This window comes from Burkholderia sp. AU44665 (assembly GCF_030504405.1).
Taxonomy (GTDB): domain Bacteria; phylum Pseudomonadota; class Gammaproteobacteria; order Burkholderiales; family Burkholderiaceae; genus Burkholderia; species Burkholderia semiarida.
The window spans coordinates 1-57,671 of sequence record NZ_JAUJRI010000008.1 but is presented as its reverse complement, the minus strand read 5'-3'; the positions used below and the strand labels follow the sequence as shown (position 1 = coordinate 57,671).

Here is a 57,671-nt window from a genome sequence, read left to right as displayed (position 1 = left end):
CCGGCGAGCGCCTGCGCCCGCTCGGCACCAACGACGGGCCGCGCCTCGCCGCGCTCGCGTCGCGCGCCGCCGGCTACGAACGCGGCGCGGTGATCGATGCGCTGCTCGACGTCGCGAACGGGATCGCGCTCGACCGCGACGGCGAGTTGCTCGGCTTCGCGCTGTTCCGCCGGTTCGGCCGCGGCCACGTGATCGGCCCGGTGGTCGCACCCGATGCACTGCGCGCGCAAGCGCTGATCAGCCACTGGCTCGCGCTGAACGAGGGCATGTTCGTGCGGCTCGACGTGCCGGGCGACAGCGGGCTGTCCGACTGGCTGCAGGGGCTCGGGCTGCCGCGCGTCGACACCGTCGTCGCGATGGCGCGCGGCGCAACGCCCGCGCGTGACCCGGCGCTGCGCACGTACGCGATCGTGAACCAGGCGCTCGGTTGACAGGACGCACGATGAGCTTTCTCTACAAGGCCGACCCGGTGCGCGGCGCGCAGTGGGCGGCGCGCTTCGCGCAACAGGCGCCCGATCTGCCGTTCCGGATCTGGCCGGACCTCGGCGACGCCGAAGCCGTCCGCTATCTCGCCGCATGGCAGCCGCCGGACGATCCCGTCGCGTTGCTGCCGAACCTCGAAGTCGTGTTCTCGGTCGGCGCCGGCATCGACCAGTTCGACCTGTCGCGCGTGCCTTCGCACATCCCCGTCGTGCGGATGATCGAGCCGGGCATCGTCGAAGGGATGGTCGAATACGTGACGCAGGCCGTGCTGACGATCCATCGCGACCTGTTCGACTATGCGGCCCAGCAGCGCGACCAGGTGTGGCGCGAGCATCCCGTGCGCGCGGCCGCGTCGCGGCGCGTCGGCGTGCTCGGGCTCGGCACGCTCGGCCAGGCCGTGCTCGACACGCTGCGGCGCTTCGGTTTCCCGTGCGCCGGCTGGAGCCGCACCCCGCGCACGCTCGACGGCGTCGACTGCTACGCGGGCGACGCGGCGCTCGACGCGTTCCTCGCCCGCACCGACATCCTGATCTGCCTGCTGCCGCTGACCGACAGCACGCGCGGCCTGCTCGGCGCGCGCGTGTTCGATGCGTTGCCGGCCGGCGCGTCGCTCGTGCAGGTCGGGCGCGGCCCGCAACTGGATTCGGCGGCGCTGCTCGCGGCGCTCGCGAGCGGCCGCCTCGATAGCGCGATCCTCGACGTGACGGATCCCGAACCGCTGCCGGCCGGCCATCCGTTCTGGACGCACCCGCGCATTCGCATCACGCCGCACATCGCCAGCGCGACGCGGCCCGACACCGCGGTCGACGCGGTGCTCGCGAACCTCGCCCGCCATCGCGCGGGCCAGCCGATGATCGGCGTCGTCGATCGCGCGCGCGGCTATTGACCCGACGCGCGCCCGGCCCGCCGGGCGCGCAGCAGAAAATGCCGAAGCGCCCCGTGCAAACGCCGCGTGCGTACGTTTCGGGCCGCAAATTGAAGACGCATGCGGATTTCTCGCCCGTTAGCATGAACTCACCGCTGACACCCGACGAGAGTCCTGCCCTCCATGAACCAAGCCGCGCTGATCGAAGCCGATCGTCAACACCTGATCCACCCCGTCGTCAATTACCGTGCGCACGAGGCGCGCGGCGTCACCGTGCTGGAATCCGCGGACGGCGTGTTCCTGCGCGACGCCGCGGGTCACACGCTGCTCGACGCGTTCTCGGGCCTGTGGTGCGTGAACGTCGGCTACGGCCGCGACAGCATCGTGAAAGCCGCCGCCGACCAACTGGCGAAGCTGCCCTACGCGACCGGTTATTTCCATTTCGGCTCGCAGCCGGCGATCGAGCTCGCCGAGCGGCTCGCCGCGCTGGCGCCGCCGTCGCTGAACCGCGTGTACTTCACGCTCGGCGGCTCGGACGCGGTCGATTCCGCGATCCGTTTCATCACGCACTATTTCAACGCGACCGGCCGCCCGTCGAAGAAGCAGATGATCGCGCTGGAACGCGGCTATCACGGCTCGTCGTCGATCGGCGCCGGGCTCACCGCGCTGCCCGCGTTCCACCGTCATTTCGACCTGCCGCGCGCGGACCAGCACCATATTCAGTCGCCCTACCCGTACCGCCATCCGCTCGGCGACGATCCGCAGGCGCTGATCGCCGCGTCGGTCGCCGCGCTCGAGGCGAAGGTCGCCGAACTCGGCGCGGACAACGTCGCCGCGTTCTTCTGCGAGCCGGTGCAAGGCTCGGGCGGCGTGATCGTGCCGCCGGCCGGCTGGCTGAAGGCGATGCGCGACGCGTGCCGGCGCCTCGGCATCCTGTTCGTCGCCGACGAGGTGATCACCGGCTTCGGCCGCACGGGCCCGCTGTTCGCATGCGAGGCCGAACAGGTCGATCCGGACCTGATGACCGTCGCGAAGGGACTGACCGCCGGCTATGCGCCGATGGGCGCGGTGCTGATGTCCGACGAAATCTACGAAGGGATCGCGGGCGATCGCGCCGATTCGCCGGTGGTCGGGCACGGCCACACGTATTCCGCGCATCCGGTGAGCGCGGCCATCGGCCTCGAGGTGCTGAAGCTCTATCACGAAGGCGGGCTGCTCGCGAACGGCCAGGCGATGGCGCCGCGCTTCGCGGCCGGGCTCGATGCGCTGCGCGCGCATCCGCTCGTCGGCGACGCACGCTCGATCGGCCTGCTCGGCGCGCTCGAACTGGTGACCGACAAGGCGCGCAAGACGCGCTTCGACCCGGCGCTGAACGTGCCGGACAAGATCGCGGCCGCCGCGTACGCGAACGGCGTGGTGTTCCGCGCGTTCGGCGACGGCGTGCTCGGCTTCGCGCCGGCGCTGAGCTTCACCGCGGGCGAATTCGACCTGCTGTTCGAACGCTTGCGCAAGACGCTCGACGACGTGCTGGCCGACGCCGGCGTGCAGCGCGCGCTCGACGCCGCGCATGCGCAGCCGGCCTGACGGGCCAAGGGAAAGCCGGGCTTGTGGTGGCCATCGTTCGACTCTAAAGTAACCGGACATTCCATTTTTCCGACTCACGTGAACATGACGGACAGCAAGCTGGATCGCATCGACCTGCGCATCCTCTCCCAGTTGCAGAAGCGCGGCCGCATGACCAACGTCGAACTGGCCGATGCGGTCGGGCTGTCGCCCAGTCCATGCCTGATCCGCGTGAAGCGGCTCGAGAAGGCCGGCTACATCGGCGGCTACGGCGCGCACATCCAGCTCGAGAAACTCGGTGACGTGCAGGTCGTGTTTACCGAAGTCACGCTGGCCGACCACCGGCGCGAGGATTTCGACCGGTTCGTCGCGGCGATCCGCAACGTCGACGAGATCGTCGAATGCCACCTCGCGAGCGGCGGCTACGACTATCTGCTGAAGTTCATCACGCGCAGCGTGAGCCATTACCAGACGATCGTCGAAGGCCTGCTCGAGCAGAACATCGGCATCGAGAAGTATTTCAGTTACGTGATCATCAAATCGCCGTTCGTCAAACGGCACTATCCGCTCGAATCGCTGTTCGGCGAACGTCACTGACGCACGGCCGCGTCACCCCGGAACGCGACAGCCCGCTGTTCGCGCAGGGGGCGTCGCGCCCCGCCGTGCCGCCTTCGTCACCGAACCGCCTCATCCAAGGACCTGCCATGCCGCTTACGCTGACCCGTACCGAACTCCTGCGCTCCGCCAACCTGATCGACGGCACGTGGCGCGACGCGCACGACGGCCGCCGCTTCGACGTCACCGATCCGGCGACGCTCGAGACCGTTGCCCACGCACCCGACAGCGGCGCCGCCGACGCACGCGCGGCGACCGATGCAGCGGCACGCGCGCTGCCCGCATGGCGCGCGACGCCCGCGCGCGAACGCGCCGCGATCCTGCGCGCCTGGCATGCGGCGATCGTCGCGCACACCGACGATCTCGCGAAGCTGATGTCGCGCGAACAAGGCAAGCCGCTTGCCGAAGCGCGCGGCGAAGTCGCGTACGGCGCGTCGTACGTGCTGTGGTTCGCCGAGGAAGCGACCCGCACGTATGGCGACCTGATCCCGCAGCAGCAGCGCGGCAAGCGGTTGAGCGCGGTGAAGGAGCCGATCGGCATCGTCGCCGCGATCACGCCGTGGAATTTCCCGCTCGCGATGATCGCGCGCAAGATCGCACCCGCGCTCGCGGCCGGCTGCACGGTGGTCGCGAAGCCGGCGGAGGACACGCCGCTGACCGCGCTCGCGCTCGCGTTTCTCGCGCAGGAAGCCGGCGTGCCGGCCGGCGTGCTGAACCTGATCACCGCGTCGCGCGAACGCGGCATCGAAGCGGCGGCGGACTGGCTCGCCGACGGCCGCGTGCGCAAGATCACGTTCACCGGCTCGACGCCCGTCGGCAAGCTGCTCGCGCGCGAATCGGCGGCGACGTTGAAGAAGCTGTCGCTGGAGCTGGGCGGCAATGCGCCGTTCATCGTGTTCGACGACGCCGAGCTCGATGCCGCGGTGGACGGGCTGATGGCCGCCAAGTTCCGCAACGGCGGGCAGACCTGCGTGTCGCCGAACCGCGTGTACGTGCAGGCCGGCGTCTACGATGCGTTCGCGCAGAAGCTCGCCGCGCGCGTGGCCGCGCTGAAGGTCGCGCCGGCGACCGATCCGGCCGCGCAGATCGGCCCGATGATCAACGCGCGTGCGGTCGACAAGATCGCGCGCCACGTCGGCGATGCCGTCGAACGCGGCGCGCGCGTGCTGACGGGCGGCAAGCGCCTGACCGAGCTCGGCGCGAACTTCTACGCGCCGACGGTGCTCGCCGACGCCACCGCCGACATGCAGCTCACCTGCGAGGAAACCTTCGGCCCGATCGCGGCACTGTTCCGCTTCGATACCGAGGACGAAGCGGTCGACGCTGCGAACGACACGCCGTTCGGGCTCGCCGCGTATTTCTACACGCAGGACGTGCGGCGCATCGCGCGCGTGTCGGCACGGCTCGAAACGGGCATCGTCGGTATCAACGAAGGCGCGCTCGCGAGCGAGGCCGCGCCGTTCGGCGGCGTGAAGGAATCGGGCTATGGCCGCGAAGGCTCGCGCTATGGCCTCGACGATTACCTGTCGATCAAGTACCTGTGCCAGGGCGGGCTCGACTGAACCGGGGTCGCCGCGCGTTCCGCTCCCGTTGGCGTGTCCTTGCGGGTGTGGGTGCAACGAGGCGGCCGGTGCGAGCGCCATGCCGAATCATGCGTGCGCGACGCGTCACCCCGTCGTCCCCGGCGGAGTCGTACCCGCCGCCCCGGGTAAAAACGCATTGCCAACCGGAATTTGTGTGCGCATTGTCGGCGGACGCCTCGTCCACCGCCGCACTCGCCATGCATTCCGCTCCGCTGTCGTCCGCCGCAAGCCTTGCCGACACCGCGCCTGACGCGCTGCCGTTGATCCGGCGCTTCGCCAGCGAGGATGTCGATACCCACGCGGAATGCACGCACGGCTGGTCGATCCGGCTCGATCAGTTGTCGCCCGGGCCGTTCCGCGGCACGCTGCACGAAATCCGCTTCGACGGCATGCAATTGCTGCGCGAACGCTTGAACCGCGCGCTGCTCAAGCGCGGCAACCAATGCGCCGGCAGGACGTCGTTCAGCATCCCGCTGGAAACCGCTGGCGCCGGCTTCTGCGGCGGCGCGCCGCTGCGCGACAAGGCCCTGCTCGTCTCCGGCGGCACCGCGCTGCCGGAACTGCGCACGCCCGACCATCAGGACGTCGTGCTGTTGACGGTGCCCAACGACACGCTGCACCGACTGGCGTGGCTCGGCGATCGGGACGAAGACGGCGACCGCGTATCGTCGGGCGACACCCGCATCCTGCGGGTGCCCGCCGCGCGCCATCACGTGTTGACCTCGTTGCTGATGGCCGGCTTCGACGCGGCCGATACGCCGGAGCGCCCGCTCACGCGGCCGCACACAGGCAAGTCGCTGCGCGACGCCATTCTGGTCGAACTCGTGCACGCGATGGAGGCGGCCGGTCGCCCCGTCCGGCTCGAGCCGTCCGCGCGGCACCGCGTCGTCGATCGCGTACGCGAGCTCGTCGCGGCGCGGCCCGATGTTCCGTTGACCGTGCTGGACGTATGCCGCGAAGTCGGCGCGAGCCGGCGCAAATTGCAGTATTGCTTCGAGGAAATCCTCGGCACGCACCCCGCGTGGTACCTGCGCGTGCTGCGGCTGAACGCGGTGCGCCGCGAACTGCGCGAACATTCCCCGGCGAGCGCGTCGGTCAGCGATGTCGCGTGCCGCTGGGGCTTCTGGCACCTGAGCCGGTTCGCGTCGCACTACCGGGAACTGTTCGGCGAACTGCCGTCCGACACGCTCAAACGCCCACCGCGATAATTACCAAAAGCGGATAACGCCCCGGATTTTGACGTTCCTAGACTCCGTACACATTTCAACTGTACGGGGAACGGCACGATGGAAATCCTCAGACGTCCGCACGGCGTGCGGCGCTGCCGCACACGCACCACCGCCGTCGCGATCGGCACGTTGGCGGCCACGCTCGCCTGCCAGCACGCCCACGCGCTCGAAAACGACGGCCCGATCACGCCGTTCGGCGTATTCGATTTCGGCGCGGGCATCACGCCGCCGCCCACGCCGAACGGCACGCTCGCCACCCGCTTCGCGTACTACTCGACCCGCACGATCCGCAACGGCGGCAACGCCGACTTCTCGCTGACGGTCGCGTCCTGGAGCCTCGCGTACATCCGGATGACGAACGCGAAACTGTTCGGCGCGAACGTCGGCTTCGGTGCGGTCGTGCCGTTCCTGAACCTGAACGGGCACGTGAACGTACCGACGCCGGCCGGCACGCTCGCGATGTCGGCCGATCCGACCAACATCGGCGACGCGGACTTCCAGCCGCTGATCCTCGCATGGACCTCGCCGAACCTGTTCGTCAACGTCGCCCTGCAAGTGCAGGCGCCGACGGGCGCGTATCGCGCCACCCGCCTCTTCAATCCCGGCGTCAACCACTGGACCTTCTCGCCCATCATCGGCGCGACGTACATCACCGATAGCGGATTCGAAATCTCGACCAGCATCGAGATCGATCAGAACACGACGAACCGCGCAACCAACTATCGCAGCGGCACCGGGTTCCGCCAGGAATTCGCGCTCGGCCAGCACATCGGCCCGTTCACGGCGGGGTTGGGCGGCTACATCGAGCGGCAGTTGAGCAACGACCACGGCCCGAACGTCGACGGCAACCGTGCGCGCGTGAATGCGCTGGGCCCGGCGATCAGCTACGTCGAGCCGGGCAAGCCCGCGGTCTGGCTGCATGCGTACAAGGAATTCGGCGCGCAGAACCGCGCGCAGGGTTACCAGGTCGCGCTGCGTGCCGCGCTGTCGTTCTGATGTTCCGATTCGGGAGCCGTCGATGAATCCGCTTTCCTCAACGCAATCCGCGCCCGCCTATACGCATACCGCCCGACAGGCCGGTACCCGCCAGGGCGCCGTACTGCTGCTCGGCAGCAGTCTCACCGTGATGGGCGCGGTCATGATCGCACCGATCCTGCCGAAACTCGCGGCGGAATTCGTGCCGGCCGACCCGCGGCTGGCCGCGCTCGTCCCGCTCGTCGCGACCGGCCCCGCGCTCGCGATCGCGCTGTGCGCGCCGCTCGCCGGCTGGCTGGCCGATCGCGTCGGACGCAAGACGTTGCTGTTGCTCGCGACGCTCGTGTATGGGCTCGTCGGCGCGGCGCCGGCATGGCTCGACAGCCTCGCCGCGATCCTTGTGTGCCGGCTCGCGCTCGGCGCGGCGGAAGCGTGCGTGATGACCTGCTGCACGACGCTGATCGGCGATTACTGGCATGGCGAACAACGGGTGCGCTACGTGAACCGGCAGGTCGTCACGATCGGGATCGTGGGAACGGTGTTCTTCGTGCTCGGCGGCGCGGCCGGCGAGCACGCATGGCGCTATCCGTTCTATCTGTACCTGTTGCCGATCCTGCTCGTGCCGGCGATTGCGACCGTGCTGTGGGAACCGCTGCGCGACGGCCTGCCCGCCGAACCGGCCGACAGCGACACGCCGCCGGCCGGCAACCGGCTCGCGCCGACGCTCGCGGTCGGCTACGGACTGATCTGCATCGGCATGGTCAGTTCGTTCGTGGTGCCGGTGCAGATGCCGCAGTTGATGGTCGACATCGGTCAGCGCTCGTCGACGATGATCGGTGCGGTCGCGGGCGTCGGCCTGCTGTCGACGCTGGCCGGTTCGATCGCGTGGCCCTGGTTGCGCGATGCGCTCGGCCGCCGCTTCGTCAACGTCGTGCTGCTGGCGCTGCTCGCGGCGGGCCTGTTCTTGCTGGCCCGCGCGCATACGGTGCCGGCCATCGTCGTGGCGGTCGTGATTCACGGCTTCGGCGGCGGCATGCTGGTGCCCAATGCGATTCTGCCGCTGATGCGCACGCTGTCGCTCGCGATGCGCGGCCGCGGCCTCGGCGGTTTCACGGCCGCGCTCTATCTGGGCCAGTTCGTCAGCCCGCTCGTCGTGCTGGGCTGTGCGCAGGCATTCGGCGGGTTGCGCGCGGCGGTGTGCGCGATTGCGTCGGGCACGGCCGTCGCCGCATTGTCGTGGTTGTTGCCGGCGCTTCGCCGTCGCGACGACGCATGACCCATTCACGTTTTCCCGTTCCCGAACCCTAGACCCATGAAAGATTTTCAGACGCTCATCGCCACGCACGACGGCATCGCCCTCGCGGCGCTCGTCCGTGCAAAAGAAGTACGGCCGACCGAATTGCTGGACGCCGTGCTTGCCAGTCTCGATACGCTCGACCCCGCGCTGAATGCCGTGGCGGAACGACTCGACGACCCGGCGAGACAGGCCGCGTCGTCCGTCACCGGGCACGAAAGCGTGCTCGCCGGCGTCCCGACGCTGATCAAGGACCTGTTCATGCCCGTGCGCGGCGCGCGGATGTCGAACGGATCGTTTTTGTTCGGCGACTACCGGCCGGACTTCGACGGCGAACTCGTGGCCCGTCTGCGGCGGGCCGGCATACCGATCGCGGGAACCTCGTTGTCGCCGGAACTGGGCACGTCGTATTGCACGTCGTCGGCGCGTTTCGGCGTCACGCGCAATCCGTGGCATCCGCACGTGAGCGCCGGCGGTTCGAGCGGCGCCGCGGCGGCGCTCGTCGCCGCCCGCGTGCTGCCGTTCGCGCACGGCAACGACGGCGGCGGCTCGCTGCGGGTGCCCGCGTCCTGCTGCGGCGTATTCGGGCTGAAGCCGACGCGCGGCCGAACGCCGAATGGCCCGATGATCGGCGAGGGATGGGCCGGCATGGGCATCAATCACGCGATCACGCGCTCGGTCCGCGACAGCGCCGCGCTACTGGACCTGACCGCCGGCGCCGATATCGGCGCGCCCTATGCGTCGCCGCACCAGGCCGACACGTTTCTCGCGGCCACGCAGCGCGATCCGCGGCCGCTGAGAATCGCCGTGATCGAGCAGGCGCCGCCGTGGCCGCTTCATCCGGCATGCCGGGCCGCACTGGACCATACCGTCGCGTTGCTGCGCTCGCTCGGACATGACGTCGAACCGCTCGACAGTCCCGTCGAGTCGGCCGCATTCTATGGCCACGTGTTCACGATCATCGGCGCGCAAACGCGCGCGCTGCTCGACACGATCGGCGCTCAGCGAAACGCGCCGGTACGCGGCGACGAAATCGAGGCGCGCACCCGCATCATCCTGCGCGAAAAGGGCAACGTGAGCGGCGCCGAATACGCAAGCGCGGTCGACTGGATCCATGCGTTGGGCAGGACGTTCGGCCGGTTGATGGAACGCTACGACGTGTTGCTGACGCCGACGCTCGCGATGCCGCCGCTCGCGCCAGCCGCCCTCGCGACGGTGGACGACGCGCAATCGCTGAGCGACGTCATCGATCGGTCGCATCGGTTTTCGCCGTTCACCGCGTGGTTCAACGCGACCGGCCAGCCCGCGATGTCGGTGCCGCTTTATTGGGACGAACAAGGTTTGCCGATCGGCAGCCAGTTCGCGGGGGCATTCGGCGCGGAGTCGCTGCTGTTCTCGCTCGCCGCTCAGCTCGAACGCGCCGCGCCGTGGGCCGATCGAGCCCCGCCGGTGTGCGTCGGGCTGTCGGGCGCGTGACCGGCTCGGTGGCGAGCGACAGGTGCGCGGCAGCCGGGTTTGAGCCTCGCGTGCGACGATCATCGGTGGTCGAAGCAGCCGGTGTGCCAGCCGCGGCCGAGCGTAGCGTCGCGCGAACGCGCTACCGCCCCACCGGCGGCGGCGGCCGTGCCGGAATCCGTGCCAGGGCGGGCTCGACTGATCCGGATGAATCCGGGCCGCCCGCGAGGGCGGCCATCGCCGTGCCCGGCGACATACACACGTTGACATCGGAATCGATCGGTCCATATAATGAATCAAACTTCAGACACCGCATCGTTTGCGAAACCGATCAATGGCAAATCCCGCTGGCGTGGGCCGTCCCCGCGAATTCGAACTTGGCGATGCCGCGCGCGACGCGATGGACGTTTTCTGGGATCGCGGCTATGAAGGCGCGTCCCTGCCCGACCTGATCGCCGGCACCGGCCTGTCGCGCGGCAGCCTGTACAAGGCGTTCGGCGACAAGAAGGCGCTGCTGCTGGCGGCGCTCGATCTGTATATGGCCGACGGGCTCAAGGCGACCGCGGACATCCTGTCGCAACCGGGCCCCGTGAAGAATGCGATTCGCGACTCGCTGCTGCGCTATGCGCGGCTCTCCGTCGGCGAGGCAGGCCGGCGGGGATGTCTCGCCGTCGCGATGACCACCGAACTGGCCGCGCGCGACGCCGATGTCGCGGAACGCACGGGGCGCCTGTTCCGGCGCCTGCAGCAACTCTATGCGGGCGCGATCGTCCGTGGCCAGGCGAGCGGCGAGATCCCCGAGCAGGACGAACAGGTGCTGGCACGTTTGCTCGTCTGCCAGATCGAGGGCATGCGCGTGCTGGGGAAAACCGGCGTGGCCGAAAGCGACATGCTCGCGCTGGTCGACCGCACGATGCGCATCCTCGACTGATATTTTTTTACCCAATTTGGAATCGATTGGTTCCGTATGGAGAGCCGCCCATGTCACGGAATGACCCCGTATCACCCGACCCGCGTCGCTGGGCCATGTTTTCGGTTCTGCTCGTCGGCGCGTTCCTGCCGCCGCTGGATTTCTTCATCGTCAACGTCGCGCTGCCGTCGATTCGCGCGGAACTGGGCGCCTCGTCGTCGGCCGAGCAACTCGTCATTTCGTCGTATGCGGGCCTGTACGCGGTGACGCTGATCACCGGCGGGCGATTGGGCGACCTGTTCGGCCGCGGCCGCGTGTTTTTTCTCGGGTTGATCGGCTTTGCGATCGCCTCGACGCTGTGCGGTCTCGCGAATTCGCCGTGGACGCTCATCGTCGGTCGCGCGTTGCAGGGCGTGACGGCCGCGATCATGGCGCCGCAAGCGCTCGCCTCGATCCAGGCGATCTTCCCCGAATCGGAAAAGCCGCTCGCGCTCAGCTTGTACGGCGCGGTGTTCGGCCTCGCCGCCGTGGTCGGGCAGGCGCTCGGCGGGATTCTGATCTCGCTGAATCTGTTGAATCTGGGTTGGCGCACGATCTTCCTCGTCAACCTGCCGCTGGCGATTCTGGTCGTCCTGTTCGGGATTCCGCTGTTGAAGGAAACGCGTGCGCAGCATGCGCGCAAGCTCGACCTCGGCGGCACCGCGCTGTCGATGCTGACGCTGGGCGCGCTGATCGTGCCGCTGATCGAGGGGCGCGAAGCAGGCTGGCCCGTATGGGCATGGGCGTCGCTGCTCGCGGTGCCGGCCCTCGCGTGGTGCTTCTGGCGCTACGAGCGCCGGCTGGGCAGCCGCGGCGGCGCACCGCTGCTCGACCCGGCCGCGCTGCGCGCACCGGGGTTGGGCCGCGCGTTGCTGATCGCGCTGGTGCTGTATTCGATCGGCGCGTTCTTCCTGCTGTTCTCGGTGTACCTGCAGAATGCGTTGCACGTCGACGCGCTGAGCGCGGGCCTCGTGTTCTTGCCGTTCGGCGTGGGGTTCCTGCTCGGCCCGTTGTCGACGCCTTTCTGTGCACGTGTCATCGGCGCTTACGTCAATCCGTTCGGCATCAGCCTGGAGATCGTCGGGCTCGTCGGCCTCGCAGGGTTGATCGATGCCACGCCGGTCGGGATGCCGCTCGCTGCCGCGCCGCTCGCCGCCGCTCTCTTCGTCATCGGTTTCGGACAGGGCCTCGCGCTTCCGACGCTGATGCGCATGGTAACCGGGCGCGTTGCACCGGCGCTGTCCGGCATGATCGCCGGCATCGCCAGTTCGACGCTGCAGGTCAGCACGTCGCTCAGCGTGGCGATCATCGGCGGCATTTTTTATGCGACGCTCGGCACGCACCAGGATCCGGCGTCCATCGCGCACGCGTTCATCGTCGCACTCCTGTCGATCTCGTTTTTCCTCGCTGTCGGCGCCGCGCTGGGCATCTCGCTCGCACGCGCGCCCGCCGCGCACACGTCGATGCGGGCTGCTCCCCGGCCGGCATTCAGCGCCGAACGCGAACGGCCGTAGTCGCCCGTCGTCGCACGTATCGGCACTCATCGCTGTGGCAGTCCGACCTGGAGGTTCCGCATGTATTTCGTCGTTTCCTATCGCCGAGCCGCGGGCACGCGGTTCGATTCACGTTACTACGTCGAGCAACACATTCCACTCGTGGAAAAATCCTGGAAACCGTACGGGCTCGAATACGTCGACGCTTTCTTTCCGGCACGTGAGGATAGCGAACTGATCGTCGTGGCGATCTGCCGCTTCACGGATCGAGCCGCGCTGGACGCCGCGTTCGCATCCGCGCGGACGGCAGACGTCATGGCCGACATCGATGCGTTCACCGACATCGAACCCGATCGGCACATCGCGGACGTGTTCTCGCCGGTGCCGTAACGGCGATCGCGCGCTTCCGTGCATCGGTTCTGCCGGCACCATCGGTCACTTGTCCGATAGCGCCGCGAACGACCGGGTGTCAGGATAGGCAACCGTCACGCGAATACACTGACCGGGAGGATGACTGCAATGTCGGTACGTCAGATCTTCATCGTCGAATTGGCGAGCGGCCTGCCCCGTGCATTCGGCGTGCTCGCCGTCGTGACTGGCCTGTTTCGGATCGGCATCGCGGTGCGTCGCGGAAAGCACGCGGGAGCGCCGTCGCGAACGATCTCATGCGGGGCGCGGACCGCGCTGGCCGGCGCGCTGCTTTCGTGCGAAGCCGTCGGTGCCGTCTACTTCGCGATCGCGGCGTTGGGGTACGGTTGGGCCGACACCGACGCAACGGCCACGACTCGGCGGAAACGGGTGAACGACTGGCCGACTTGAACAGCGCAACCGCCATTTTCGACACGCGGGATAAACCATCGGACGAGCGGGCTTCAAAGGCCGCACCGGCCGGGCCGTCTGTCCGCGCAAACACACGCAAGCGTCCGCATCGCGGATCGCGTCAGAGCAGCCCCAGCGTCGATGCCTTGAGGGTCGCCGCGGCGCGTGTCGAACATTCGAGCTTGCGAAACGCCTTCTCGACATGGGTGCGCACCGTGCTCGGACTCATCGCGAGCGCCTGCGCGACCTGCTTGTTGCTCGCGCCGCGGGAGATCGCCCGCAGGACGTCGATTTCCCGCGCGGACAGGCGCGGGCCGGCGGACGACGGGCGCGTGGTGGTACGCCGGAGCGCGGGCGCGCCGCCCGTCACGAGCGCGGCCACCACTTCGCCGCATAGCCGGCCGCACGCTGCGTCTTCCTGCAACTGGCCGGCGGCGGCCGCGTCGCTCAGCGCCGCGCGCCACGGACGCGCCGAGCGCAACGCGACCCACGCGAGCGACGCCGCCAGCACACGCGCTTCCAGCGTCAGCGTCGCATCGCGCGCGCCGCGAAAATAGCCCGAACCGTCCCGCCGCTCGTAGGCATAGGACGCAAGCACCGCGGCTTCGCCGAGCGCGCCGGTCTGCCTGCCGGCGCGCTCGGTCCAGTACGGCACGAGTCGCACCTTTTCCCAGGCGCTCGCGGGCAGCCGCGCCGGCAGATTCCACACGTCGTTCGGCACCGCGGCCCTGCCGATGCCATGAATCAGCCCGGCGCGGTACACGCGTTCGCGCGCGGCCTCGTCCGGCGAGAGACGGCCGTAACACGCGGCCGCCGTCGCGGCGACCGAACGCGAAAAACCCGTCATCCACGGCAGTTTCAGATCGATGACGTCTGCAATCAATTCGGCGGACGTCGCGCCCTGCATGTCCGGCGTGGCCAATGCGGCGTCCAGGTCGGCAGGCGCCATGTGCTCGAGCGCCGCCAGCCAGCGCGGTGCGTCGCGCGCAGCCGTCTCGACGAGCACGGCCGGATAGCGTGACCCCGCGCGTTGGCCGATCAATTCGAGGGCCCGTTCGATGCCGTACGTGCGGCTGAACACGTCGAGGTCGCCCGCCAGTGCGACGATCGACACGGCGGGCGGCACCTGTTCGCGCGCGAGCCGCGCAGGCAGCCCGTTGCCGTCCCAGGTTTCGAAAATGTGGCGCAGCGCGGTTTCCGTCGCGCTGGACAGACCGAGTATTCGCGCGACCTCGCCCGAGACTTCGCAATGAATCTGCGCGAGCGGGATCAGCGCGACACCCGCGCCGCCGATCGCTTCGGCCATGCCGGGCCGGCTTTCGAGCATTGCGGCGCGGATCGCGACGTCGTCGCCGAATACCTGCGCGAAGCCCGCCGCGTTCGCCGTGCAGCCCGACCAGCGCAACAGCGCCACCTCGCGAGCCGTGTCGCACACCGATGCGTCGAATCGCGCCGCGTGCGCGAGCTGTGCCGCCAGCCAACTGGTGCGCGGCGAATGGTCGGTCGGTTGGCCCATGCTGAGATCGCCGATGAAGGCCAGCGCGCGTACGGCGTCGACTATGCGCAGCGGGGCGTGATGGGCTTCGGCGTCGGGCATCGGGTGGGCGGAGACATTCGCGAGGGCGGGAAAACGATCATACGCGACGGTGCGGCGGCGTGCATGCGCTTGCGCCTCGGCGGCTCGCCGCAGCCAGCCCGGCGCGAGGTTCGCCCGTATCGGTGCAAACAACCGGCAGTGGACTTCACTATCGGACATCTGACCGATGGCGGCAGGCGCGGACGATTGCGATACTCGGCGCACTGGAGATCCGGTCGGCGCCGCATCTGCGTGGTGGAAACCCTGCATGCCGGCCGGAACGACGATTCAATGTACGAAGGAGTGCAAATGGCTGACCGCTACCCCGAATTTCATCCCCCTGCCGACGAACAATGGCTGAAACGGTACTACTTTTCCCGGGCGGTGTTCTCGCTGATCTGGGTCGCGCTGGCGTTTTCCGTCGGCCGGCAGAGCGCGGCCGGCGCGGCGGTCCTGCTGGTCGTTTATCCGGCCTGGGATGCGCTCGCCAATTTCGTCGACCTTTCGCGCAGCGGCGGGATGGCGGCAAACCGCACGCAGGCGGTCAACGTCGCGATCAGCGCTGTCACGACACTGGCGGTGTTTCCCGCGTTGAATGCGGGCATGCCCGCGGTACTCGCGGTGTTCGGCGTCTGGGCGATTCTCTCCGGCGTGCTGCAACTCGGCACCGGCGTGCGGCGCTGGAAGCTTGCCGGCGCACAGTGGGTGATGATCCTGAGCGGCGCACAATCGGCGCTGGCCGGGTTGTTCTTCATTGTCCAAAGCCATGCGGCGATGCCGCCCGCGATCGTGAAGATCGCGGGATACGCGGGAGTCGGTGCGCTTTATTTTCTGATATCCGCGATTTGGTTACAGGTGCGGGGGATGCGGCGCAGTGTGTCGTGAGCCGGCGGTCGGAAGGAAGATGTCGTTCCACAGGTCGGCATCGCTGTGCCTGCGGTCAAGGCCACGCGTTGTGGAAAGCATGAGGTCGGGCAGATGGCCGCAGTGGTGAAAACAAGCGGCAGAGAACGGCAGTTGTGGCGCGACGCGAGCGGGTCTGAACGACGTGACCCGCTGCTGGCGTCCATTCGGCAACGCCTGGCAGCTATTCGCTAAGTGCCAGAAACCCCGGACATTCAGCCATGCTCTGCACACTACGCCTAAGAAGGCGCACCGTATCTTCAGCGCTAAAGGCGGCAACCTCGCCGACCCTTTCCCCTTCGGGGGCAAACAATACGGCCCAAACACGGAGTTGACGTAGCAACGTGATCAAGCCGAGTTCGAGCGGGACAAATGCCGCGTCGTCGTGGTGTGCTTTGCTCCAAAATGCGTAACTGCTCAAGGCCGCACCGGTCATCCACGCGTACTCCAGCCTTGCAGACCTTTCATTTGCAGGCAACTGGCTCCGAATAAAGTCGGTGACCGGATAAATCTGGAATTCGACACCGTCGAGGCCAGGAAACGCATAGCGATCAGGCGCGTCAACCTCCACGACCTCATCGCCCCAGGTTCTTGTCTCAGGAGGCAACCGTCGCAGCGTCGATTCCCGCTCGCTTTTATGAAGAACAATACCTAGATTTGCATTCATGACGTAAGGCTTGACCGACGGGGTCGGCTGTAGCCACCCCACAAGGGACGCTCGACTTTACCGGAGCGGCCATATAACTACGAGCAACATGGCCCATGTTGATAGCCACTCTGCCAATCGTACTTTACGACGAAGGGCGAATTCGAAGACCGGCCCAATCAAGCCGAAGGAAGCCCATCGAGATCGCGGGACCGTCTATTGGGAGAATGCAATATTCCGTACCACCCGGTGCGTAACCCAACTTACTCCAGTTTAGCGAGACCAGTTTTCCCCATGAGAAGCATGTAGTGCGCACAGCTTCTCGTAGTTTTGTCTTGCCAAGACCGGAAGAGTCGGCTTTGGCTAGAAGGTGTTCAACGACTTCGTTTTCGACGAAGATATGCGGCAAGAGGATCTCTACTACGTGAGGGCCTTTCTCGGCAAACCGCCCCGTCACCCCAATGACTTTGGCCGAAGTCTCACCTTGGATGACTGCAATTTCCTGCCGTATATGGCTCCAATCCTCGTTCATCCAATCGTAGTCGCCGTTACTCGGTGCGCTGATCAGCGCAGCACCGAAATCTAGCGTGAGTAGTCCGAGCGCGATGGAATACATGGAGGCGTGGAATTTGCACCATACGAGGTTGCTAGGCAACAATTGTCGGCGATTTCGGCTACGAAGTCGAACGGTCCGTAATGGCCGAACAGCGCCCCGAGCCGCCAGTGCATCGTCATCGCGACCACAGCTGTCGGGCAAAACCCACGCTGAATTCCGCTCTATATCGCTGTTCGCTGATTGTCGTGAGCGAGTCGCGCGGAGAATTCTGGCGTCTTGCCAAAGAAATATCGCACGATAAAGTCAATTGCGGCATCTTCGTCTGCGAACTGCCTGACGAAGTCGCCTGGTCCTGGGCCAGGCGTCCAATCCCAAACTGATACGTGCCAACGATCAGACGCATACCAGACCGTTGGAACGGGAGCGTCGGTATCATTGAGCATATGTCCATTTTTATAAGCGTTACTAAGACTGGCAAGCGAGTTCCCCTGGACACTAGTGGGTTTCATAATGAGATAACCCGAAGGATACGCACGATGATCCGGCGCGAAGAACGGTTCGCCGGGCAATTGCAGCCCCAGATCACGCAGCCTGTTGATGGAATCGCTTGAAAGTAGCATTGAAGTAGTCAATAAGAAACGTGGTGCCGATCGAAGCAGACTTCATTGTCAACGATTGGGGCGACTACGTCGACTGACCGCTCATGACTGCGGATTCAACCCGTCGGCGCTACGCACTTGGCATCAGCGCACGTGCGTTGACCATAGGGCTTCAAACTCGTCTGCGGAAATCATGGTGCCAGCGAATTCGGGATCCGCATTGATCTCTGAGAGCAACGGAACGGGAACCAAGCCGAGCGCAGTCCCACACGTCGCATGGCCGGCGCACGCATAGCCGACCTGCCCATCCCTAAAAAACTCGAGCTTTCGGGTTTCCATGCGATGTTCGTCCAGCTCCGAGACGAGACGCGTGGGTTCCGCTTCAAAATGATGGCGCCATCGAACATCAACGAATTCGAATTGCATGAGTTCACAGCCCTTTCGTTCGCGCGTGGTGGACGTCAAATTATTAACGAAGTGCATCGCACATGTCGACCGACCGTTCGTGGTCGATTGCCGACCGATGTAGCGAGTTGTTGCGGCCTCCGTCGGTTCTCCACGAAACCTCATCGAACACGCTCGGGACCTGCCGGGAAATTTTTCGGCCACTGGTCGCTCGGCATGGCCCAAATCAATCTGAGCTAGCTCCGATGAAGATGGTGGCTTCGGAAGCAGCCCGGAACAAGAATGCAAAGTCCCAGAAAACCGGATAGAAGGGGTGCCCCTCTTTTAGCGTGAACGCCTCAACCTTTATCGCGTGCGATATTGTGAGCCGTAAGTCGGATACAAGCTTCTCGAGCATCCCCATCAAAACATCCGATTCGAGCGTTTCTTTCGACGGTCCAGCAGCATCGTCCCCGGCGTAAAGGAGACAGCATTTCACCATCTCAATAACTGAGTCAGAACTTACCTCCGCAAAATCGATCGCAATCGCTCCGCCTCCAAGAGCCGTTGAGACTATCTCCGTAGATTGAAGCGGTTCAGCAAGCACAACGGCGTAGGCCTTGAGGAACACGCCGTAATTCAAGCTACCACCGCCCAACTCATCGGAAATATCATCGAGCAGTAACTGATCAATAGTCATTCTGTAGTATCTCGGCCGGATTCATGAAGAGGCAGTAGGTCACCGGAATAGTCCCGGACCCGATTGTCGACGATCCAGTCTGCAATGTCGAATGTCCGAAAATGCCGAATTCGGCCGACCACGGCGCAGCGACGCGCAGTCCTTGCAGGACGAGCGTAATCGATCATCAGTCGACCGATTACTATCGGCGGGTACTACGAAACATGACAACCCCATGGAGACCGACCTCGGCAAGGTCGATCTCCAGTTGCTTGGCCGATGCGACGTCCCTCACTGCGACCACTACCTCATGCCCGGCGAGACATTGATCGACCGCATGCTTTGCCTCCGCAAGACTTACGGGCGAATGTTGACGAATCAACCGTATCGCTTGAACCTTGTTCCCCCCGGCAGACCATCGCATGAGTCGAATCTGCGACTCTTCATAACCATTAGTGTCCCCGCATGCCCGGTAGGCGTGGATCGACTCGGCAATTGGCCTGTGATAGCTGATGGAGGTGGCTTGGCCATCAGCTCGACTGACAAATAATGGCGCATTCCCCGCCAGGCGATCTCTCATGTCGCCTGACTCAAGGAAGCGCGATGATTGATAGTAGAAGACCCAGCCAACATCGAACTCTTGAGTGTATTCGTCGATAACAACCGCGTCGCAGCCTTCCCCAACTGTCTTGGTGATGGCACGTTGGGCGACTTCCTTTGCTTGCTCGGCTGTGAGTTCCATCAGTCGTTAGTGTGGTGGAGTGTACGATCCGTCAGAGTTCGGCAGCGGGAAGCAGCCGCTCGGCGTTGGAGAGCACAAAGCGTGTAGACCTTTCGCGCTAGTGTGAACCAAATCACCGCGAGAAAAACCATGGACCGGTCGACGCCCCCCCCGGCTCGACCCACATCCCTACCGGCTCCGCAACGCCTGAGCCAGCGCATCCCCCGCAGCCAGAATATGCGCGGACAAAACCGCACACGCTGCGTCCACATCCCCCTCGCGTATCGCCCGAACGATGTCCCGATGCTCGTCGTTCGAGCGATCCTGCCACTCAAGTCGCTGCCACGTCGCATACAGATGCCGGGAGCTTGCCCGATGCATGTCGCCAATCGCGGCGATGAGCCGCGGCATCCCGCACCGCGCGGTCAATGCGCGATGAAACCTCAGATTCAGCGTGCCGAGCACGGCGATGCCATGCGCCGCCGACTCCTGATCGAGGATCGCATCGAGTTCCTCCAGCGCCCCTGCGTCGAGCGCGGGAATCGCCTCACGCAGCGCCAGCGCCTCGAAAGCAGCGCGCATCTTTGCCATTTCGATTACATCCGCCGGCTCGAGCGGCGCCGCCCGCACGCCTCGTCGCGGTTCCACCACGGCCAACCCCTGCGCTTCCAGCCGTCTGAACGCCTCGCGTACCGGCACATGGCTCGCGCCGAACTCTGCCGCGATGTGGTCCTGACGCAGCCACTCTCCCGGCGCGATGGCACCCGAAATGATGCGGTCCGCCAATGCGGCAGCGATCCGGTCGGCCAGCGAGCGATCCTCCTTGACTTCGAAATTCATCCCGACCACCATGCATATATTATCTATTAAATTGTAACAAAATCGGAGGCCCGATGCGCCACCACCGCCCTGCCCGTCTGCGGCACATCGCCGGAATCGGCGTCGATCGCATGGGTTCGATCGCCGATCATGCCGACGTCGACCTTCTGCGACTCGAAAATCTCGATACCGACATTCCGCCTACTGCGGAGGCACTCGCGTTCACCCGCGCGGCAATCCAGCGAGACTCGGCCAACTCCTATTTGCCATTCGTCGGTCAGGATCGGCTGCGCGCGAGCGCTGCCGCTCACGTGTCGGCGCTTTCGGGGCGGCACTTCACGGCCGACCAGGTGGTGGTGTCGGCGGGCGGTCTCTCCGGCATTCTGAACACGCTGCTCGCCACCGTCGAGACAGGCGACGAAGTCATCGTCACCGATCCGACGTACGCGGGTCTGCTGAATCGCGTCCGCCTGGCGGGCGGCGTGCCCCGGCAAGTACCGTTCGCCTTCACGCCGGGCGGCGAATGGAAGCTGGACCAGGCCGCGCTGCGCGCAGCGATCGGCCCGAAAACGCGAGCCATGCTGTTGATGTCTCCGTCGATGCCGTCAGGCGGTTTCTTCGATGCGTCCGACTGGCAACTGATCGCGAGCCTGTGTGTGCAGAACGATCTGCTGCTCATCCTCGACAGTGCGATGGAACGGCTGCTCTTCGATGGACGCACGGTGATCCATCCCGCAGGCCTGCCCGGCATGGCCGAGCGCACGGTCACGGTCGGCGCGGCGTCGAAAGAGCTGCGCATGATAGGCTGGCGGGTAGGCTGGATCGTCGCGCCGGAATGGCTGATTCCCGACCTCGTAGCCGTGTCGCTCGCCAATGTCGTGGTGCCGGTCGGCATTGCCCAGGAGGCCGCGGCGGTCGCGCTGGAACATTCCGCAGCCGATCTGCCTGGCTACGTGAGCGAACTCGAGAGGCGGCGCGACACGGTCGCCGCCGAACTGTCGGGGCTCCCGTTCGGCATGCCGGCGGGCGGCTGGTCGATGCTGCTGCGCGTCTCCGACTTCGGCCTGACCGGATCGCAGATGTCGGAGCGGTTGCTGAACCACGGTGTATGTGCAACGGCCATGACCGGATGGGGCGTTGCGCACGGCGACGCGTATGTCCGTTTCGTGTTCGCGAACGAACCGGTCGAGCGCTTGCGCACGCTCGGCGACAAGGTGCGCTTCGCACTGGAGGGCGCATGACGGCGCCCACGAGAACGCTGCGTAGTGCGCCGAGCGTCCCTGGCGGGAGGTATCACGGTTTCCGTTTGTAACGGTCGCACGAACTCACACGAGACACCGTCTTTTGCGAAAGTACCGCTCGTGACAATTCGCGTGGCGTGATGCATCCGGCGCCGGGGCGGCGCGATGTCCCCCTGGCCGGACGTCACATCGAGCGAACGCCCTACCGCCCGGCCGGCGGCTGCAGGATGTCGCGCGGGATCGCCGCAATCAGCACGCAACTGACCAGCAGGCAGGCGCCCAGCGCATAGGTACCGTTGTTGATGTTGCCGGTCATTTGCTTGGCGACGCCGGTGATCATCGAGCCCGTGAAGCCGGACAGGTTGCCCACCGAGTTAATCAGCGCAATGCCGGCGGCCGCGGCCGTGCCGGACAGGATCTGCCCCGGAAAGGTCCAGTAGATCGGCATCAGCGCGAGAATGCCGCAGGTGGCGATGGTCAGGAATACGATCGATAGCGCGACGTTCTGCGCGAACGCCGCGCTCAGGATCAGGAAGACGCCGCCGATCAGCGCGGGAATCGCCGCATGCAGGCGGCGTTCGCCGGTCTTGCGCGAGTGGGATGCGTTCCACACCATCGCGAAGATGGCCGTCAGATACGGAATGGCCGTCAGCACACCGATATGCAGTGGACTCTGCACGCCCGACGCGCGGATGATCGACGGCAGCCAGAAAGCCAGCCCGTAGAAGCCGGTATTGAACGTCAGCAGGATGAAGGTGAGCAGCCAGACGCGCGGGCTACGCAGCGCGGCGCCGATGCTGTGCGACTTGTGCACGGCCTCGGATTCGAGGTTGCGCGACAGCACCGCCTTTTCGTCAGCGGACAGCCACTTCGCCGACTGCGGGCCGTCGCCCAGGCAGGCCAGCACGATGAACGCCACCACGATCGACGGCAACCCTTCGAGCAGCAGCATCCATTGCCAGCCGCTCATGCCCGACAGGCCGTGCGTCTGCTCCATCAGCCAGCCGGACACCACGCTGCCCAGCGTCAGGCTCAGCGGGATCGCGACCAGGAAACCCGACATCGCCACGCTCTGGCGCCGCGCCGGGAACCAGTAGTTCATGTACAGGATGACGCCCGGGAAAAATCCCGCTTCGCACAGCCCCAGCAGGAAGCGCAGCGTGTAGAACATCGTGGTCGTCTGCACGTGGAAGAACTGCGCGAGCGGCACGATGAAGGCCATCGACGACGACACGATGCCCCACGTGATCATGATCCGCGCGATCCAGAAGCGTGCGCCGTAGCGGTGCAGCAGCAGATTGCTGGGCATCTCGAACAGGAAATAGCCCCAGAAGAAGATACTGGCGCCGAGCGCGTAGACGCCGTCGCTCAGGCTCAGGTCGTCGAGCATCTGCAGCTTCGCGAAACCCACGTTGACGCGGTCCAGGTAGGCCACGACGTAGCACAGCAGCAGCAACGGCAGGATGCGCCGCATGACCTTGCGGTAGAGGGCGTCTTCGGACGAGTCGGCCGCGGCCGGTGCGGCAGCGGCCTGCGTAAGGGATGGCATCGGTCTGTCTCCAGTTTGTGTAGGTCTTCTTCGTACCGGCGAGTGCGTTTGACGCATCGATGTTACCGATAACATTCCGTGGCAAAAAAAAGCCGACGAGGCGACGGGAGCGATCGGCAAGCTGATACCGGTAACAAATCTGAAGGTAGCATGTTGAGATACGCGCATACAAGTGCCGCCGAACGCGTGGTTTCCCTAGTACAGCACTTACCGCGACGAGCTCGCCGCGACCGTGTCTGCACGGTATGCCGCACCGGTATGATGTAGCCTTTCCAGCCTTCTCCCGACCGCGATTCCGATGCCCAGTCCTACCGCCGTCCGGCCCGCCGCGCCGCCCCGCATGTCTGACGTAGCACGCCTTGCCGGCGTATCGAAGATGACGGTGTCGCGCGTGCTCGCCGGCCACAGCGTGGCCGCGGAAACGCGCGCACGGGTCTGCGAGGCGATCGACCAGCTCGGCTACGTGGCCGACGCGGCCGCCGGTGCGCTGTCGTCGGGGCGGTCGGAATTCGTCGCGGTGCTGGTGCCGTCGCTGTCGAGCTCCAACTTCTCGGATACCGTGCGCGGCCTGACCGATGCGCTCGAGCCGCATGGCCTTCAGTTGCTGCTCGGCGACACCGACTACGACCTGGAACGCGAAGAGCGGCTGGTGCGCTCGATGCTGAGGCACCAGCCGCGCTGCATCGCGCTGACGGGGTCGCAGCACACCGATGCGACGCGCAAGGTATTGGAGCGCTCGGCGATTCCCGTGGTCGAGATGTGGGACCTGCCCACGCACCCGATCGACACCGCCGTAGGCTTCTCGAACGTGCGCGCCGCCCGTGCGATGGTGCGCCACCTGGCCGAGCGCGGGTACCGGCGCATCGGCTTTCTGGTCGGCGCCAGCGAACTGGATCGCCGCGGCCTCGACCGGCTCAAGGGATACCAGGCGGAGATCAAGGCGTTGGGGCTGGGCGAGCCGCGCGTCGTGCGGCTGGGCGAATCGCCGATCACGATGAGCCACGGCGGGCCCGCGATGGCGGCCCTGCTGGAGCGATGGCCGGATACCGATGCGGTGATGTGCGTGAGCGACATGTCGGCGTTCGGCGCGATCATGGAATGTCACCGGCGCGGGCTCGCCGTGCCGGCCGACATCGCCGTGGCCGGCTTCGGGAATTTCGAAGTGGCGACATGCTGCCACCCGACGATCACCACGGTGTCGGTCGACGCGTACGGCATCGGGCGGCGCACGGGCGAAGCGTTGCTGGCGGCGTTGCAGGCGCGCGACGGCGGCGCGCCGACCGAGTCGAAAAGGATCCGGATCGACTACACGATCATCCCGCGGGAAAGCGCCTGACCGGCCGACGGCCGGGCGCGTGCCGACACGCGGCATGCGCGGCTTCGCACCGATCCCCTGCCCCATACCTTCGCGACGCGCGCACGAAATCCCTTCCGCGACGCAAAAAACCCGTGCTAACATCCAGGCGATGTTACCGGTACCATCCGGCACGCAAAATCAACAAGGCCCTTCGGAGACAGCCTGCCATGTCACACCCCCCCCGCCGTCTGCGCAGCCAGGAATGGTTCGACGACCCCGCGCACGCAGACATGACCGCGCTCTATGTCGAGCGCTTCATGAACTACGGGTTGACGCGCGAGGAACTGCAGTCGGGCCGCCCTGTCATCGGTATCGCGCAAACAGGCAGCGATCTGGCGCCATGCAATCGTCACCACATCGAGCTCGCCGAGCGCACCAAGGCCGGCATTCGCGACGCGGGCGGCATTCCGATGGAGTTCCCCGTGCATCCGCTGGCCGAGCAAAGCCGCCGGCCCACCGCCGCGCTCGACCGCAACCTCGCCTACCTCGGGCTGGTGGAAGTCCTGCACGGCTTTCCGCTGGACGGTGTGGTGCTGACGACCGGCTGCGACAAGACTACGCCGGCCTGCCTGATGGCGGCCGCCACCGTCGACCTGCCCGCCATCGTGCTGTCGGGCGGCCCGATGCTCGACGGCTGGCACGAGGGCAAGCGCGTCGGCTCCGGCACGGTGATCTGGCATGCGCGCAACCTGCTCGCGGCCGGCGAGATCGACTACGAAGGCTTCATGCAGCTGACCACGGCATCGTCGCCGTCGATCGGCCATTGCAACACCATGGGCACGGCGCTGTCGATGAACAGCCTCGCCGAGGCGCTGGGCATGTCGCTGCCGGGGTGTGCGAGCATTCCCGCGGCCTACCGCGAGCGCGGCCAGATGGCTTACGCGACCGGCAAGCGCGCGGTCGAACTCGTTCGCGAAGACCTGCGCCCGTCGAAGATCATGACGCGCGCGGCGTTCGAGAATGCGATCGTCGTCGCGTCCGCACTCGGCGCCTCGACCAATTGCCCGCCGCACCTGATCGCCATTGCGCGCCACATGGGCGTCGAACTGAGCCTGGACGACTGGCAGCGCTTCGGTGAAGCCGTGCCGCTGCTCGTCAACTGCATGCCGGCCGGCGAATACCTCGGCGAGAGCTTCCATCGCGCCGGCGGCGTGCCTGCCGTGCTGCGCCAGCTCGATGCGGCCGGCCTGCTGCGGCGCGACTGCCTGACCGTGTCGGGCCGCGCGGTCGGGGAAATCGCCGACACCGCGCAGGACGCCGACCGCGACGTGATCCGTACGCCCGACGCGCCGCTCAAGCACGGCGCCGGCTTCATGGTGCTGTCGGGCAACTTCTTCGACAGCGCGATCATGAAGATGTCGGTGGTGGGCGACGCGTTCCGCCGCACATACCTGGCCGAGCCGGGCGCGGAGAATACGTTCGAGGCGCGCGCGATCGTGTTCGACGGCCCGGAGGACTATCACGCCCGCATCAACGATCCCGCGCTGAACATCGACGAACGCTGCATCCTGGTGATCCGCGGCTGCGGCACGGTCGGCTACCCGGGCAGCTCGGAAGTCGTGAACATGGCGCCGCCCGCCGATCTGGTGAAGCGCGGCGTGACGTCGCTGCCGTGCATGGGCGACGGGCGCCAGAGCGGCACGTCGGCCAGCCCGTCGATCCTGAACATGTCGCCGGAAGCCGCGGTAGGCGGCGGCCTCGCGCTGCTGCGCACGAACGACCGTATTCGCGTGGACCTGAATCGCCGCAGCGTCGACGTGCTCGTCGACGAGGACGAACTCGCGCGCCGCCGCGAAACCGCAAGCTTCACCGTGCCGCAGGCGCAAACGCCGTGGCAGGAACTCTATCGCCGGTTCGTCGGCCAGTTGTCCACCGGCGGCTGCCTCGAACCGGCCACGCTGTACCTGAAGGTGATCGAGCAGCGCGGCAACCCGCGCCATTCGCACTGACCCCACCGCCCCCCAATCTTGCCGAGCTGATCATGCGTACTCCTTCCGTTTCCGACTGCCTGCCGCACGACCTCGCCCAAGCGCTGCTGATCGGCCGCGTCTGGCGGGATGACGGCGCCCACGCGGGCCCGAGCGTCGTCGCCGTACGCGGCGGCGAAGTGTTCGACATCACGCGCACCGCGCCGACCACCGCCGACCTGTTCGACCGCCCCGATGCCGTTGCCGTCGCGCGCACCGCCCCCGGCGAATCGCTCGGCCGCGTCGAGCCTCTGCTGCAGGCGGCGCTGGACGGCACGCCGGGCGCCACGCACCTGCTCGCGCCGTGCGACGTGCAGGCCGTCAAGGCGTGCGGCGTCACCTTTGCCGTGAGCCTGATCGAGCGCGTGATCGAGGAACAGGCCGGCGGCGATCCGGCCAAGGCGCGGGAGGTACGCGACACCATCGCGTCGACCATCGGCACCGATCTGTCGAGGATCGTGCCCGGCTCGGAAGCGGCGATGCGCCTGAAGGCGGAACTCGAGCGCCGCGGCGCGTGGTCGCAATACATGGAAGTCGGCATCGGCCCGGACGCCGAGGTGTTCTCCAAGGCACAGCCGATGTCCGCGGTGGGCTTCGGCGCGGACGTCGGGCTGCTGCCCGTGTCGGTGTGGAACAACCCGGAACCGGAGATCGTGCTGGCCGTGGCCAGCGACGGCAGGCCGGTGGGCGCGACGCTCGGCAACGACGTGAACCTGCGCGACATCGAAGGCCGCTCGGCGCTGCTGCTCGGCAAATGCAAGGACAACAACGGTTCATGCGCGATCGGCCCGTTCGTGCGGCTGTTCGACGATGGCTTCACGCTCGATGGCGTGCGGGAATGCAGCGTGTCGCTGCGCGTCGAAGGCGCGGACGACGGCTTCGTCCTCGACGGCATCAGCCACATGCGCGAGATCAGCCGCGACCCGGCCGACCTCGTCGCGCAGACCTGCGGCGCGCATCACCAGTATCCGGACGGCTTCATGCTGTTCCTCGGCACGATGTTCTCGCCGATCCAGGATCGCGACGCGCCTGGCGGCGGATTCACGCATCACCTGGGCGACCGTGTCACGATCTCCACGCCCGCGCTCGGCGCGCTCGTCAACACCGTGCGGCTTTGCACGGAGATCGCGCCGTGGACCTTCGGCGTGCGCGCGCTGTATGCGAATCTGGCCGCGCGCGGGCTGCTTGCCGAATGAAACCGGGAGACGCGACGACATGAAGCCCTTCGCGAACGACATCGACGGGCAGCAGGCGAGGCGGTATGACACGAGGGCGTTCGCGCCGGCACACACGTAGCCGGCCTTCACTGCGCGACCTGAACACTCGCCGAGCCGGAGCGGCCGCCGCGAGCGGCGCCGCCAGCTCATCCCGCAACCCCAGATTCTTTCCGGCGGCGATCCACGGCTTCGATCAGCGCGATTCGCCCCACCGGCGCCTCGTCGGCTGCGACAATACCGCGGCCGAGTCAATTCGAGGTGTCGATGGAACTGAGGCAACTGCGCTATTTCGTCTGCGTCGTGGAACACGGCAGCATGGGCAAGGCCGCGCTCGAACTGGGCGTGGTGACGTCCGCACTGAGCCAGCAGATCAGCCGGCTCGAGAGCGAGCTGTCCACGCGCCTGCTGCAACGCACCTCCACGGGCGTCGTGCCGACGGACGCCGGTCTTGCATTCTGGCGACAGGCGCAGCTCGCGTTGCGCCACGTCGACGATGCGGCGCTTGCCGCGCGTCAGGCGCGCCTGTCGGGGCACGTCAGCGTCGGGCTTGCGCCCAGTACGACCGGCGTACTCGGTCTCGCGTTCATGCAGGCGATGCGGCAGCGCTATCCGGATGTCCGGCTGCGCATGGTCGAGAGCCTGTCGGGCTATCTCGGCGCAATGCTGAGTGCGCGGCAAATCGACCTGGCGATCCTGTTTCGCGAAGAACCCGCGCAGCGCTGGAGCGTGATGCCGTTGCTCGACGAGCATCTGTTCGTGATCGGCGCGCCCGGCCTGCCCGGCATGCCCGACGGGACGCACGTGCACCTGGCGAACCTCGGCGCCGTGCCGCTGATCCTGCCGAGCGGCCCGCATGGCCTGCGCGCATTGCTGGATGTCGCATTCGCCCGCACCGGCTTCACCCCGCACATCGCCGCCGAAGTCGACGGCCTCGCGATGTTGATGGATGCGGTGCGCGGCGGGCTCGGTGCAACCATTCAACCAGGCGCGGCGCTCGCGCGGCTAGAGAATGCCGCGCTCGCGAGCGTCCCGGTCGCGGACGACCACGCGACGAGGCCGAACCTGATCGCGAGCGTCTCCGACGATGAATTGTCGCCCGCCGGGCTCGCCGCGCGAGTCGTCCTCGCCGACGTGGCGCGCGAGATCGTCGCGTCCGGCGGGTGGCCCGGCGCCACGCTCCGCGAGCCGCCTCTTCACAAAAACTGAAGACGTGTTGCCGCGCCGCTGATGGCGGCTAACGAGGCCGATCCGTAGAGTGCGTCTCAAAGGAGACAACTCAGATGATCGATGTTCTCGTAATCGGCGGCGGCAACGCGGCGCTGTGCGCCGCCTTGATGGCGCGTGAAGCCGGCGCGTCGGTGCTGCTGCTCGAAGCGGCGCCGCGGGAGTGGCGCGGCGGCAACTCCCAGCACACCCGCAACCTGCGTTGCATGCACGATGGCCCGCAGGACGTGCTGGTCGGCGCCTATCCGGAAGAAGAGTACTGGCAGGATCTGCTGAAGGTCACGGGCGGCATCACGAACGAGGCGTTGGCCCGGCTCGCGATCCGCGCGTCGGCGAACTGTCGCCCGTGGATGCGCGCACATGGCGTGCGGTTTCAGCCGCCGTTGTCCGGCGCACTGCACGTGGCGCGGACCAATGCATTCTTCATGGGCGGCGGCAAAGCGCTGGTGAACGCGTATTACCGCAGCGCCGAAGCGCTGGGCGTACGGATTCGCTACGACACGCCCGTCGACGCAATCGAGCTCGACGGCGAACGCTTCGTCGCCGCGCGTAGCGGAAACCGGCGCTTCGAGGCGCGCAGTTGCGTGCTCGCGGCGGGCGGCTTCGAATCCAACCGCGAATGGCTGCGCGAGGCGTGGGGACAAAACCAGCGTGGCGAGTGGCCCGCCGACAATTTCCTCATCCGCGGCACGCGGTTCAACCAGGGTGTCCTGCTCAAGGCGATGCTCGACGCCGGCGCCGATGCGATCGGCGACCCGTCGCAGTCGCATTGCGTCGCGATCGACGCGCGCGCGCCGCTCTACGACGGCGGCATCTGCACGCGGATCGATTGCGTATCACTCGGTATCGTCGTCAACCGCGATGCGCAGCGCTTCTATGACGAAGGTGAAGACTTCTGGCCGAAGCGTTATGCGATCTGGGGCCGCCTCGTCGCGCAGCAGCCGGGGCAGACAGCCTATTCGATCATCGATGCCAAGGCCGTCGGGCGCTTCATGCCGCCGGTATTTCCGGGTGTCCGCGCCGATTCGTTGCCGGAACTCGCGCGCCGGCTGAACCTGCCCGAACGTGCATTCGTGGAAACGCTGCGCGCGTACAACACCGCATGCCGGGCAGGCACGTTCGATCACACCGTGCTCGACGACTGTCGCACCGAAGGCGTCAGCCCCGCGAAAACCCACTGGGCACGCCCGATCGATACGCCGCCCTTCTTCGGCTACGCGCTGCGTCCCGGCATCACGTTCACGTATCTCGGGCTCAAGGTCAACGAGCGCGCGCAAGTTCACTTCGGCGGACGGCCGAGCGGCAACCTGTTCGTTGCCGGCGAAATGATGGCCGGCAACGTGCTGGGCAAGGGTTACACGGCGGGCGTCGGGATGTCGATCGGCACCGCGTTCGGCCGTATCGCGGGCACCGAGGCGGCGAAGGCCGCGCAAACGACCGGAGTTCAACGTGAACGATATTGAAGAACACCTTCGCGACGCCCGGGCGCTCGCGCCCGCCGGCCGGCCGTCGACACGCGCGAGCGGCGCCGCCGTGATTCGCATCGCGCCCGTCACCGACAACGAAGCGGAAGTCGCGCGCCAGATGCAGATCTGCAATGCGTGCCGCTACTGCGAAGGATTTTGCGCGGTCTTTCCGGCGATGACGCGCCGGCTCGAGTTCGCGAAGGCAGACGTCAACTACCTGGCCAACCTGTGCCACAACTGCGGCGCGTGCTATCACGCATGCCAATATGCGCCGCCGCACGAATTCGCGGTGAACGTGCCGAAGGCGATGGCGCAGGTCCGGCTCGATACATATGTCGAGTATGCGTGGCCCGCCGCGCTGGGCAAGCTCTACAGGCGCAACGGCCTGACCGTCGCGCTCGCGCTCGCGATCGGGCTGGTGCTGTTCCTGATGCTCGGCGTCGCGATGCACGGCTCGCTGCTGAATGGCCCGTCGGGCGGCCGTTTCTATGCGGTCTTTCCGCACAATCTGCTCGCCGCGATGTTCGGCGCGGTGTTCGGGCTCGCCATTCTGGCGCTCGGGGTGGGCGTGACGCGCTTCTGGCGCGACGTGTCGTCGGGCACGGCAAGCATGCCGGCGGTTGCCGAGGCGGCGAAGCACGCGCTCGCGCTCACCTATCTCGACGGCGGCCACGGTGACGGCTGCAACGAATCGGACGATGCGTTCACGCTCGCGCGGCGCCGGTTTCACCACTTCGCGTTCTACGGCTTCATGCTGTGCTTTGCCGCCACGCTCGTCGCGACCTTCTATCACTACGCGCTGGACCTGCACGCACCGTATGCGTTCCTGAGCCTGCCCGTGCTGCTCGGCACCGCCGGCGGAATCGGTCTGCTGATCGGGCCTGCCGGCCTCTTGTGGCTCAACCTGCGGCGCGACCCCGCGCGGACCGATCCGGCACAACGCCCGATGGACCGCAGCTTCATTGCGCTGCTGATGCTCGTAAGCGCGTCGGGACTGGCGCTGCTCGCGTGGCGCGACAGCAGCGCAATGGCGGCGCTGCTCGCCGTTCATCTCGGCATCGTGATGGCCCTCTTCGCAACGTTGCCGTACGGGAAATTCGCCCACGGCATCTTTCGCTGCGCGGCGCTCCTCAAGTCGTCGATCGAAAAGCGCCAGGCCGACCGCCTGCGACTGGGCTCGGACTGAACCGGGCCAATCGAAGCGGTCCGGCTTCCGGGCCGCTTCGCACAATACATCCAACGGAGACATCCCATGCATCCCTCACCGTCGATCGCGCCGGATGGCGCGGCCGCAGGCACGTCGAAGCTCGGCGCGGTCCTGCGCGTGACCAGCGGCAATTTTCTCGAGCAATTCGATTTTTTCCTGTTCGGCTTCTATGCGACCAGCATCTCGCGAGTCTTCTTTCCGGCGGCAAGCGAGTTCGCGTCGCTGTTGCTGACGTTCGCCGTCTTCGGCGCCGGTTTCCTGATGCGCCCGCTCGGCGCGATCGTGCTCGGCGCCTACATCGACGAAGTGGGAAGACGCAAAGGGCTGATCGTGACGCTCTCGATCATGGCGAGCGGCACGATCCTGATCGCGTGCGTGCCGGGGTACGCGACGATCGGGCTCGCCGCCCCGGCGCTGGTGTTGCTGGGACGCCTGCTGCAGGGCTTCTCCGCCGGGGCCGAGCTGGGCGGCGTGTCGGTCTATCTCGCGGAAATGGCCACGCCGGGGCACAAGGGCTTCTATACGAGCTGGCAATCGGCAAGCCAGCAGGTGGCGATCGTCATCGCGGCGGCCCTGGGCTATCTGCTGAATCATCTGCTGACGAGCCAGGAAATCGGTGCGTGGGGCTGGCGCATCCCGTTCTTCATCGGTTGCGCGATCGTGCCGGTCATTTTCCTGCTTCGCCGAACGCTGCAGGAAACGGACGAATTCAAGGCGCGCACCCATCATCCGCGTGCACGCGAGGTATTCGCGACGATGCTGCGGAATTGGCGCACGGTGTTTGCCGGCATGCTGCTCGTCGCGATGACCACGACGACGTTCTACCTCATCACGGTCTACACGCCGACGTTCGGCCGGGCCGTGCTGAAACTGTCCACGGCGGACAGCCTGATCGTCACGCTGTGCGTGGGCGTGTCGAATTTCTTCTGGCTGCCCGTGGGCGGTGCGCTGTCGGACCGCATCGGACGCAAGCCGATTCTCGTGGCCATCGCGGTCGCGGCCATCGTGACGTCGTATCCCGCGCTTGCCTGGCTGTCATCCGCGCCCAGCTTCGGCCGCATGCTCGCCGTGCTGTTGTGGCTCTCCTTCTTCTTCGGCATGTACAACGGCGCCATGGTCGCGGCGCTGACCGAAATCATGCCCGCCAGCGTCCGCGTGGCCGGTTTCTCGCTTGCATTCAGCCTCGCGACCGCGGTCTTTGGCGGCTTCACACCCGCGGTGTCGACCTATCTGATCGAGGTGACCGGCGACAAGGCCGCGCCCGGATACTGGCTCAGCTTCGCCGCATGCTGTGGGCTGTTCGCGACCCTGTCGCTGTATCGCAAAGGCGGGGCCGCGCGGCGTTCGGCTTCACCTGCGTGAGAAGCGGTGCTCGCCTGAACGGACCGGTTTTGCGCCGCCGCGATATTCCGACAGGGCGTCGCACGAAGCCGACGCCCTGCGGCCCAGCCAACCGGACCGTCACGCCGGCACGGCGCGCTCCGCCAGCTTGAACTCGCCGACCGTCTGCGCGAGCCGGGCCGCCTGCTCGCGCAGCGACGTCGCCGCGGCCGCCGATTGCTCGACGAGCGCCGCGTTCTGCTGCGTCGTGTCGTCGAGCTGCGACACCGCCTGATTCACCTGCTCGAGCCCCGTGCTCTGCTCCTTCGCGGCGACGCTGATCTCGGCGATCACGCTCGTGATGTTGCGCACGCCGTCGACGATTTCGTCCATCGTCGCACCGGCTGTCTGGACGAGCCCGGAGCCGCCTTCGATCTTCTCGACCGACGAGTGGATCAGCTGCTTGATTTCCCGCGCGGCCTGCGCGCTGCGCTGCGCGAGCGCACGCACTTCCCCGGCGACGACCGCGAAGCCGCGGCCGTGCTCGTTCGCGCGCGCCGCCTCGACGGCGGCGTTCAACGCGAGGATGTTGGTCTGGAACGCGATGCCGTCGATCACGCCGACGATGTTGGCGATCTCTGCCGACGCCTGCGTGATGTCGTTCATCGTCGAGACGACTTCGCGCACGACCGTGCCGCCCCGCAGCGCGACATCCGACGCCGATTCCGCCAGACGGTTCACCTGGCTCGCCGCATCGGCCGAGTTGCGGGCCGTGCCGGCGATCTCCTCGAGCGCGGCGGCCGTTTCCTGCAGGCTCGACGCCGCGTGTTCGGTGCGGGCCGACAGATCCTGGTTGCCCTGGGCGATCTCGGCGCTCGCGAGATTGACCGACGCGCTGAACGCACGGATCTGCAGCAGGATCGCACTGATCTTCTCGGCGAACGCGTTGAACGCGTGCGCGATCTGCGCGGCTTCGTCCGCGCCGTCGGCCGGCAGCCGTTTCGTCAGGTCGCCGCTGCCGCTCGATACGTCCGTGAGCGCGTCGCGCACCATCAGGATGCGCTTGAAGGCCGCGTTCGTCATCGCGCCGACGAGCGCGGCCGCGATGACGGCGACGATCACGATCGCCAGCAGCGTGGTCGTCGCGACCGCGCGCATGCCGGCCGTCACGTCGCCCTTGTCGAGCGCGAGCACCAGCGACCAGTCGGTGCCGGCGATCGGCCGCGCACGCATCAGCTTGGCGGCGCCGTCGATGTCCACCGCGACGGGCGCGGACGCCGTCTGCAGCGCGCCGAGGCGATCGGCATTGAGTTCCGGCGACAGACCGGTGGCGGGCTTCATGATCAGGTCGGTCGTGGCCGACGCGATCACGCGAGCGCCCTTGTCCACCAGAAATGCGAAGCTCGCCGGCGTCGGGTGAACGGAGGTCACGATCGAGCTCACGTTTTCCATGAACAGGCTGGCTGCCAGCACGCCCTTCACCACGCCGTCGCGCACCACCGGCACCGCGAACGCGACGGCCGGCTTGCCGCTCGTCGCATCGCGGTAGAGCGCCGTCACGACCAGATGGCCCGCGCCGACGGCCTGCTTGTACCAGGGCCGCGCGGTCGGGTCGTAGCCGGGCGCGAGCGGCACGTTCGAGAACGCCGTCTTGTCGGGCAGGCCGAGCGTCAGCACCTCGAAGCCGCCCGACTTGCCGAGCAGCTTCAACGCCGGCACCGGGTCGCCTTCGCCGATCGCGATCGTATCCGCGAGCGCCTGGGTTTCGCGCGACCGGCTCGCCACCCATTCGTCGATCGCCAGCGCGTGGCCGGCCAGGATGGACTTGTGATTCTGGTCGATGGCCTCGTCGTTGTGGGTCTTGACGACGTAATAAACGAGCCCTCCTGTTACGGCCAGCGCCGTCACGACGATGGCGACACACGTCGCCAGTATCCGTGCGCGAATTGATGACAGCATGATGACTTCGGTCTCCGTTGCCGCGTGATTGAACTGGATCGATGAACGAGCCGACCCTTATTCACTTAACGGCACCGACGGCAGAAAATTGAGTCGTGCCGAATGGCCGGCGCGGAGGCCGACCATAAGGACAAATTCGCGGCCGGCAGCCGATACGATGCGTGCGATGCGGCCAGCCGCTTCGGTCGCACACGTTTGCGTCGCAGTGGGCGGATCGCGCGCGCCGACGGGGTCGCCCGCGGGCCTCGATTTTCGGTTAACCATGCCGTTAACCCGGATTTGACCCGCGCCGACGCCCCGGCAGCCGGCTTCCCCTATGAGCGCGAGCATGCCCGCCTTCACTTCGATCGAGAAAATCGCCGACTGGGCCGGACGCCACCCGCTCGTCGTCGGCGCACTGGGCACGCTGATGTCGCTCGCGGCGCTCGGGATCAGCGCGGCGACGCTGTGGGCCGCGCGCATCGAAGTCATCGAGCATGCGCACGAGACGTCGCGCAACGTCGCGGCCGTGCTCGCGAGCCAGATCGCGCGGACGGTCGAAACGTCGAACAACGCGCTGGTCGCGCTGGCTGCCGACCTGGGCAAGCAGGCCGTACAGCGCATGGACACCGGGTTGCGGCACGACCTGCTGTTCGAGCGCACCGCGGCCCAGTACCTCACCGGCATGGGCGTGACCGACCGGCGCGGCCAGTTGATCGACGGATGCTGCGGCACGACCCATCGCTGGGACTTCAGCGATCGCGACTACTTCAAGGTCCATCGCGACGCGGACAACGTCGGGCTCTACGTGTCCCAGCCTTATCGGGCACGCTCGCGCGGCGGCAAGGAGTCGATCGCGCTGTCGCGGCGCATCGAGCGGCCCGATCATGCGTTCAACGGGATCGTGGTCGTCGCCATCGATCTCGCTTACTTCGAGCAGCTCCTGTCCCGGCTCGACGTCGGCCCGAACGGGGTCAGCGCGATCGTGCGCGCGGACGGCACGATCCTCGCGAGAAACCCGTCATTGAACGACGGCCAGATGAATCTCCTGCGTCGCTCGAAATCGTTCAAGCGGATGGTGAACAGCGAATCGGGCTTCTATCCCGCCCGTTCGAGCATCGACGGCGTCGTGCGCTTGTATACGTACCAGCGGATACCGGGCACGCCGCTGATCGCGGTCGTCGCGCCGGCCGAAAGCGACGTGCTGGCCGGCATCCGTCGTCTGTCGTGGACGGTCGGCGTGTCGGCCATCGTGATCAGCACGCTGTTCTGCGCCGTGGTCTGGCTGCTAGCGTTCGCGTTGCGCGACAACCTTCGCAAGCAGACGCTGCTGACCGAGCTCACTCGAACCGACCCGCTCACGGGCCTGCACAATCGCCGCGCGCTCGATACCGCGCTGGCCGACGAATGGGAGCGGCTGCAACGGGGCGGCGACGGCAGCCTGTCGCTGCTGTTCATCGACGCCGATCACTTCAAGCAGTACAACGACCGGCACGGCCACGCGGTGGGCGACACCGCGCTGCGCTTTCTCGCCGAATGCATCCGCGCGCATACGCGGCGGCGCGGCGACCTCGCCGCGCGCTACGGCGGCGAGGAGTTCGTCGCGGTGTTGCCCGATACGGACGAAACCGGCGCGGCGCAGGTCGCGGAGGCGATTCGCCGCGAAGTCGAAGGCAACGCGCTCGACGGGTTCACCAAAACCGTGCCGCCCTTTACCGTCAGCATCGGCTGCGCGACCGGCCATCGCGCACGCCCCGCAACCGTGCACGCGCTGTCGCATCAGGCGGACATGGCGCTCTATCGCGCGAAGCGCGAAGGCAGAAACCGCGTGTGTCGTGCGGAACCGGAGCCGTTCACCCGCTCGGCGTGACGCACGCCGGGCGCCGTCTGAAATTTTTTTGACGGCGAGTCACTCGCAAACGATTGCCGCGCGCAGCGTTCCTAAACTGTTCATCCAGGGTTCCGATAATCAGGAAATCTATTTAATAACACCCCTGGATTCTTCCTATGAATGATCGACGGTTAACGGTTCGCATGAAGCTGATCATGGCTTTCGGACTTCTTACGTGCACGGTCGTGCTCGTCTCGCTCGTCGGCATCGTGTCGCTCGGCAACGCGAACGCGGCATTCGACGACTATGTCAACGGCATCAACGCCCGCGCGACCCTGGCGGACAAGGTTCTCGCCGCGGTCGACCGGCGCGCGATTGCCGCCCGCAACCAGGTCCTGGCGTCCGGGCCACGCGATGCGGACGTCGAGAAGGAAGCCGCACTGCAGGCCGACCGCGAAGTCGGCGCGCTGCTGGGTGAACTGACGAATACGGTCCGCGTCGGCAGCGGCGCGACCGACAAGGCCCGCGAACTGGTTCGGCAAATCGGGGCGATCGAGGCGCAGTACGGCCCCGTGGCGCGCGCCATCGTCGAAGCGGCGGCGAACAACCGGCGCGATCAGGCGATCACGATGATCAACGAACAGTGCCGACCGTTGCTGGCCCGGCTCGTCGCGGCCACCGATGCGTATGCGACGTTCTCGCGCACGATGGCCGCCCAACGGGTGAAGGAATCGGATGACCGTTACACGTCGCGAAGACTGATGCTGATCGCGATCTGCATCGCCGCCGCAGCCGCGGCCGCGATCTCGGGCCTCTTCATCACCCGCGGCCTGCTGCGCGCGCTGGGCACGGAGCCTGCCGCGCTCAGCGATATCGCCCGCCATATCGCCGCCGGCGATCTCGGCGCCGAATCCGCGACCGGCGCCGCGCCGGCCGGCAGCGTGCTGGCCTCCATGCGCGACATGCAGGCGAACCTGATCCGGCTGATCTCGGAAGTCCGTACCGCCTCGGGCAACGTCGCGACGGGGGCCGGCGAAATCGCGTCCGGCAACCAGGATCTTTCGTCCCGCACGGAACAGCAGGCCGCGTCGCTGCAGGAAACCGCGTCGAGCATGGAGCAACTGACGTCCACCGTGCGCCTGAACGCCGACAACGCGCAGCAGGCGAGCGGCCTGGCCGACAACGCATCGGAGGTCGCGCAGCGCGGCAGCTCGGCCGTCGGCCTGATGGTCGACACGATGACGGACATCAGCGCGAGTTCCGCCAAGATCGCCGAGATTACCGGGATCATCGAAGGGATCGCGTTCCAGACCAACATTCTCGCGCTCAACGCGGCCGTCGAAGCCGCGCGCGCCGGCGAACAGGGCCGCGGCTTCGCGGTGGTGGCCAGCGAAGTCAGAAGTCTTGCGCAGCGTTCGTCGAGCGCCGCGAAGGAAATTCGCGAGCTGATCTCGCAATCGGTCCGGAAAATCCAGGACGGCTCGCAGATCGCGAACAACGCGGGCGAGACGATGAGCCAGGTCACGCACGCGATCTCGCGCGTGACCGACATCATGGGCGAGATCGCCGCGGCGTCGAGCGAGCAGAGCCGCGGCATCGAGCAGGTCAATCTGGCCATTACGCAAATGGACGAGGTCACGCAGCAGAATGCGGCGCTCGTCGAGCAGGCGGCCGCCGCGTCGAAGTCGCTCGAGGAACAGGGACTCCGGCTTGCCGAGGCCGTCTCGCTGTTCCGGCTGGAGACGCGCACGGCGAACGCGTAGGCCGGCGCCTGCCACCCGTATCGGTGACGGACGACGCATGGATTCTCGCGTCCGTCATGTTCAGCACCGGAAATTAACCAAATAGTGGGAATTTCCGCCCGCTGCGTACGGCGCGAAACAATTCCGTAACGACCGCGTAACGATCGCTCACCACAATCCTCCATCTTTACCATCAGGATGGAGTCTTGCATGTTTGCGTCACGAAGCCGTTTCCCGCTGCACGTCGCGGCATTGTCGAGTGCGATCGTACTGGCTGCCTGCGGCGGCGGCGACGACGTCGCGTCGACCGGCACGATCGCCGCGGCCGTTCCGGCGCCGCCCGCCGACCCCGGCTTCGTCGACAGCGCGCCGATCCCGAGCGCGCCGGCTTTCGTCGACAACGTCGCGACCAACCAGCGCGGCGACGCGCGCTACGCGACGCTGTCGACCAACGCCGCGGTGCGCGTGCTGGGCCGCTTCCTCGATCTCTGGCAACCGGCGACGATGCTGGTCGACGCGGGCGTGAGCGCGCCGGCGAACGGCGCGTTCCCCACCATCTCGCCATCGCCCTGCTCCGGGCTGCCGAACAGCGGCATGCCGTGCGGCACGATCCTGAACGACGCGGTGCTGTCGGCCAACGTGCAGTACGTGATCAACGCGACGACCGCCCGTACGCCGCGACAGGCCGACGCCGCGTACTACGACGACCGGCGCGGCAAGGGATACAGCGTGACCGACGGCATGGGCCCGCTGACCGCCGCGTGGCGCACCGCCGCCCAGCAGACGACCAGCATCACCACCGTGCCCGCCGATGCGACGACCGTGCTGTACAACGACGCCGGCAACAACGTCGGCGTCGGCAGCAGCAGCGGTAACGCCAGCTTCGGGAAGGTCGTCGATCTGCTTAACGAAATGGGCAACAACGCGTCGACCGAACCGTCCAAGCGCTTCTTCAAATACGCGCGCCCGTACCGCTGGAGCACGAGCGTGGTCGTCGCGCCGACGCTCGTGCCGGCCGAAAGCGCGACGCCCGCGACCGACGGCGGCTTCATCAGCGGCCACACGGCCGAAGCGATGCGCGATGCGACGACGATGGCGTGGCTCGTGCCGGAACGCTTCCAGGAGATGATCAGCCGCGGCCTCGAGCTCGGCGAGAACCGGATCCTCGCCGGCATGCATTCGCCACTCGACGTGATCGGCGGGCGCATGCTCGCGCTGGCCGTCAGCGCGGCCAACCTGACCGCGTACGCCAGCGACGCGCAGGCTGCCTACACGCAAGCCCATCAGACGCTGCAACAACTGACGGGAACGAGCGCCACGACGTTCTCCGCATTCGCGCACTCGGGCACGACGGCCACCGACCGCTTCGCCGACTACGCGGCGAACAAGGCCGCGTTCCTGCGCCGCATGACGTTCGGCTTCGGTGCGATCGAATCGACGAACGCGCCGCCGGTCGTGCCGAAGGGCGCGGAGATCCTGCTGCAGACGCGCTTCCCGTACCTGAGCCCCGACCAGCGGCGCGTCGTGCTGAAGACCACCGAGCTGCCGTCCGGCTATCCGGTGATGGACGACGCGGAAGGCTGGGGCCGCCTGAACCTGTTCGCGGCCGCCGACGGCTACGGCGCGTTCAACGGCAACGTGATCGTATCGATGGATGCGTCGCAGGGCGGGCTCAATGCCGCCGACGTATGGCGCAACGACGTTTCAGGCGCAGGCAAACTGACGCTGCAGGGCAGCGGCACGCTGACGCTGGCGGGCAACAACGGCTACACGGGCGGCACGCAGGTGAGCGGCGGTACGCTGGCGGCCGCGTCGGCGACGGCATTCGGCAAGGGCGACGTGTACGTCGGCCCGGGCGGCAGCGTGCGGATCGCGGCCGCCGCGCCGGTGACGGTCGCGACCCGCTACACGCAGCTCGACAACACGACGCTCGAACTCGACATCGACGGCAACGGCGGCGGACGTCTGCGCGTGGGCGGGCCGCTCACCATCGCGGGCGGCACGCTGCACGTGAAATTCGTGAACGGCTACGCGCCGAAGGCCGGCGACACCATCGCGCTGATCGACGGCGCGGCGGCCGCCGCGAAGTTCGCGACGGTGACGGTCGACGGGTTCAAGGCCACGCCGGTCTACACCGCGGCGGGCGTGTCGATCACGTTGTCGGCCGCCTGACCGGCACGGAAGATCGATCCTGCAACGGCGCCGCCCACGGGCGAGACTGGCTACCGAAGCGCCGTTGCAGTTCGATGATCGTGGGCAGGTTGAAATCATGGACGTCCGGCGCGGCGCCACCCTGCCGCCGGCTCACCTCGACGCAGAGCTCCAGCGCACGCGCGCGGGTCTCGGCGAGCAAGCGCAGCGCCTCGTCGAGCAAGCCCTTCTCCAGTTCCGACAGCGAGCCGTCGTGGCCGGTTTCTCCGATCGCCGGCTCGCTCATGCTGGTTTCCATCGCGGATTTCTCCTTCGCTGTCCGATTGCGCGCAAGGCCGCACACCGACTCTAGCGTCACATGACCGCGCCGCGCAGCCACGGCACGAACTCGCGTTCGCCGATGCCGTTGTCCTCGCTGCGCGATCGTCGTCCGGACGCGACGTCGAGCATCAGCCGGAACAGCCGCGCGCCCGCTTCGTCGACCGTGAGCGAACCGGCGACGATCCCGCCGCTGTCGAAATCCATGTCCGATTGCATTCGCTCGAACAGGCCGCTCGTCGTCGCGATCTTGATCGTCGGCACCGGCTTCGAGCCGAACACCGAACCGCGGCCCGTCGTGAAGCACACGAGATTCGCGCCGCCGGCGATCTGCCCGGTGGCCGACACCGGGTCGTAACCGGGCGTATCCATGAACACGAGCCCCGCTTGCCGCACCGGCTCCGCATAATCGTAGACGGCGCGAAGCGGCGAGCGGCCGCCCTTCGACACCGCGCCGAGCGACTTCTCGAGAATCGTCGTGATGCCGCCGGCGAGATTGCCGGGCGACGGGTTGTTGTTCATTTCGCCGCCGTTGTCGGCGACGTAGCGCTCCCACCATTGCAACCTGCCGAGCAGACGCTCGGCCACGTCGCGCGACGCCGCCCGCGCGATCAGCAAATGCTCGGCGCCGTAGATCTCGGGCGTCTCCGACAGAATCGCGGTGCCGCCGTTGCGAACCAGCAGGTCGACGGCCGCGCCGAGCGCCGGATTCGCGGTGATGCCCGAGTAACCGTCGGAGCCGCCGCATTGCAGGCCGACGGTCAGCCGCGATGCCGGCACGGTGCTGCGCCGCGCGCCGTCGGCCGCCTCCACCAACTCCCGCACGATCGACACGCCGCGAGCGACGGTGTCGCGCACGCCGCCCTCGTCCTGGATCACCAGCGTGCGCACCGTGCCGGGCGCCGCCGCGTCGAGCCGTTGCGCGAGCGCCCCGACCTGGTTGACCTCGCAGCCGAGGCCGACGAGCAGCACGCCGGCGAAATTCGGGTTGCGCGCGTAGCCGACGAGCGTGCGCCGCAGCAGCTCGATGCCGTCCCCGGTCGCCGACATGCCGCAGCCGCTCTGATGGGTGATCGCGACGACGCCGTCGACATGGCCGAATGCATCGAGCGCGCCGTGCCGGTATGCATCGGCGATCGCATGACAGACGCTCGCCGAACAGTTGACGCTCGCGATCACGCCGACGTAGTTGCGGGTACCCACGCTGCCGTCGGGCCGCACGAATCCGTCGAAGGTGTCGCGGCGATCCGCGGGAACGTTGTGCGCGTCGCCGGCGGGCCCGTCATCGTGCGCATGCCGCTCGGGCATCCCGACGTTGTGCACGTGCACGTGCTCGCCGGCGGCGATGTCGCGCAGCGCGATGCCGATCGGCTGCCCGCATTTGACGATCGCGTCGCCGCGCGCGATCGGCGCGGTGGCGACCTTGTGGCCGGCCGGCACCGCGTCCGCCAGCCGCAACGGTGCGCCGCGCACGTCGATCGGCACGTCCGGCGCCAGCGCGTCGAGCGCGACGGCGACGTTGTCGTCGCCGTGAAGAATCACGATTGCCGGTTGCTTCACGATGCATCTCTCCCTGACGTTGCGATGCCGGCCGCCGGAGCGCCGGCCGCCGGTTCATGGCGGGCGACGAGTTGCCGCAAGCGCGGTTGTCCGGCCGACAGCGCCAGCGAATCCGCGAGCGCGAGCAACGGCTCGATCCGCCGCGCCACCTTCTCGCGATGGTTGACGGCGATATCGGCGATGCGATGGGCGAGAAACGGATTGAGAAAACGCTCGCGCACGCTGTCGACGTAGCGTTCGGCCGTTTCGCGCATGCCCAGCGCCACGAATACCGGCGCGACTTCATCGCGCCACACGGCCTCGAGACCGTCGCGTAGCCGCGCATCGTTCATCGCGTCCAGTACCGTCTCCGACGCGTCGCGCCCCGCCTCGAGCCACTGCTGCGCGAGCCAGCTGTGCCCGAGATTGAGGAAGAACAGCTTCAGGCGCTCGTGGCTGCACAAATCGTCGGTGACGACGATCTGCGCGTGCCGGCACGGCAGCGCCATGCCGGCACGCCGTTCGATCGCCCACAGCGCGTACGGCTCCGCGACCGCGCCGACCGGATGAAGCGGCTCGGACACGATGCGGTCGACGAGCGAGTTGACCCACACGCAGCGGTTGCACAGATAGTCGGCGAACGCGCCGGGCAGCCGCCACGCGCGCGCGAGGCCCATTACGATGTCGCGCAGCGTGTCGCCGTTGTTCGTCACGAGTTCGCACGGCAGGATGGAGACGCCATCATCGGGCCGCGCCTGCCAGCGCGCATGCAGCAGCGCCAGCAGCTTCGCCGGAAAACCTCGCGGCGCGTGCTCCGGCCGGGCCAGCAGGTCCGCGGCGTCGCGCGGATCGGCACGATAGCCTGCGTCGCCGGTATTCGACACGATCACGCGCACCGTCTCGATCGCTGCGCCGCGTATTTCCGCCCAGTCGCGCTCGGCATCCCACGCGCGATGCACGGCGTGGCACTCGACGATTTCGTCGACGACACCGCCGTGCTCGCGCCCGCGAATCCGCACCGGATAGCGACCGGTGGCGCGCAGCGCGTCGATTCTCGCGCGGCTGGCCGGATTGCCCGTCGTCTGCACGATGCCGATGCCGCCCATCGCGTGGCCGTCGTCCAGCGCCTGGGAGACGAACAGGTCGACGTGTGCCAGCAGGAATCGGCTCGTGCCGAACTGCAGGATCGGCGGCGTCATCGCGTGCGCTCCGCGTGCCCGATTCGATCGCTCAGCATTCGACGAGCGCCTTCACGACGGTCTGCCCCGCTTCCAGCAGCCGCGGAAGCGCGTCCGGCACGTCCTCGAGCCGCATCCGGTGCGTGTTCAGCGCGCGGTCGGGAATGCACCCGGCACGCATCGCATCGAGCACCGTCGCGAAATCCTCGGCCGTCGCATTGCGGCTCGCGAGCAGCGTGGTCTCCCGCTTGTGGAATTCGGGATCCGAAAACGCGACGTGCCCGCGCACGATCGAGATCAACGTGTATTTGCCGCCGTGCGCGACGAACTCGAAGCCGCGATTCATCGCATCGAGGTTGCCCGTCGCGTCGAACACCGCATCGAAATACTCGCCGTTCGTCAATTCCGCGAGACGCGCCGTATCGTCCGCGCCCACCTCCACCGTCGCGTCGACGGCCAGATGCTGCCGGCAGAACGCCAGTCGATCCGCCCGCGTGTCGAGGCACGTGACGTCGGCGCCGCGCAGTTTCGCGAAGATCATCGCGGCCATGCCGATCGGTCCGGCGCCGACGACCAGCGCCCGCTGCCCGGCGCGAATGTCCGCGCGGCGCACCGCATGCGCGCCGATCGCGAGGAATTCCAGCATCGCCGCCTGATCGAGCGAAATGCCGTCGGCCTTGTGCACGAACTGCGCGGGTACGCTCAGGTATTCGGCCAGCGCACCGTCGCGATGCACGCCGAGCACCTTGATGTTCACGCAGCAGTTCGTGTTGCCGTGACGGCATGCGACGCAGTGTCCGCACGACAGATACGGCATCACATACACCGCGTCGCCGGCGCCGAGCCCCGACGCCGGTTCCGCCTCGACGACGACCGCGGAAAGCTCGTGACCCATCACGCGCGGATATTCGAGGTAAGGCTGGTTGCCGGTGAAGATGTGCAGGTCGGTGCCGCAGATGCCGACCCGTTGCACGCGCAACAGCACTTCGCCGCTGCCGCGCACGGGCAGTTCGCGCTGCTGCACGCGCAGCACGCCGGGGGATTCGCAAATCACGCTGAGCATGTCGGGTTCCTTTCGTTCGGGTTCATTCGTCGTGGCGTGCGGTGTCGATCCGGTAGAAGCGGCATGCATTGCCGCCGAAGAGGCCGTCCAGCGCCGCGGCGCCGAGCCACCGCGCGCAATCGTCCTCGCACGCGGCCAGCCAGTCGCCGTAGCCGCCGCACGCCGACGCCAGCCGCAGCACCGGCCAGTCGCTGCCCCACATCAGGCGCGTCGGCCCGAACAGGTCGGCCAGTGCGTGGACATACGGCCGCGTGCGCGCCCGCACCAGGTCCGGGCCGGCAGACGGCCCGGCCTCCGTCCAGAGGCCGGACAGCTTGCAATGAAGATTCGGCAGGCTCGCGAGCCGGCGCATCGCCGACAGCCACGGCTGCAATTCGCCGCGCTCGATGAACGGCTTCGCACCGTGATCGATCACGATCGGCAGATCGGGATGGCGTCGCGCGAACGCGTGCAGCGCATCGAGATGGCGCGGCATCACCAGCGCATCGAAACGCAGCGCGTGCTCGAGCATCGCGGCGACCGCGCAATCCAGCCGCGAATCGTCGATCCATGCGTCGTCGGGCAGATCCTGCAGCATCGGGCGCAAGCCGCGCGCCTTCGGCGCGGCCGCAAATGCCGCGATCCGCGCCGCTGCGTCGTCGGCCTTCAGGTCGACCCAGCCGACCACGGCGCCGACCGTCGGGGTGTCGGCCGCGAGATCGAGCAGAAAGCGCGTGTCGGCTTCGCTCGGCAGCGATTGCACGAGCACGGTGGTGTCGATACGCGCGGCGTCGAGCAGCGGCGCCAGATCGGCGGGGCCGAAATCCCGGTGAATCGCGTCGAGCTCGGCCGGCGGCCAGCAGCCGGCCCGCGCGCCGATTCGCCAGTAGTGCTGATGGGCATCGATGCGCACGGTCATGCACGTGCTCCCGGAACCGGCGCGCGCGCGTCGATCAAGCCTTCGTCGCGCAACGCAGCCCACAGTTCGGTCGGCGCGGGGCGCTCGAGCCATTCGATGTTCTGCTTCAACTGGGCCACGCTGCGCGCGCCGATCACGCACGACACGACGGCCGGATGGCCGAACGGAAACTGCAAGGCGGCGGCGGGAAGCGGCACGTCGAAGCGCCTGCACAGCGCGCCCAGGCGCGTCGCCTTGTCGATCACGTCGGCGCTCGCGTCCGCATAGTTGAACTTGCCGTTGCCGGCGAGCACGCCGGAATTGAACACGCCGCCGATCACGATCGCCGTCCCGTCACGGGCGCACGCGTCGAGCAGCGGTTCGAGCGCCGTCTGTTCGAGCAGCGTGTAGCGGCCGGCCAGCAGCACGGCGTCGAGCGCCGCTTCGTTCAGCGCGTCGGCCGCGACTTCCCACTCGTTCACGCCAAGACCGAACGCGCCGATCTCGCCGCCCGAGCGCAGCGCCTCCAGCGCGCGAAACCCGCCGCCGCGGGTCAACTGTTCCCAGTAGTGCGCATGACGATCGCCATGCGTCATCGCACCGATGTCGTGCACGTACAGCATGTCGATCCGCGCGAGCCCGAGCCGTTGCCGGCTGTCCTCGTACGAGCGCAGGATGCCGTCGTAGCTGTAGTCGTAGACGGGCCGAAACGGCAGCGGCTCGGCCCAGCCGTCGTCGCCCGGCCGCACGCTCGGGTCGGCGCGCATCAGCCGCCCGACCTTCGTGCTGAGCGTGAAGGCGCCGCGCGCGCGCGGGGCGAGCCCCGCGCCCACGCGCCGCTCGGACAGCGTGTAGCCGTAATACGGCGCGGTGTCGAAATAGCGCAGGCCGGCCGCCCACGCGGCGTCGACGAGCGCGGCCGCGTCGGCCGCCGACATCGGCCGATACAGGCCGCCGAGCTGCGAGCAGCCGAGACCGAGCGCGGACACCGTCAACCCGCTGCGGGGCAAGGTGCGCGTATCGTTCGCGTTCATGAGCGGCAACTCGATGCGGGAAAGCGGCACGGGCGATCAGTACAGGACATTCTTCGCCGCCTGCGAATCGAGGTTCTGCTTGTCGACCATCACGACGCCGGTATCGATCAGCTTCGGCGCGGGCTTGCGCTCGATCACGTCGAGCGCCGTGCGCACGCCCTGGTTCCCCATCTGCCACGAACCCTGCACGGCGATCGCCTGCACGGTGCCGTCGCGCACGAAGCCCTGCAGGTCCTCGTTGCCGTCGAAGCCGATCGCCACGACCTTGCCCGCCTTGCCCGACTGCTTCAGCGCGCGGCCCATGCCGACCGCGGTCGGCTCGTTCGCGCCGAAGATGCCCTTCAGGTCGGGGTTCGCCGACAGCACGTCGGTCGTCTGGTTCAGCGCGGTCGCCATTTGCGATTGCGAGTAGTACGGGCCGACGATCTGCAGCTTCGAATGGCTCTCGATGTACTTGCGGAACCCGCCGACGCGGCTGACCTCGGACCCCGCGCCCGGCACGTACGACATGATCGCGATCTTGCCGGACTGCCCGACGCGATCGATCAGCGCTTTCGCGCACAACGCGCCGGCCTTCTCGTTGTCGGTCGACAGGAACGCCTGGTAGTACGGCTTGCCGGCATCCGAGATGGCCGAGTCGATCAGCACGACGGGAATGTGCGCTTCCCAGGCCTTCTTGATCGCGGGCACGAGCGCATCGGGATCGGACGGCGCGAGCACGATGCCCGCCACATGACGCGTGACCGCGTTGTCGACCATGTTGACCTGCCCGCTGATGTCGGACTCGGCCGCCGGCCCCTGGAACGTCATCGTGTAGCCCTTGGCGCCGTCGAGCGCCGCCTTCGCGCCTTTCTGCACGTTTTGCCAGTAGTTCGAATTGACCGTCTTGACGATCACGGCGATCTCGCCGCCCGCCGCATACGCGCCGCTGTTGCACGCCGCCGCGAACACGCACGCCGATGCCGCCAGCAGGATGGATTTGTTCATGTCTCGCTCCGCTTCTCGTTGGTAGGGACTGCTTGCCGCCGGTCAGGGCCGGCGATTGCGCAACTGGTCGATCCACACCGTGCCCAGGATCACGACGCCGATGATGATCTGCTGGATGAAGCTCGACACGCCGTTCATGTTCAGGCCGTTGCGCAGCACGCCGATCACGAACGCGCCGATCGCCGTGCCCGAAATCGTGCCGACGCCGCCCATCAGCGACGTGCCGCCGATGACCGAGCTGGCGATGGCGTCGAGTTCGTACATCACGCCCTCGTTCGGCTGCCCGGTGACGAGCCGCGACATCAACACGCAGCCGGTCACGCCCGCGAGCGCGCCGGACAGCACGTAGGTGAACAGCTTCACGCCCTGCACGTTCACGCCCGACAGCCGCGCGGCTTCCGCGTTCGATCCGACCGCGTAGATATGACGGCCGAGCGACGTTCTCGACAGCAGCACGGACACCACGACGAACAGCACGACCATGATCACGACCGGATACGGGATGCCGGGAAACGTCGTGTCGGGGAAGCCGTCCGCGCCGATGCGCGAGATCCGCAGCAGCGCGCCGTTGCCGAGCGCGCCGAACGCGTCGCCGAGATCCGAGACGGGCCGCGCGCCCGTGATCTGGAGCGCGATGCCGCGCGCGACGAGCATCATGCCGAGCGTCGCGATGAACGGCGGCAGGCCCATGCGCGTCACGCAGATGCCGTTGACGAGCCCGCATAGCGCACCGACCAGGATGCCGGCCGCCATCGCGGCAGGCACCGGCACGCCGGCCTTGACGAGCAGCGCCGCGCACACGCCGGCCAGCGCGAGCACCGAGCCGACCGACAGGTCGATGCCGCCCGTGATGATCACGCAGGTGGCGGCCACGCCCAGATAGGCGATGGACGTGACCTGCAGGCCGACGGTCATCAGGTTGTCGACCGAGAAGAACGCCGCGCTCGATATCGAGAACGCGAACACGAGCACGACGAGGCTGCCGAGCGCCGCGAACTTCTGGATCAGGTCGCGCCGCCGCTGTCGCGCCGCCCGCTCGTCGGCCTGGCTTCGATCGGATGTCATTTCAAGCATGGGAACGCCCCGACGCGTAGTGCATGATCTCCTCCTGACTGGTGTGTTTCGTGTCGAGCAATGCGGTCATTCGACCTTCGTGAAAGACGGCGATCCGGTCGGTCATGCCGAGCAGTTCGGGCAATTCCGAGCTGATCAGCACGACGCCGACGCCGTCGGCGGCGAGCCGGTCCATCAGCCCGTAGATCGCGAATTTCGCGCCGACGTCGATGCCGCGCGTCGGCTCGTCGAAGAACAGGATCTTCGAGCCGCGGTACAGCCATTTGCCGATGACGACCTTCTGCTGGTTGCCGCCGGACAGGTTGCGCACGCGCTGGTGCACGGACGGCGTGCGAATCGCGAGGTCCTGCACGTAGCGGCGCGCCACGTCGAGCTCGTCGTCGAAGCACAGGAATCCGAAGCGTGACGCGATGCCGCGCACGTTCGCGAGCGTGAGGTTGGCCGCGACGGGCATCGGCAGCGCGAGCCCCTCCTTCTTGCGGTCCTCCGACAGATACGCGATGCCGTGCCGGATCGCCTCGCGCGGCGAGCGGATCGTCACGGGCCGGCCGTGCAGCGCGATCGTGCCGCCGTCCGGGCGATCCGCGCCGAAGATCGCGCGGGCGATCTCGGTGCGTCCGGCACCCATCAATCCCGCGAAACCCAGGATCTCGCCGCGGCGCAGCGCGAACGACACCGGCCCGAACACGCCGTCGCGGCGCAGGTCCCGCACGTCGAGCAGCACGTCGTCCGTCGGCGCCGACTGCCGCGACGGATACGCGTCGTCGAGCGTGCGTCCGACCATGCGCGCGACGATGTCGTCGATGCTGACGTCGGCGAAATCGTCCGTCGAGATGTGGCGCCCGTCGCGCAGCACCGTCACGCGATCGACGATCTGCGCCATTTCGTCGAGCCGGTGCGAGATATACAGAATCGCCACGCCGTCGGCGCGCAGTTCCTCGATGATGCGAAAGAGCTGCACCGTTTCCGCTTCCGTCAACGACGACGTGGGTTCGTCCATGATCAGCACGCGCGCATCGAGCGACAGCGCCTTCGCGATCTCGACCATCTGCTGCTGCGCGATGGACAGCACGCCGACCTTCGTGGTCGGCGCGACGTTCAGGCCGATTCGCGCGATGCAGCGCGCCGCATCCGCATTCATGCGTTTCGTGTCGACGAACGGCCCGCGCCGCGGCTCGCGTGCGAGGAACAGGTTCTCCGCGACGCTCAGGTGCGGGACGAGATTGAGCTCCTGGTGAATGATCGCGATGCCGGCCGCCTGCGCTTCGGAGGCCGAACGAAACTGCACCGGCGCGCCGCGATAGTGAACGACGCCCTCGTCAGGCAGGTACTGGCCGCTGATGATCTTCATCAGCGTGGATTTGCCTGCGCCGTTTTCGCCGCACACCGCATGCACCTCGCCGCGGCGCAGATCGAGGCGAATGCCGTCGAGCGCGACGACGCCCGGGAAGCGCTTGCGAATCCCTTCCAGGCGCAGGATCTCCCGGTCCGCTTCGTCCTGTGCGGCCTGACCGGGCAGATTGCGAGGCATTGCCATTGCGTCTCCTTGAGGCGGATCGACCTCGGCTTCGCCTGGTCAGTCCAATTTGGATGAATTACAGCAATCAAACCCGTTTTGGTCAAGCCAATTTATCTATCTCAATCTGATCTTACCAATGGTAAAAACCCGGACACCCGGCTGAATGAGCCGCTGCATGGGGCGATGAGGCAGGCGTGATAGACTCCGCGACACGCGCTTGTGCCGAGAGCGCATTGACCTCAATCGATCGGATGAAATCGACAGAACCCAAGCGGCTTTACCAATCGGTCGCGGCCCAGATCGTCGCGTTGATTCGCCAGGGCGAATTCGCGATCGGCGAGCGGCTGCCGCCGGAGCGCGAGCTGGCGTTGACGCTCGGCGTATCGCGCCCGTCGCTTCGCGAGGCGCTGATCGCGCTGGAAATCGGCGGCCAGATCGAAATCCGGATGGGCTCCGGCGTCTATGTCCGCGACACGGCGGCCGACGCCGTCGGCCCGATGGCCACGCTCGGCGACAGTCCGTCGGAATTGATGCAGGCCCGCGCGGCCGTCGAAGGCAGCGTGGCAGCGCTGGCCGCCGCACGGATGACGGCCGCGATGCTCGAACGCCTGCGTCGCACGGTTCAGCGCATGAAGCGGCTCGCGGAGGCCGGCAAATCGCCCGTCGAGGCCGACCGGCAATTCCACATGCTGATCGCGGAAGCCGCCGGCAATTCGGTGCTCACCCGCTTCGTCGGCGAGCTGTTCGACAGCCGCCACGACCCGATCGCGGCCGCCATGCGCGGCCACGCGGAAAATCCGCAGACGTGGACCGCCGCCGTGCGTGAGCACGAGGACGTGCTGCTCGCGCTGCAGGCCGGCGATCCGATCGCGGCCCAGACGGCCATTCGCGCGCATCTTCGCGCGTCCGAAGCGCGGTGGATCGAGGGCGGGCTGAAAGCCGAGCCGGATTAGCCGCGCGCGTGCGCCGGCACGCGTGTCGTCGCACACCCCAACCCACCGACTCCCCGCCTCGACGCGCTGGAAATCGCGTTTCCGCACGCGCCACGACTGCCGTCGCGCCGTCCGTGGCGGTGCACATCACCCCATCTCAAAATTACGATTGCAAATGCCTCTCATTTGCATTAAATTGCCGCGCGAATGTACTGTTTGGAACACAGATGTCGGCGCAAGGCCGCCCGCCGTGCCCGAACGCGAACGACACAAAGAGGAGGGGTATGAGCAGGAGGAACTGGGCGGCCGCACCGATGGCCATCGTCGTCGGCACGGCCGGCATGGGCGCCGCCGACGCGCAGGAAACGGCGCTGCCGACCATCGAGGTGTCCGCGCAACGCGCGACGGCGCCGTTCCGCACGCGCGAATCGACGAGCGCGACGCGCAGCGAGGCGGACGTGATGGAGATTCCGTTCGCGGTCAGCAGCGTCGATACGAAGCTGATCCAGACCGTGGCCGCGACGCGCGGCGACGATCTTTACGACTGGGTCGCGGGCGTCTCGCGCCAGAACAACTTCGGCGGCCTGTGGGACAACTACGCGGTGCGCGGCTTCGCCGGCGACGGCAACACGTCCGGCACCGACTACCTGGTCAACGGCTTTTCGTGGAATCGCGGCATGAGCGTGCCGCGCGACACCGTCAACCTCGAGCGCATGGAAGTGCTCAAGGGGCCGGCGTCCGCGCTGTATGGCCGCGGCGATCCGGGCGGGATCATCAGCTATACGACGAAGCAGCCGCAGTTCACCCGCGCGAACACCCTCGGCGTGTCGGCCGGCAGCTACGGCGCATTGCGCCAGACGCTCGATTCGACCGGCCCCGTCACGAAATCGCTCGCATACCGCTTCGTCGCGATGAACGAGAACAACGGCAGCTTTCGCGACACGGTGTCGAGCAAACGCTACCTGTTCTCGCCGTCGTTCACCTGGGACATCGGCGCGGACACAACACTGCACTACGAATTCGAGAGTGCGCGTCAGCGCGCGCCGCTCGATCGCGGCGTGCTGGCGGTCAACGGGCAGCTCGGCGTGATCCCCGCGTCGCGTTTTCTCGGCGAGCCGCGCGACGGCGACTATGACGTGCGCAACACGGGCCACCAGTTCACGCTCGAGCATCGCATCGATTCAGGCTGGTCGATCAACGCGGGCGTCGCGCAACGCAACACCGACCTGTCGGGACGCTCGTCCGAAGCGTTCGCATTGCAGCCGGACGGCCGCACGCTGTGGCGCCGCTACCGGCAAGTCGCGTTTCATTCGAACGACCTGCAAGGCCGCCTCGAGACGACCGGCGCGTTCCGCACGGGCGGCATCGGCCATACGCTCGTGATGGGCGTCGATGCGTACCGCTTCAACTACGATCAGTTCGTCACGCGCTCCACGCCGAGCGCCGCGGCGCCGTATGCGATCGACATCTTCGATCCGGTCTACGGCCAGCCCGCGCCGACGCCGCGCACCGCGACCAACCTGCTCGAACGCGACGACGGTCAAGGCGTCTACGCGCAGGACACGCTCGCGTTCGGGCCGCACTGGAAAATCCTGGCCGGGCTGCGCTGGGATCGCTTCCACCAGTCGATCGACAACCGCCTGAAGGGCGTGACGACGAGCCAGTTGCAGACCGCGGTGAGCCCGCGTCTCGGCGTCGTGTATGAAATGAGCCCCGCGTTGTCGCTGTATGCGAACACCGCGTATTCGTTCCGGCCGAACAACGGCGCCGACGTCGGCGGCAACGCGTTCGATCCCGAAAAGGGCCACGGCTACGAAGCCGGCGCGAAATGGGCCGGCGCGCGCTCGCTCACGACCGTCTCGGCGTTCTACGTGACCAAGCGCAACGTGCTCACCGCCGATCCGGCGAATGCCGGCTTCTCGCGCGCGGCCGGCGAAGTGCGCAGCCGCGGCATCGAATTCGAATGGAGCGGCGACCTCGGCCACGGCCTGCGCGGCATCGCGAACTTCGCGTACGTCGACGCCGAGGTCACGCGCGACTCCGTGCTGGCGCCCGGTTCACGCCTCGTCGACGTACCGCGGCTGAGCGGCAGCGCACTGCTGATGTACGAGACGACCCTGCCGTTCGCGGACAAGGCCGGCGCCGGCGCCGGCGTGATCTACGTCGGGCGCCGGGCCGGCAACACGGCCAACACGCAGGACGGCTTCGAACTGCCGGCCTACGCGACCGTGCAGCTCAACGGCTATCTTCAGGTCAACAAGCACCTGCGTGCGTCGGTCGTGCTGAACAACCTGTTCAATCGCACCACGTACGTCAGCTCGTACAACAGCCTGTGGGTCACGCCGGGCGCGCCGCGCAGCCTGTTCGCGTCGCTCGCCTACTCGTTCTAGCACGACCAGGACGGCTGACGCGACGCGCATCGCGCGTCAGCCGCCGACCACGAATCGCGCGCCCAGCGCGAGCAGCAACGCAGGCGGCATCACGCACGCGCCGATCGCGAGAAATGCGCGGAAACCGACCTGCAACCCTTCGCGCCGGATCGCCGCCAGCCACAGGATCGTCGCGAGCGATCCGGTGATCGACAGGTTCGGGCCGAGATCCACGCCGATCAGAATCGCATCGATCACCGTTTGCGGGCTGTGCGCGGCCTGGATCGTCGAGCTCGCGATCAGCCCGGCAGGCAGGTTGTTGACCCCGTTCGACACGAGCGCGACCGCGACGCCGGCCGCGGCGGCGGCAATGTGCTCTCCGCTTTGCATCAACGCGTGCAGCAGCCCCGCCAGTACGCGCACCGCGCCGGTCCGGTCGAGCGTCTCGACGACGACGAACAACCCCGCGACGAGCGGCAGCACGCTCCATGAAATCGCGCGAACGATCGGCACGCACGCCGCGCGATCCCGCATCACCACGCATGCGACCGTGACGACACCCGCCAGCGCGGTCGGCAACCCGAGCGGGCGATCGAGGACCGACACCGCCATCAGCGCGACGGCCGTTGCCGCGATGCCCGCGAGCGCGATGCGCCCGCCGCCCGTCAGCGGCTGCACCGGCAGCCCGGATTCGCAGTGGCCGGCAAGCGCCCGTCGCTGCACGATCCTCAGCATCACGAACGTACCGGCGATCGACGCGACGGACGGCGCCGCGAAATGCGCGAGCCATACGCCGAGCGCCGGCATGTGCGCGCCGTACAGCACCAGGTTCGCCGGATTCGAAATCGGCAAAACGAAACTCGCGGCATTGGCGACGAGCGCGCAGCTGTACAGCAGCGGCATCGGGTCGGCCTTCGCGCGGCGGGCGGCGGCAAGGACCGCGGGCGTCAGCACGACGGCGGTCGCATCGTTCGACAGGAACACGGTGGTGACGACACCGACCCCGTAGATCAGCGCGAACAATCGCCGCGGCGAGCCCTGCGCGAGATTGACGACGCGCGTCGCGACCCAGTCGAACAGCCCTTCGCGACGGGCCGCCTCGGACAACAGCATCATGCCCGTCAGGAACAGGTAGACGTCGCCCCCTTTCGCGACGGCGTCCAGCGCCTGCGCGACGGGCAACAGGTTCAACACGACCAGCAGCAGCGCGCCGCTCACGGCCCACGTGGCCTCGGGCCAACCGAACGGACGCGTGATGACGCCCGCGGTGGCGAGCGCGGAAATCAGCCAGGCAAGCGAAACAGGATTCATGGGCAAGTCGACACAGGCATGGAAATCGAAATCGCTTTCACGATGATGTCGCCGATAGATCGGCGGGCTTGCCGCACGCGCCGCTCAGCGATCGCGCATGACCGAGCCACAGCGCGAGCGAGCCCGTCGACACGGCGCCCAGTACGACGAACGCGGCCGGATAGCCGAAGTGCTGCGCGAGCACGCCGCCGAGCACGGGGCTGAGCGCCGCGCCGATCCCCTGCGCGGTCGCGACGGCGCCCTGCCCGGCGTTCACGCGGCCGGAGCCATGCAGCAGGCGAACGACGAGCGCGGGCACGACCACGCTTTGCAGGCCGGCGCCGATGCCGTCGAGCATCTGCACCGGCCATACACCCGCTTCGCTCATCCACGCCGCGGCGACCGCCCCGCGCACCGGCAGCACGAGGTACGAGAACAGCAGCACGCGCCAGTAGCCGTGCGCGCGAATCAGCCGCGGCGCGAGCCAGGCCGCCGCGATCATCACGCACTGCGCGATGACGATGGTCTGCGCGGTGAACGCGCTCGCGTTGCTGCGATGCGTGACGACGACGCCCATCCCGTAGAGCGGCAGCATCGCGGCATTGCCGAGATGAAACAGCGCGAGCGACGCGCCGAGCAGTACCAGCGGCCGGTTTTCGGCGAGCGTGGGCAGGCCGCCGACGCGCGACGTCGACGCCGCGTCCAACGCATGCGGATGCGCAGCATCCGTTCCCGGTGCGAGGCCATCAGGCTCGAGACCACGTGCGCAAGCATGATCGATCGCCTGCCCGGGTATCGCCAACGTGCTCGCAACCGCAAGGACCGTGAACACGCCGACGAGCGCGAACACCGCGTCGAATCCGACATGCCAGCCGAGCCACCCCGCGAGCGCCGCGCCGGCGACGTTGCCGGCATGGTTCGCCATCTGGTTGCGCCCGAACTGCCGGTCGAAACCCTGCCGACGCACGATGCCGAGCGTCACGCCCGCGACCGCGGGCGCGAGCACCGCGCCGCCGACCGCCGCCAGGATCTGCGACACCGCCACCGCCGGATAGCCGCGCACGAACATCAGCGCCAGCGACGCGAGTGCCGTCGCCGCGGTCGCCGCGACGATCAGCGCCCGCTTCGCACGCACCGCGTCGACGAGCGCGCCGGCCAGCGGCGTCGCGGCCATCGCGGCGAGCCCCGCCAGCGTCATGACCGAGCCGATCGCATCGGCGCCCCAGCCGCGCGACAGCAGGATGACGCCGATGAACGGGCCGATGCCGGCCTGCACGTCGGCCACGAAGAAGTTGAGCGCCTCGAGCGCGCGTGCCGGTCTCACGGTCGCCGCACCGTCATGCGACATCCGCATCGACGAGCTCGGCAATGTCGCTTACGTCGAGCGTCGCGCCGTGCGGCGTGACGACGCCGTGCCCCCACGCCTGCACATGGATGCCGGCCTGCAGGTAGTCGTGCAATGCTTGCGCCGCATGCGGCGGCACCCGCAACGCGACGCCGCTCGTCAGCAACGCGCCGTTCAACTCGCCTTTCGGGCCGTACAGCCCGAACGCGACTTCTCCGCTGAATTCCATCGGCCGTCGAGCCGGTCGCGGCGGCTTCGGGACAGCGTGCTCGGGCCCGGCGTCGACGATGTCGACGCCGCCACGGCCGGTCAGTTGCACGGCCGCGATCATCGCCGCGCGACGCGGCTTGACGCCCCGCACGCGGATGCGGTCGCCCACCGCAACATGGCGCACCAGTTCGCGGCCCAGATGCGGCGGCACGTGAACCTGCAGGTCGCCGTTCAGGATCAGGCCGTCGATTTCTCCGTGCGGATCGAGCAGGAACTGCGTGACGCGGCCGCGCGTTTCGGGCAGGCAGGCGGGATCGATCCAGTGCATGACAGGACTCCTTTCGATGGATTGCGGAACGGCGCCGCGCGTTTCAGCGCACGACATCGTCATAGAGATTCACGACATGGCCCGGCGCGCCGAACGCCGTGGCCTGCAGCGCTTCGCCGTATGCGTTGCGCGTGCCGTAGCCGATCGCGGCCACGCGCTCGCCGGGCGCGAGCAGCGCGCCGAATTGCCGGGCGGCCGGCACGGTCAGCTTGACGATCGCGCCGCCGTCGAGCATCACGCCGTCCGGCTCGCCGCGCGGCGCGTGCGTCACGCGGCGCACGACGCCGGACACGCTCAGGCGCGCGAGGTTGACGCCGCGCAGCATGGCAGGCACGGGCGCGACGGGCGCGGGCGGCTGATCGGACAGCGACGCGCCGGTGCCGTCGTTGCGGACGACGCGTGCATGGATTTCATCGTCGAAGCGCCGTTCGCCGGCCACCGTGACACGCTCGCCCGACCGCACGAGCGCAGCCAGTTGCGAACCGAGATGCGGCGGCAGACGGACGAGCGTGCCGTCGGTCAGCACGAAGCCGTCGACGGTCCCTTCCGGATTGATCGTCAGGCGCGACAGCGTGCCGGAAACCAGCGCATCCGATCCGGTGTCGTTGCCGGGCCCGACGGGCAAAAGCGCACGCGGCCCGGACGGAGGCGGAGGTGGAGGTGGAGGTGGGGGTGGGGGTGGGGGTGGGGGTGGGGGTGGGGGTGGGGGTGGGGGTGGGGGTGGAGGCAGCATGGCGCCGGCCGGGTCTTGCGCGCGCGGCGCCGGCGGCACCTGCGCCACGCTGACCGTTGCGACGGCAACGAACGCGACGGCGCAGAGCATGCGAGACGACCGGCGAACGGCGGCGCGGCCTCGCGGCCGCGATCGAACGACAGGCGGGTACGGCTTCATGACGGGTTCCGGCGACGGGTTGCGATGCATCGATATCCGCAATACGCGTGCCAACCCGCGACGCACCGCGCGGCCGTGCGCCGAGCGCCTACGTACGCCCAACGTGTCGGGTTTTCCGACACGTGGCTTCACCGGCTGTCGGCCATTCCGACAGTCGAAACCGCGCGACTCGACGCCTAGGGCGTGTTCACGCTAATAACGGGCTTGCGCTGGCCCCCAGAAGGGCCGAGCGCGAGGATTGCGACGAAGCGAATACTCGACGTATTCGCGAGGAGCATGACGCAGCGATCGGCCCTTCTG

At 67.5% G+C, this 57,671-nt stretch carries 49 protein-coding genes (1 of these 49 running past the window's edge); 27 read left to right on the top strand and 22 right to left on the bottom strand.

The genetic code is table 11. The features are described from left to right. The 13 genes from QZM15_RS18220 to QZM15_RS18160 all read left to right on the top strand — a co-directional run. Positions 1 to 431: the 3' portion of a GNAT family N-acetyltransferase gene (locus QZM15_RS18220; protein ID WP_099318485.1), read on the top strand. Its footprint begins 430 nt before the window's first position; 431 of the gene's 861 nt are visible here — the last part of the coding sequence; its start codon lies beyond the left edge, outside the window; it ends in the stop codon at positions 429 to 431. Between the two features lie 11 nt (positions 432 to 442). Further along, positions 443 to 1,369 (top strand): glyoxylate/hydroxypyruvate reductase A, encoded by a 927-nt coding sequence (locus QZM15_RS18215; protein ID WP_059637512.1) that lies wholly within the window; start codon positions 443 to 445, stop codon positions 1,367 to 1,369. Between the two features lie 162 nt (positions 1,370 to 1,531). Next, positions 1,532 to 2,932: an aspartate aminotransferase family protein gene (locus QZM15_RS18210; RefSeq protein WP_302106960.1), complete on the top strand. Its 1,401-nt coding sequence runs from the start codon at positions 1,532 to 1,534 to the stop codon at positions 2,930 to 2,932. Positions 2,933 to 3,016: 84 nt separating this feature from the next. Further along, positions 3,017 to 3,508, top strand: a complete 492-nt coding sequence (locus tag QZM15_RS18205) for an Lrp/AsnC family transcriptional regulator (RefSeq protein WP_006749694.1) — start codon at positions 3,017 to 3,019, stop codon at positions 3,506 to 3,508. Positions 3,509 to 3,615: 107 nt separating this feature from the next. Then, positions 3,616 to 5,088, top strand: coding sequence for an NAD-dependent succinate-semialdehyde dehydrogenase (locus QZM15_RS18200; protein ID WP_302106959.1), 1,473 nt, complete (start codon positions 3,616 to 3,618; stop codon positions 5,086 to 5,088). Between the two features lie 218 nt (positions 5,089 to 5,306). After that, complete coding sequence (locus QZM15_RS18195; protein ID WP_302106958.1) at positions 5,307 to 6,317, top strand: helix-turn-helix domain-containing protein; 1,011 nt, start codon at positions 5,307 to 5,309, stop codon at positions 6,315 to 6,317. 78 nt (positions 6,318 to 6,395) lie between these two features. Continuing rightward, positions 6,396 to 7,334: a transporter gene (locus tag QZM15_RS18190; protein ID WP_059577898.1), complete on the top strand. Its 939-nt coding sequence runs from the start codon at positions 6,396 to 6,398 to the stop codon at positions 7,332 to 7,334. A gap of 22 nt (positions 7,335 to 7,356) precedes the next feature. Next, the gene (locus QZM15_RS18185; protein WP_059577896.1) at positions 7,357 to 8,589 is read left to right on the top strand and encodes an MFS transporter; all 1,233 of its coding nucleotides are present in this window, start codon (positions 7,357 to 7,359) and stop codon (positions 8,587 to 8,589) included. A gap of 36 nt (positions 8,590 to 8,625) precedes the next feature. Next, a complete protein-coding gene (locus QZM15_RS18180) occupies positions 8,626 to 10,083 on the top strand; it encodes an amidase (RefSeq protein WP_059577893.1) in 1,458 nt (485 codons plus the stop codon). A gap of 313 nt (positions 10,084 to 10,396) precedes the next feature. Then, positions 10,397 to 10,993 carry a TetR/AcrR family transcriptional regulator gene (locus tag QZM15_RS18175; RefSeq protein ID WP_104013406.1) on the top strand — a complete coding sequence of 199 codons (597 nt, stop codon included), beginning with the start codon at positions 10,397 to 10,399 and terminating at the stop codon, positions 10,991 to 10,993. Between the two features lie 50 nt (positions 10,994 to 11,043). Further along, the gene (locus tag QZM15_RS18170) at positions 11,044 to 12,525 is read left to right on the top strand and encodes an MFS transporter (RefSeq protein ID WP_059577887.1); all 1,482 of its coding nucleotides are present in this window, start codon (positions 11,044 to 11,046) and stop codon (positions 12,523 to 12,525) included. 60 nt (positions 12,526 to 12,585) lie between these two features. Further along, the gene (locus QZM15_RS18165; protein WP_059577884.1) at positions 12,586 to 12,894 is read left to right on the top strand and encodes an EthD family reductase; all 309 of its coding nucleotides are present in this window, start codon (positions 12,586 to 12,588) and stop codon (positions 12,892 to 12,894) included. Positions 12,895 to 13,023: 129 nt separating this feature from the next. Then, a complete protein-coding gene (locus QZM15_RS18160) occupies positions 13,024 to 13,323 on the top strand; it encodes a hypothetical protein (RefSeq protein WP_060967046.1) in 300 nt (99 codons plus the stop codon). Between the two features lie 121 nt (positions 13,324 to 13,444). Here the strand turns inward: QZM15_RS18160 and QZM15_RS18155 are convergent, their stop codons facing one another. After that, positions 13,445 to 14,920 carry an HD domain-containing phosphohydrolase gene (locus tag QZM15_RS18155; RefSeq protein WP_302106957.1) on the bottom strand — a complete coding sequence of 492 codons (1,476 nt, stop codon included), beginning with the start codon at positions 14,918 to 14,920 and terminating at the stop codon, positions 13,445 to 13,447. A gap of 288 nt (positions 14,921 to 15,208) precedes the next feature. Here QZM15_RS18155 and QZM15_RS18150 point away from each other — a divergent pair, with 288 nt between their 5' ends. Further along, positions 15,209 to 15,784, top strand: coding sequence for a DUF308 domain-containing protein (locus QZM15_RS18150; RefSeq protein WP_302106956.1), 576 nt, complete (start codon positions 15,209 to 15,211; stop codon positions 15,782 to 15,784). A gap of 202 nt (positions 15,785 to 15,986) precedes the next feature. Here the strand turns inward: QZM15_RS18150 and QZM15_RS18145 are convergent, their stop codons facing one another. The 6 genes from QZM15_RS18145 to QZM15_RS18120 form a co-directional block, all read right to left on the bottom strand. After that, positions 15,987 to 16,469, bottom strand: a complete 483-nt coding sequence (locus tag QZM15_RS18145; protein WP_302106955.1) for a hypothetical protein — start codon at positions 16,467 to 16,469, stop codon at positions 15,987 to 15,989. A gap of 124 nt (positions 16,470 to 16,593) precedes the next feature. Further along, complete coding sequence (locus QZM15_RS18140) at positions 16,594 to 17,064, bottom strand: hypothetical protein (RefSeq protein ID WP_302106954.1); 471 nt, start codon at positions 17,062 to 17,064, stop codon at positions 16,594 to 16,596. 683 nt (positions 17,065 to 17,747) lie between these two features. Further along, positions 17,748 to 18,029 carry a hypothetical protein gene (locus QZM15_RS18135; RefSeq protein ID WP_060310529.1) on the bottom strand — a complete coding sequence of 94 codons (282 nt, stop codon included), beginning with the start codon at positions 18,027 to 18,029 and terminating at the stop codon, positions 17,748 to 17,750. Positions 18,030 to 18,234: 205 nt separating this feature from the next. Continuing rightward, positions 18,235 to 18,687 carry a hypothetical protein gene (locus tag QZM15_RS18130; protein WP_302106953.1) on the bottom strand — a complete coding sequence of 151 codons (453 nt, stop codon included), beginning with the start codon at positions 18,685 to 18,687 and terminating at the stop codon, positions 18,235 to 18,237. Between the two features lie 181 nt (positions 18,688 to 18,868). Continuing rightward, positions 18,869 to 19,408 (bottom strand): YrhB domain-containing protein, encoded by a 540-nt coding sequence (locus QZM15_RS18125; protein WP_302106952.1) that lies wholly within the window; start codon positions 19,406 to 19,408, stop codon positions 18,869 to 18,871. A gap of 168 nt (positions 19,409 to 19,576) precedes the next feature. Then, positions 19,577 to 20,227, bottom strand: a complete 651-nt coding sequence (locus QZM15_RS18120; RefSeq protein WP_302106951.1) for a GntR family transcriptional regulator — start codon at positions 20,225 to 20,227, stop codon at positions 19,577 to 19,579. Positions 20,228 to 20,280: 53 nt separating this feature from the next. On the opposite strand from QZM15_RS18120, the gene QZM15_RS18115 reads away from it, so the two are divergent. Then, positions 20,281 to 21,447: a pyridoxal phosphate-dependent aminotransferase gene (locus QZM15_RS18115; RefSeq protein WP_226224287.1), complete on the top strand. Its 1,167-nt coding sequence runs from the start codon at positions 20,281 to 20,283 to the stop codon at positions 21,445 to 21,447. Between the two features lie 202 nt (positions 21,448 to 21,649). On the opposite strand, the gene QZM15_RS18110 is transcribed toward QZM15_RS18115, so the two are convergent. Further along, positions 21,650 to 22,996 carry an MFS transporter gene (locus QZM15_RS18110; protein WP_060967053.1) on the bottom strand — a complete coding sequence of 449 codons (1,347 nt, stop codon included), beginning with the start codon at positions 22,994 to 22,996 and terminating at the stop codon, positions 21,650 to 21,652. 298 nt (positions 22,997 to 23,294) lie between these two features. On the opposite strand from QZM15_RS18110, the gene QZM15_RS18105 reads away from it, so the two are divergent. The 7 genes from QZM15_RS18105 to QZM15_RS18075 all read left to right on the top strand — a co-directional run bounded on the left by QZM15_RS18105 (position 23,295) and on the right by QZM15_RS18075 (position 32,796). After that, complete coding sequence (locus QZM15_RS18105) at positions 23,295 to 24,332, top strand: LacI family DNA-binding transcriptional regulator (protein WP_302106950.1); 1,038 nt, start codon at positions 23,295 to 23,297, stop codon at positions 24,330 to 24,332. 188 nt (positions 24,333 to 24,520) lie between these two features. Continuing rightward, complete coding sequence (locus tag QZM15_RS18100) at positions 24,521 to 26,302, top strand: IlvD/Edd family dehydratase (RefSeq protein WP_302106949.1); 1,782 nt, start codon at positions 24,521 to 24,523, stop codon at positions 26,300 to 26,302. Between the two features lie 32 nt (positions 26,303 to 26,334). Beyond that, the gene (locus QZM15_RS18095) at positions 26,335 to 27,516 is read left to right on the top strand and encodes a fumarylacetoacetate hydrolase family protein (protein ID WP_226224282.1); all 1,182 of its coding nucleotides are present in this window, start codon (positions 26,335 to 26,337) and stop codon (positions 27,514 to 27,516) included. A gap of 285 nt (positions 27,517 to 27,801) precedes the next feature. Further along, the gene (locus QZM15_RS18090) at positions 27,802 to 28,743 is read left to right on the top strand and encodes a LysR substrate-binding domain-containing protein (protein ID WP_060310323.1); all 942 of its coding nucleotides are present in this window, start codon (positions 27,802 to 27,804) and stop codon (positions 28,741 to 28,743) included. 74 nt (positions 28,744 to 28,817) lie between these two features. Continuing rightward, positions 28,818 to 30,224, top strand: a complete 1,407-nt coding sequence (gene tcuA / locus QZM15_RS18085; RefSeq protein WP_226224281.1) for an FAD-dependent tricarballylate dehydrogenase TcuA — start codon at positions 28,818 to 28,820, stop codon at positions 30,222 to 30,224. After that, entirely contained in the window at positions 30,211 to 31,413 is a 1,203-nt protein-coding gene (gene tcuB, locus QZM15_RS18080) for a tricarballylate utilization 4Fe-4S protein TcuB (protein ID WP_302106948.1), read from the top strand. Before tcuA ends, tcuB begins: the two co-directional genes overlap by 14 nt. Before the next feature lie 66 nt (positions 31,414 to 31,479). After that, complete coding sequence (locus QZM15_RS18075; RefSeq protein ID WP_226224279.1) at positions 31,480 to 32,796, top strand: MFS transporter; 1,317 nt, start codon at positions 31,480 to 31,482, stop codon at positions 32,794 to 32,796. 99 nt (positions 32,797 to 32,895) lie between these two features. On the opposite strand, the gene QZM15_RS18070 is transcribed toward QZM15_RS18075, so the two are convergent. After that, positions 32,896 to 34,713, bottom strand: coding sequence for a methyl-accepting chemotaxis protein (locus QZM15_RS18070; RefSeq protein WP_302106947.1), 1,818 nt, complete (start codon positions 34,711 to 34,713; stop codon positions 32,896 to 32,898). 328 nt (positions 34,714 to 35,041) lie between these two features. Between QZM15_RS18070 and QZM15_RS18065 the strand changes: the two genes are divergently transcribed. The 3 genes from QZM15_RS18065 (at position 35,042) to QZM15_RS18055 (ending at position 40,437) form a co-directional block, all read left to right on the top strand. Then, on the top strand, positions 35,042 to 36,562 hold the full coding sequence (locus tag QZM15_RS18065; protein WP_302106946.1) for a GGDEF domain-containing protein: 1,521 nt from the start codon (positions 35,042 to 35,044) through the stop codon (positions 36,560 to 36,562). Positions 36,563 to 36,699: 137 nt separating this feature from the next. Beyond that, on the top strand, positions 36,700 to 38,286 hold the full coding sequence (locus tag QZM15_RS18060) for a methyl-accepting chemotaxis protein (RefSeq protein WP_226224273.1): 1,587 nt from the start codon (positions 36,700 to 36,702) through the stop codon (positions 38,284 to 38,286). Positions 38,287 to 38,475: 189 nt separating this feature from the next. Beyond that, positions 38,476 to 40,437, top strand: a complete 1,962-nt coding sequence (locus tag QZM15_RS18055) for a phosphatase PAP2 family protein (RefSeq protein WP_302106945.1) — start codon at positions 38,476 to 38,478, stop codon at positions 40,435 to 40,437. Here QZM15_RS18055 and QZM15_RS18050 read toward each other — a convergent pair. Genes QZM15_RS18050 through QZM15_RS18010 form a run of 9 tightly spaced genes read right to left on the bottom strand, consistent with a single transcriptional unit; the run spans position 40,418 to position 50,023 of the window. Beyond that, the gene (locus QZM15_RS18050) at positions 40,418 to 40,714 is read right to left on the bottom strand and encodes a hypothetical protein (protein ID WP_226224269.1); all 297 of its coding nucleotides are present in this window, start codon (positions 40,712 to 40,714) and stop codon (positions 40,418 to 40,420) included. The two genes, QZM15_RS18055 and QZM15_RS18050, sit on opposite strands and share 20 nt — an antisense overlap. Before the next feature lie 56 nt (positions 40,715 to 40,770). Then, entirely contained in the window at positions 40,771 to 42,294 is a 1,524-nt protein-coding gene (locus QZM15_RS18045; protein WP_302106944.1) for a UxaA family hydrolase, read from the bottom strand. Then, positions 42,291 to 43,472 carry a mannitol dehydrogenase family protein gene (locus tag QZM15_RS18040; protein WP_302106943.1) on the bottom strand — a complete coding sequence of 394 codons (1,182 nt, stop codon included), beginning with the start codon at positions 43,470 to 43,472 and terminating at the stop codon, positions 42,291 to 42,293. Before QZM15_RS18040 ends, QZM15_RS18045 begins: the two co-directional genes overlap by 4 nt. A 31-nt stretch (positions 43,473 to 43,503) precedes the next feature. Continuing rightward, positions 43,504 to 44,514, bottom strand: coding sequence for a zinc-binding alcohol dehydrogenase family protein (locus QZM15_RS18035; RefSeq protein WP_302106942.1), 1,011 nt, complete (start codon positions 44,512 to 44,514; stop codon positions 43,504 to 43,506). Between the two features lie 22 nt (positions 44,515 to 44,536). Then, positions 44,537 to 45,412 carry an amidohydrolase gene (locus tag QZM15_RS18030; RefSeq protein WP_302106941.1) on the bottom strand — a complete coding sequence of 292 codons (876 nt, stop codon included), beginning with the start codon at positions 45,410 to 45,412 and terminating at the stop codon, positions 44,537 to 44,539. Then, positions 45,409 to 46,425: an aldo/keto reductase gene (locus tag QZM15_RS18025; protein WP_302106940.1), complete on the bottom strand. Its 1,017-nt coding sequence runs from the start codon at positions 46,423 to 46,425 to the stop codon at positions 45,409 to 45,411. Before QZM15_RS18025 ends, QZM15_RS18030 begins: the two co-directional genes overlap by 4 nt. Positions 46,426 to 46,461: 36 nt before the next feature. After that, positions 46,462 to 47,412, bottom strand: coding sequence for an ABC transporter substrate-binding protein (locus QZM15_RS18020; protein ID WP_059577823.1), 951 nt, complete (start codon positions 47,410 to 47,412; stop codon positions 46,462 to 46,464). A gap of 42 nt (positions 47,413 to 47,454) precedes the next feature. Next, positions 47,455 to 48,486, bottom strand: a complete 1,032-nt coding sequence (locus QZM15_RS18015; RefSeq protein WP_059577820.1) for an ABC transporter permease — start codon at positions 48,484 to 48,486, stop codon at positions 47,455 to 47,457. Next, positions 48,479 to 50,023 carry a sugar ABC transporter ATP-binding protein gene (locus QZM15_RS18010; RefSeq protein WP_302106939.1) on the bottom strand — a complete coding sequence of 515 codons (1,545 nt, stop codon included), beginning with the start codon at positions 50,021 to 50,023 and terminating at the stop codon, positions 48,479 to 48,481. The genes QZM15_RS18015 and QZM15_RS18010 overlap by 8 nt, the downstream gene beginning before the upstream one ends. A gap of 233 nt (positions 50,024 to 50,256) precedes the next feature. Here QZM15_RS18010 and QZM15_RS18005 point away from each other — a divergent pair, with 233 nt between their 5' ends. Beyond that, positions 50,257 to 50,958, top strand: a complete 702-nt coding sequence (locus QZM15_RS18005) for a FadR/GntR family transcriptional regulator (protein ID WP_059637616.1) — start codon at positions 50,257 to 50,259, stop codon at positions 50,956 to 50,958. A gap of 263 nt (positions 50,959 to 51,221) precedes the next feature. Further along, complete coding sequence (locus QZM15_RS18000) at positions 51,222 to 53,327, top strand: TonB-dependent siderophore receptor (RefSeq protein ID WP_302106938.1); 2,106 nt, start codon at positions 51,222 to 51,224, stop codon at positions 53,325 to 53,327. A gap of 36 nt (positions 53,328 to 53,363) precedes the next feature. Here the strand turns inward: QZM15_RS18000 and QZM15_RS17995 are convergent, their stop codons facing one another. From QZM15_RS17995 to QZM15_RS17980, 4 genes are read right to left on the bottom strand one after another with little or no spacing between them, the layout of a single operon-like run. Further along, positions 53,364 to 54,617 (bottom strand): arsenic transporter, encoded by a 1,254-nt coding sequence (locus QZM15_RS17995; protein WP_302106937.1) that lies wholly within the window; start codon positions 54,615 to 54,617, stop codon positions 53,364 to 53,366. Between the two features lie 37 nt (positions 54,618 to 54,654). Continuing rightward, positions 54,655 to 55,920, bottom strand: a complete 1,266-nt coding sequence (locus tag QZM15_RS17990; RefSeq protein ID WP_302106936.1) for an MFS transporter — start codon at positions 55,918 to 55,920, stop codon at positions 54,655 to 54,657. A 13-nt stretch (positions 55,921 to 55,933) separates the two neighbouring features. After that, on the bottom strand, positions 55,934 to 56,479 hold the full coding sequence (locus tag QZM15_RS17985; RefSeq protein WP_302106935.1) for a hypothetical protein: 546 nt from the start codon (positions 56,477 to 56,479) through the stop codon (positions 55,934 to 55,936). A gap of 43 nt (positions 56,480 to 56,522) precedes the next feature. Next, entirely contained in the window at positions 56,523 to 57,104 is a 582-nt protein-coding gene (locus QZM15_RS17980; protein WP_302106934.1) for a hypothetical protein, read from the bottom strand. Between the last annotated feature and the right edge of the window lie 567 nt (positions 57,105 to 57,671).

Bases quoted from the DNA above. Each gene is read 5' to 3' on its own strand.
- QZM15_RS18215 (WP_059637512.1), top strand. From the start codon at position 443: ATGAGCTTTCTCTACAAGGCCGACCCGGTGCGCGGCGCGCAGTGGGCG.
- QZM15_RS18210 (WP_302106960.1), top strand. From the start codon at position 1,532: ATGAACCAAGCCGCGCTGATCGAAGCCGATCGTCAACACCTGATCCAC.
- QZM15_RS18205 (WP_006749694.1), top strand. From the start codon at position 3,017: ATGACGGACAGCAAGCTGGATCGCATCGACCTGCGCATCCTCTCCCAG.
- QZM15_RS18200 (WP_302106959.1), top strand. From the start codon at position 3,616: ATGCCGCTTACGCTGACCCGTACCGAACTCCTGCGCTCCGCCAACCTG.
- QZM15_RS18195 (WP_302106958.1), top strand. From the start codon at position 5,307: ATGCATTCCGCTCCGCTGTCGTCCGCCGCAAGCCTTGCCGACACCGCG.
- QZM15_RS18190 (WP_059577898.1), top strand. From the start codon at position 6,396: ATGGAAATCCTCAGACGTCCGCACGGCGTGCGGCGCTGCCGCACACGC.
- QZM15_RS18185 (WP_059577896.1), top strand. From the start codon at position 7,357: ATGAATCCGCTTTCCTCAACGCAATCCGCGCCCGCCTATACGCATACC.
- QZM15_RS18180 (WP_059577893.1), top strand. From the start codon at position 8,626: ATGAAAGATTTTCAGACGCTCATCGCCACGCACGACGGCATCGCCCTC.
- QZM15_RS18175 (WP_104013406.1), top strand. From the start codon at position 10,397: ATGGCAAATCCCGCTGGCGTGGGCCGTCCCCGCGAATTCGAACTTGGC.
- QZM15_RS18170 (WP_059577887.1), top strand. From the start codon at position 11,044: ATGTCACGGAATGACCCCGTATCACCCGACCCGCGTCGCTGGGCCATG.
- QZM15_RS18165 (WP_059577884.1), top strand. From the start codon at position 12,586: ATGTATTTCGTCGTTTCCTATCGCCGAGCCGCGGGCACGCGGTTCGAT.
- QZM15_RS18160 (WP_060967046.1), top strand. From the start codon at position 13,024: ATGTCGGTACGTCAGATCTTCATCGTCGAATTGGCGAGCGGCCTGCCC.
- QZM15_RS18155 (WP_302106957.1), bottom strand. From the start codon at position 14,920: ATGCCCGACGCCGAAGCCCATCACGCCCCGCTGCGCATAGTCGACGCC.
- QZM15_RS18150 (WP_302106956.1), top strand. From the start codon at position 15,209: ATGGCTGACCGCTACCCCGAATTTCATCCCCCTGCCGACGAACAATGG.
- QZM15_RS18145 (WP_302106955.1), bottom strand. From the start codon at position 16,469: ATGAATGCAAATCTAGGTATTGTTCTTCATAAAAGCGAGCGGGAATCG.
- QZM15_RS18140 (WP_302106954.1), bottom strand. From the start codon at position 17,064: ATGTATTCCATCGCGCTCGGACTACTCACGCTAGATTTCGGTGCTGCG.
- QZM15_RS18135 (WP_060310529.1), bottom strand. From the start codon at position 18,029: ATGCAATTCGAATTCGTTGATGTTCGATGGCGCCATCATTTTGAAGCG.
- QZM15_RS18130 (WP_302106953.1), bottom strand. From the start codon at position 18,687: ATGACTATTGATCAGTTACTGCTCGATGATATTTCCGATGAGTTGGGC.
- QZM15_RS18125 (WP_302106952.1), bottom strand. From the start codon at position 19,408: ATGGAACTCACAGCCGAGCAAGCAAAGGAAGTCGCCCAACGTGCCATC.
- QZM15_RS18120 (WP_302106951.1), bottom strand. From the start codon at position 20,227: ATGAATTTCGAAGTCAAGGAGGATCGCTCGCTGGCCGACCGGATCGCT.
- QZM15_RS18115 (WP_226224287.1), top strand. From the start codon at position 20,281: ATGCGCCACCACCGCCCTGCCCGTCTGCGGCACATCGCCGGAATCGGC.
- QZM15_RS18110 (WP_060967053.1), bottom strand. From the start codon at position 22,996: ATGCCATCCCTTACGCAGGCCGCTGCCGCACCGGCCGCGGCCGACTCG.
- QZM15_RS18105 (WP_302106950.1), top strand. From the start codon at position 23,295: ATGCCCAGTCCTACCGCCGTCCGGCCCGCCGCGCCGCCCCGCATGTCT.
- QZM15_RS18100 (WP_302106949.1), top strand. From the start codon at position 24,521: ATGTCACACCCCCCCCGCCGTCTGCGCAGCCAGGAATGGTTCGACGAC.
- QZM15_RS18095 (WP_226224282.1), top strand. From the start codon at position 26,335: ATGCGTACTCCTTCCGTTTCCGACTGCCTGCCGCACGACCTCGCCCAA.
- QZM15_RS18090 (WP_060310323.1), top strand. From the start codon at position 27,802: ATGGAACTGAGGCAACTGCGCTATTTCGTCTGCGTCGTGGAACACGGC.
- tcuA (WP_226224281.1), top strand. From the start codon at position 28,818: ATGATCGATGTTCTCGTAATCGGCGGCGGCAACGCGGCGCTGTGCGCC.
- QZM15_RS18075 (WP_226224279.1), top strand. From the start codon at position 31,480: ATGCATCCCTCACCGTCGATCGCGCCGGATGGCGCGGCCGCAGGCACG.
- QZM15_RS18070 (WP_302106947.1), bottom strand. From the start codon at position 34,713: ATGCTGTCATCAATTCGCGCACGGATACTGGCGACGTGTGTCGCCATC.
- QZM15_RS18065 (WP_302106946.1), top strand. From the start codon at position 35,042: ATGCCCGCCTTCACTTCGATCGAGAAAATCGCCGACTGGGCCGGACGC.
- QZM15_RS18060 (WP_226224273.1), top strand. From the start codon at position 36,700: ATGAATGATCGACGGTTAACGGTTCGCATGAAGCTGATCATGGCTTTC.
- QZM15_RS18055 (WP_302106945.1), top strand. From the start codon at position 38,476: ATGTTTGCGTCACGAAGCCGTTTCCCGCTGCACGTCGCGGCATTGTCG.
- QZM15_RS18050 (WP_226224269.1), bottom strand. From the start codon at position 40,714: ATGGAAACCAGCATGAGCGAGCCGGCGATCGGAGAAACCGGCCACGAC.
- QZM15_RS18040 (WP_302106943.1), bottom strand. From the start codon at position 43,472: ATGACGCCGCCGATCCTGCAGTTCGGCACGAGCCGATTCCTGCTGGCA.
- QZM15_RS18035 (WP_302106942.1), bottom strand. From the start codon at position 44,514: ATGCTCAGCGTGATTTGCGAATCCCCCGGCGTGCTGCGCGTGCAGCAG.
- QZM15_RS18030 (WP_302106941.1), bottom strand. From the start codon at position 45,412: ATGACCGTGCGCATCGATGCCCATCAGCACTACTGGCGAATCGGCGCG.
- QZM15_RS18025 (WP_302106940.1), bottom strand. From the start codon at position 46,425: ATGAACGCGAACGATACGCGCACCTTGCCCCGCAGCGGGTTGACGGTG.
- QZM15_RS18020 (WP_059577823.1), bottom strand. From the start codon at position 47,412: ATGAACAAATCCATCCTGCTGGCGGCATCGGCGTGCGTGTTCGCGGCG.
- QZM15_RS18015 (WP_059577820.1), bottom strand. From the start codon at position 48,486: ATGCTTGAAATGACATCCGATCGAAGCCAGGCCGACGAGCGGGCGGCG.
- QZM15_RS18010 (WP_302106939.1), bottom strand. From the start codon at position 50,023: ATGGCAATGCCTCGCAATCTGCCCGGTCAGGCCGCACAGGACGAAGCG.
- QZM15_RS18005 (WP_059637616.1), top strand. From the start codon at position 50,257: ATGAAATCGACAGAACCCAAGCGGCTTTACCAATCGGTCGCGGCCCAG.
- QZM15_RS18000 (WP_302106938.1), top strand. From the start codon at position 51,222: ATGAGCAGGAGGAACTGGGCGGCCGCACCGATGGCCATCGTCGTCGGC.
- QZM15_RS17995 (WP_302106937.1), bottom strand. From the start codon at position 54,617: ATGAATCCTGTTTCGCTTGCCTGGCTGATTTCCGCGCTCGCCACCGCG.
- QZM15_RS17985 (WP_302106935.1), bottom strand. From the start codon at position 56,479: ATGCACTGGATCGATCCCGCCTGCCTGCCCGAAACGCGCGGCCGCGTC.